Source organism: Comamonas halotolerans (assembly GCF_030162935.1).
Classification (GTDB): Bacteria; Pseudomonadota; Gammaproteobacteria; order Burkholderiales; family Burkholderiaceae_C; genus Comamonas; species Comamonas halotolerans.
In genome coordinates, this window is the sequence record NZ_JASAUZ010000008.1 from 1 (window position 1) to 56,658 (window position 56,658).

52 protein-coding genes, 2 tRNA genes and 1 pseudogene (1 of these 55 only partly in view) are annotated in these 56,658 nt (G+C 55.3%); 33 read left to right on the top strand and 22 right to left on the bottom strand.

Going from position 1 to position 56,658, the window contains the following annotated elements; translation table 11 throughout:
• Window positions 1-72 precede the first annotated feature (72 nt).
• From QEP11_RS06235 to QEP11_RS06245, 3 genes are all read right to left on the bottom strand, one after another.
• Window positions 73-2,382 carry a phospholipase D-like domain-containing protein gene (locus tag QEP11_RS06235; RefSeq protein ID WP_284335784.1) on the bottom strand — a complete coding sequence of 770 codons (2,310 nt, stop codon included), beginning with the start codon at window positions 2,380-2,382 and terminating at the stop codon, window positions 73-75.
• A gap of 14 nt (window positions 2,383-2,396) precedes the next feature.
• Entirely contained in the window at window positions 2,397-5,885 is a 3,489-nt protein-coding gene (locus QEP11_RS06240) for a type VI secretion system Vgr family protein (protein ID WP_284335785.1), read from the bottom strand.
• A 256-nt stretch (window positions 5,886-6,141) separates the two neighbouring features.
• Window positions 6,142-6,498: a hypothetical protein gene (locus QEP11_RS06245; RefSeq protein ID WP_284335786.1), complete on the bottom strand. Its 357-nt coding sequence runs from the start codon at window positions 6,496-6,498 to the stop codon at window positions 6,142-6,144.
• 85 nt (window positions 6,499-6,583) lie between these two features.
• Between QEP11_RS06245 and QEP11_RS06250 the strand changes: the two genes are divergently transcribed.
• A complete protein-coding gene (locus QEP11_RS06250; RefSeq protein ID WP_284335787.1) occupies window positions 6,584-7,018 on the top strand; it encodes a hypothetical protein in 435 nt (144 codons plus the stop codon).
• A gap of 177 nt (window positions 7,019-7,195) precedes the next feature.
• On the opposite strand, the gene QEP11_RS06255 is transcribed toward QEP11_RS06250, so the two are convergent.
• Entirely contained in the window at window positions 7,196-8,104 is a 909-nt protein-coding gene (locus tag QEP11_RS06255; protein ID WP_284335788.1) for a LysR family transcriptional regulator, read from the bottom strand.
• 344 nt (window positions 8,105-8,448) lie between these two features.
• Here QEP11_RS06255 and QEP11_RS06260 point away from each other — a divergent pair, with 344 nt between their 5' ends.
• Together QEP11_RS06260 and QEP11_RS06265 are read left to right on the top strand one after the other, a co-directional pair.
• The gene (locus QEP11_RS06260; RefSeq protein ID WP_284335789.1) at window positions 8,449-9,789 is read left to right on the top strand and encodes a DUF3100 domain-containing protein; all 1,341 of its coding nucleotides are present in this window, start codon (window positions 8,449-8,451) and stop codon (window positions 9,787-9,789) included.
• Between the two features lie 140 nt (window positions 9,790-9,929).
• Window positions 9,930-11,102, top strand: coding sequence for a M20 aminoacylase family protein (locus QEP11_RS06265; protein WP_284335790.1), 1,173 nt, complete (start codon window positions 9,930-9,932; stop codon window positions 11,100-11,102).
• 142 nt (window positions 11,103-11,244) lie between these two features.
• On the opposite strand, the gene QEP11_RS06270 is transcribed toward QEP11_RS06265, so the two are convergent.
• The 3 genes from QEP11_RS06270 to QEP11_RS06280 form a co-directional block, all read right to left on the bottom strand.
• On the bottom strand, window positions 11,245-11,940 hold the full coding sequence (locus tag QEP11_RS06270; RefSeq protein ID WP_284335791.1) for a TerC family protein: 696 nt from the start codon (window positions 11,938-11,940) through the stop codon (window positions 11,245-11,247).
• 202 nt (window positions 11,941-12,142) lie between these two features.
• Window positions 12,143-13,801, bottom strand: a complete 1,659-nt coding sequence (locus QEP11_RS06275) for a thiamine pyrophosphate-binding protein (protein ID WP_284335792.1) — start codon at window positions 13,799-13,801, stop codon at window positions 12,143-12,145.
• Between the two features lie 147 nt (window positions 13,802-13,948).
• Window positions 13,949-14,938, bottom strand: a complete 990-nt coding sequence (locus tag QEP11_RS06280) for a Bug family tripartite tricarboxylate transporter substrate binding protein (RefSeq protein ID WP_284335793.1) — start codon at window positions 14,936-14,938, stop codon at window positions 13,949-13,951.
• Between the two features lie 308 nt (window positions 14,939-15,246).
• Between QEP11_RS06280 and QEP11_RS06285 the strand changes: the two genes are divergently transcribed.
• Window positions 15,247-15,323: transfer RNA gene (locus QEP11_RS06285), tRNA-Gln, on the top strand.
• 41 nt (window positions 15,324-15,364) lie between these two features.
• Window positions 15,365-15,441: transfer RNA gene (locus QEP11_RS06290), tRNA-Gln, on the top strand.
• Window positions 15,442-15,535: 94 nt separating this feature from the next.
• Here the strand turns inward: QEP11_RS06290 and QEP11_RS06295 are convergent.
• From QEP11_RS06295 to QEP11_RS06325, 7 genes are all read right to left on the bottom strand, one after another.
• Window positions 15,536-15,850, bottom strand: a complete 315-nt coding sequence (locus QEP11_RS06295; protein ID WP_284335794.1) for a DUF2322 family protein — start codon at window positions 15,848-15,850, stop codon at window positions 15,536-15,538.
• 54 nt (window positions 15,851-15,904) lie between these two features.
• Complete coding sequence (locus tag QEP11_RS06300; RefSeq protein WP_284335795.1) at window positions 15,905-17,851, bottom strand: UvrD-helicase domain-containing protein; 1,947 nt, start codon at window positions 17,849-17,851, stop codon at window positions 15,905-15,907.
• Window positions 17,852-17,945: 94 nt separating this feature from the next.
• The gene (locus tag QEP11_RS06305) at window positions 17,946-18,680 is read right to left on the bottom strand and encodes a hypothetical protein (RefSeq protein ID WP_284335796.1); all 735 of its coding nucleotides are present in this window, start codon (window positions 18,678-18,680) and stop codon (window positions 17,946-17,948) included.
• Window positions 18,681-18,695: 15 nt separating this feature from the next.
• Window positions 18,696-19,166, bottom strand: coding sequence for an EVE domain-containing protein (locus tag QEP11_RS06310; RefSeq protein ID WP_284335797.1), 471 nt, complete (start codon window positions 19,164-19,166; stop codon window positions 18,696-18,698).
• A 119-nt stretch (window positions 19,167-19,285) separates the two neighbouring features.
• Window positions 19,286-19,822 (bottom strand): hypothetical protein, encoded by a 537-nt coding sequence (locus QEP11_RS06315; RefSeq protein WP_349816753.1) that lies wholly within the window; start codon window positions 19,820-19,822, stop codon window positions 19,286-19,288.
• 12 nt (window positions 19,823-19,834) lie between these two features.
• Window positions 19,835-20,092, bottom strand: coding sequence for a GlsB/YeaQ/YmgE family stress response membrane protein (locus QEP11_RS06320; protein ID WP_284335798.1), 258 nt, complete (start codon window positions 20,090-20,092; stop codon window positions 19,835-19,837).
• 71 nt (window positions 20,093-20,163) lie between these two features.
• On the bottom strand, window positions 20,164-20,964 hold the full coding sequence (locus tag QEP11_RS06325) for a glutamine amidotransferase (protein ID WP_284335799.1): 801 nt from the start codon (window positions 20,962-20,964) through the stop codon (window positions 20,164-20,166).
• 178 nt (window positions 20,965-21,142) lie between these two features.
• Between QEP11_RS06325 and QEP11_RS06330 the strand changes: the two genes are divergently transcribed.
• Window positions 21,143-22,495 (top strand): alanine/glycine:cation symporter family protein, encoded by a 1,353-nt coding sequence (locus tag QEP11_RS06330; RefSeq protein WP_284335800.1) that lies wholly within the window; start codon window positions 21,143-21,145, stop codon window positions 22,493-22,495.
• Between the two features lie 100 nt (window positions 22,496-22,595).
• On the opposite strand, the gene QEP11_RS06335 is transcribed toward QEP11_RS06330, so the two are convergent.
• The 4 genes and pseudogenes from QEP11_RS06335 to QEP11_RS06345 all read right to left on the bottom strand — a co-directional run bounded on the left by QEP11_RS06335 (window position 22,596) and on the right by QEP11_RS06345 (window position 26,636).
• The gene (locus tag QEP11_RS06335) at window positions 22,596-23,591 is read right to left on the bottom strand and encodes a tyrosine-type recombinase/integrase (RefSeq protein WP_284335801.1); all 996 of its coding nucleotides are present in this window, start codon (window positions 23,589-23,591) and stop codon (window positions 22,596-22,598) included.
• A 190-nt stretch (window positions 23,592-23,781) separates the two neighbouring features.
• On the bottom strand, window positions 23,782-25,239 hold the full coding sequence (locus tag QEP11_RS06340; RefSeq protein WP_284335802.1) for a PAS domain-containing protein: 1,458 nt from the start codon (window positions 25,237-25,239) through the stop codon (window positions 23,782-23,784).
• A gap of 234 nt (window positions 25,240-25,473) precedes the next feature.
• A pseudogene (locus QEP11_RS18995) lies at window positions 25,474-25,707 on the bottom strand (MHYT domain-containing protein); the annotation flags it as partial.
• A gap of 281 nt (window positions 25,708-25,988) precedes the next feature.
• Window positions 25,989-26,636, bottom strand: coding sequence for a GntR family transcriptional regulator (locus QEP11_RS06345; protein ID WP_284335803.1), 648 nt, complete (start codon window positions 26,634-26,636; stop codon window positions 25,989-25,991).
• 104 nt (window positions 26,637-26,740) lie between these two features.
• On the opposite strand from QEP11_RS06345, the gene scpA reads away from it, so the two are divergent.
• From scpA to QEP11_RS06380, 7 genes are all read left to right on the top strand, one after another.
• The gene (scpA, locus tag QEP11_RS06350) at window positions 26,741-28,948 is read left to right on the top strand and encodes a methylmalonyl-CoA mutase (protein ID WP_413788688.1); all 2,208 of its coding nucleotides are present in this window, start codon (window positions 26,741-26,743) and stop codon (window positions 28,946-28,948) included.
• 28 nt (window positions 28,949-28,976) lie between these two features.
• Window positions 28,977-30,020 carry a methylmalonyl Co-A mutase-associated GTPase MeaB gene (meaB, locus tag QEP11_RS06355; protein ID WP_284335804.1) on the top strand — a complete coding sequence of 348 codons (1,044 nt, stop codon included), beginning with the start codon at window positions 28,977-28,979 and terminating at the stop codon, window positions 30,018-30,020.
• 81 nt (window positions 30,021-30,101) lie between these two features.
• Window positions 30,102-31,640 carry an acyl-CoA carboxylase subunit beta gene (locus tag QEP11_RS06360; RefSeq protein WP_284335805.1) on the top strand — a complete coding sequence of 513 codons (1,539 nt, stop codon included), beginning with the start codon at window positions 30,102-30,104 and terminating at the stop codon, window positions 31,638-31,640.
• Window positions 31,641-31,667: 27 nt separating this feature from the next.
• Window positions 31,668-33,716 carry an acetyl-CoA carboxylase biotin carboxylase subunit gene (accC, locus tag QEP11_RS06365; protein WP_284335806.1) on the top strand — a complete coding sequence of 683 codons (2,049 nt, stop codon included), beginning with the start codon at window positions 31,668-31,670 and terminating at the stop codon, window positions 33,714-33,716.
• 213 nt (window positions 33,717-33,929) lie between these two features.
• A complete protein-coding gene (locus QEP11_RS06370) occupies window positions 33,930-34,733 on the top strand; it encodes a YdcF family protein (protein ID WP_284335807.1) in 804 nt (267 codons plus the stop codon).
• Window positions 34,734-34,801: 68 nt separating this feature from the next.
• Window positions 34,802-35,266, top strand: coding sequence for a VOC family protein (locus tag QEP11_RS06375; RefSeq protein ID WP_284335808.1), 465 nt, complete (start codon window positions 34,802-34,804; stop codon window positions 35,264-35,266).
• 19 nt (window positions 35,267-35,285) lie between these two features.
• On the top strand, window positions 35,286-35,579 hold the full coding sequence (locus QEP11_RS06380) for a YciI family protein (RefSeq protein WP_284335809.1): 294 nt from the start codon (window positions 35,286-35,288) through the stop codon (window positions 35,577-35,579).
• A 27-nt stretch (window positions 35,580-35,606) separates the two neighbouring features.
• Here QEP11_RS06380 and gntR read toward each other — a convergent pair whose 3' ends face one another.
• Entirely contained in the window at window positions 35,607-36,668 is a 1,062-nt protein-coding gene (gene gntR / locus QEP11_RS06385; RefSeq protein WP_284335843.1) for an HTH-type transcriptional regulator GntR, read from the bottom strand.
• 236 nt (window positions 36,669-36,904) lie between these two features.
• Between gntR and QEP11_RS06390 the strand changes: the two genes are divergently transcribed.
• The 15 genes from QEP11_RS06390 (at window position 36,905) to QEP11_RS06460 (ending at window position 50,435) form a co-directional block, all read left to right on the top strand.
• On the top strand, window positions 36,905-37,405 hold the full coding sequence (locus tag QEP11_RS06390) for a gluconokinase (protein ID WP_284335844.1): 501 nt from the start codon (window positions 36,905-36,907) through the stop codon (window positions 37,403-37,405).
• A 15-nt stretch (window positions 37,406-37,420) separates the two neighbouring features.
• The gene (locus QEP11_RS06395; RefSeq protein WP_284335810.1) at window positions 37,421-37,939 is read left to right on the top strand and encodes a TRAP transporter small permease; all 519 of its coding nucleotides are present in this window, start codon (window positions 37,421-37,423) and stop codon (window positions 37,937-37,939) included.
• 12 nt (window positions 37,940-37,951) lie between these two features.
• Complete coding sequence (locus QEP11_RS06400) at window positions 37,952-39,232, top strand: TRAP transporter large permease (RefSeq protein WP_284335811.1); 1,281 nt, start codon at window positions 37,952-37,954, stop codon at window positions 39,230-39,232.
• 114 nt (window positions 39,233-39,346) lie between these two features.
• On the top strand, window positions 39,347-40,363 hold the full coding sequence (locus QEP11_RS06405; protein ID WP_284335812.1) for a TRAP transporter substrate-binding protein: 1,017 nt from the start codon (window positions 39,347-39,349) through the stop codon (window positions 40,361-40,363).
• Between the two features lie 165 nt (window positions 40,364-40,528).
• Complete coding sequence (edd, locus tag QEP11_RS06410; RefSeq protein ID WP_284335813.1) at window positions 40,529-42,367, top strand: phosphogluconate dehydratase; 1,839 nt, start codon at window positions 40,529-40,531, stop codon at window positions 42,365-42,367.
• Entirely contained in the window at window positions 42,352-42,993 is a 642-nt protein-coding gene (gene eda, locus QEP11_RS06415; RefSeq protein WP_284335814.1) for a bifunctional 4-hydroxy-2-oxoglutarate aldolase/2-dehydro-3-deoxy-phosphogluconate aldolase, read from the top strand. Before edd ends, eda begins: the two co-directional genes overlap by 16 nt.
• A gap of 230 nt (window positions 42,994-43,223) precedes the next feature.
• Entirely contained in the window at window positions 43,224-44,123 is a 900-nt protein-coding gene (locus QEP11_RS06420) for an alpha/beta hydrolase (RefSeq protein WP_284335815.1), read from the top strand.
• 145 nt (window positions 44,124-44,268) lie between these two features.
• On the top strand, window positions 44,269-45,462 hold the full coding sequence (locus QEP11_RS06425; RefSeq protein ID WP_284335816.1) for an ABC transporter substrate-binding protein: 1,194 nt from the start codon (window positions 44,269-44,271) through the stop codon (window positions 45,460-45,462).
• A gap of 13 nt (window positions 45,463-45,475) precedes the next feature.
• Window positions 45,476-45,790: a cupin domain-containing protein gene (locus QEP11_RS06430; protein ID WP_284335817.1), complete on the top strand. Its 315-nt coding sequence runs from the start codon at window positions 45,476-45,478 to the stop codon at window positions 45,788-45,790.
• A gap of 144 nt (window positions 45,791-45,934) precedes the next feature.
• Window positions 45,935-46,273, top strand: coding sequence for a tRNA-binding protein (locus QEP11_RS06435; protein WP_284335818.1), 339 nt, complete (start codon window positions 45,935-45,937; stop codon window positions 46,271-46,273).
• A gap of 22 nt (window positions 46,274-46,295) precedes the next feature.
• Window positions 46,296-47,216, top strand: coding sequence for a branched-chain amino acid ABC transporter permease (locus QEP11_RS06440; RefSeq protein ID WP_284335819.1), 921 nt, complete (start codon window positions 46,296-46,298; stop codon window positions 47,214-47,216).
• A gap of 12 nt (window positions 47,217-47,228) precedes the next feature.
• Window positions 47,229-48,239: a branched-chain amino acid ABC transporter permease gene (locus QEP11_RS06445; RefSeq protein WP_284335820.1), complete on the top strand. Its 1,011-nt coding sequence runs from the start codon at window positions 47,229-47,231 to the stop codon at window positions 48,237-48,239.
• Window positions 48,236-49,018 carry an ABC transporter ATP-binding protein gene (locus QEP11_RS06450; protein WP_284335821.1) on the top strand — a complete coding sequence of 261 codons (783 nt, stop codon included), beginning with the start codon at window positions 48,236-48,238 and terminating at the stop codon, window positions 49,016-49,018. The genes QEP11_RS06445 and QEP11_RS06450 overlap by 4 nt, the downstream gene beginning before the upstream one ends.
• Complete coding sequence (locus QEP11_RS06455) at window positions 49,015-49,725, top strand: ABC transporter ATP-binding protein (RefSeq protein ID WP_284335822.1); 711 nt, start codon at window positions 49,015-49,017, stop codon at window positions 49,723-49,725. Before QEP11_RS06450 ends, QEP11_RS06455 begins: the two co-directional genes overlap by 4 nt.
• Before the next feature lie 2 nt (window positions 49,726-49,727).
• Entirely contained in the window at window positions 49,728-50,435 is a 708-nt protein-coding gene (locus QEP11_RS06460) for an SDR family oxidoreductase (RefSeq protein ID WP_284335823.1), read from the top strand.
• A 491-nt stretch (window positions 50,436-50,926) separates the two neighbouring features.
• On the opposite strand, the gene QEP11_RS06465 is transcribed toward QEP11_RS06460, so the two are convergent.
• Together QEP11_RS06465 and QEP11_RS06470 are read right to left on the bottom strand one after the other, a co-directional pair.
• Window positions 50,927-52,021: an endonuclease/exonuclease/phosphatase family protein gene (locus QEP11_RS06465; RefSeq protein WP_284335824.1), complete on the bottom strand. Its 1,095-nt coding sequence runs from the start codon at window positions 52,019-52,021 to the stop codon at window positions 50,927-50,929.
• 132 nt (window positions 52,022-52,153) lie between these two features.
• Complete coding sequence (locus QEP11_RS06470) at window positions 52,154-53,227, bottom strand: site-specific integrase (protein WP_284335825.1); 1,074 nt, start codon at window positions 53,225-53,227, stop codon at window positions 52,154-52,156.
• Between the two features lie 113 nt (window positions 53,228-53,340).
• Here QEP11_RS06470 and QEP11_RS06475 point away from each other — a divergent pair, with 113 nt between their 5' ends.
• Together QEP11_RS06475 and QEP11_RS06480 are read left to right on the top strand one after the other, a co-directional pair.
• The gene (locus tag QEP11_RS06475; protein ID WP_284335826.1) at window positions 53,341-54,336 is read left to right on the top strand and encodes a DNA-binding protein; all 996 of its coding nucleotides are present in this window, start codon (window positions 53,341-53,343) and stop codon (window positions 54,334-54,336) included.
• A 458-nt stretch (window positions 54,337-54,794) separates the two neighbouring features.
• Window positions 54,795-55,271 carry a hypothetical protein gene (locus tag QEP11_RS06480; RefSeq protein ID WP_284335827.1) on the top strand — a complete coding sequence of 159 codons (477 nt, stop codon included), beginning with the start codon at window positions 54,795-54,797 and terminating at the stop codon, window positions 55,269-55,271.
• Window positions 55,272-55,451: 180 nt separating this feature from the next.
• Here QEP11_RS06480 and QEP11_RS06485 read toward each other — a convergent pair whose 3' ends face one another.
• Entirely contained in the window at window positions 55,452-55,817 is a 366-nt protein-coding gene (locus QEP11_RS06485; protein ID WP_284335828.1) for a hypothetical protein, read from the bottom strand.
• Window positions 55,818-55,933: 116 nt separating this feature from the next.
• Here QEP11_RS06485 and QEP11_RS06490 point away from each other — a divergent pair, with 116 nt between their 5' ends.
• The 3 genes in view from QEP11_RS06490 to QEP11_RS06500 are tightly spaced (at most 9 nt apart) and all read left to right on the top strand, a layout consistent with a single transcriptional unit that may run on beyond the window.
• Window positions 55,934-56,242, top strand: a complete 309-nt coding sequence (locus tag QEP11_RS06490; RefSeq protein WP_284335829.1) for a single-stranded DNA-binding protein — start codon at window positions 55,934-55,936, stop codon at window positions 56,240-56,242.
• Between the two features lie 9 nt (window positions 56,243-56,251).
• Window positions 56,252-56,440, top strand: a complete 189-nt coding sequence (locus QEP11_RS06495) for a hypothetical protein (protein ID WP_284335830.1) — start codon at window positions 56,252-56,254, stop codon at window positions 56,438-56,440.
• A protein-coding gene (locus tag QEP11_RS06500) for a hypothetical protein (RefSeq protein ID WP_284335831.1) crosses the window boundary here: on the top strand, window positions 56,440-56,658 show its 5' portion. It continues 45 nt past the right edge of the window; 219 of the gene's 264 nt are visible here — the first part of the coding sequence; the start codon lies at window positions 56,440-56,442; the stop codon falls past the right edge of the window. Before QEP11_RS06495 ends, QEP11_RS06500 begins: the two co-directional genes overlap by 1 nt.

Sequence of the window (56,658 nt, forward strand, 5' to 3'; positions counted from 1 at the left end):
TGGTTGCTGGTGTTTCTGAATGGCACGCAATTAAAAATGCAGCCAGGAGCAGATGTAGAAAACGGTAGGGCATTAGTCATAAGCCCGAGTGCGTGGGCCATTGTCAAAAAATTCAATCAAATGGCCTTGAAGTGGTTCTCCTTCTTTCATTCTTTTTGAATTTTTAGACATGAGATCATTCCAAAGCCTGAAGTCTGAAGATGCATTGCTTTCAGGCGCACTTTCTGTATGCAGCGTAAATAGTTGCTCACGCCATTGGTTGGCCAAATCGGGGTCTGCGCTGGCAATATTGAGTTCTGAGTCCACTTCCATGCTCCGCTGGTTGATATTGGCAGAGCCCAGGGTGAAGAAAACATCGTCCACCACCAGCAGTTTGGAGTGCACATAAATGGGGCGGTACTGGTTTTGATTGCCCGGTTTTTTGGTGCCAGATACCAGGGTGGCTATATGCACTTTCAGCCCTGCAATGTCTTGGGGCGTGAGGTCGTTGCTGACCTGGCCATCCGGGTCTGTGGTGTCTCTGTGCACCGTGGGCATGCGGTCGGCGCGGCCCAGGGCTTCCAGCATGTCATATGTGTTGGTGCGGCCATGGTCATCGGTGACGTTGGTGATGATGAACACATGGCAAGTGCCATGTGCGGCTTCGTCTTTGCCGCCAGAAAGCAGCTGAAGCCTTGTTTGCTTCAGCCGTTGCGCTAGCGGTTTATAGCGAAAATACTGGTTTTCAATATAAATGCAATCACGCGCATTGCCCATGGCTTGCATATAGCTTTCACGAATGCTGCGTTCTTTGCCTTCTTGAAACTGCGTGCGCGTAATTTGCGCCACAGAGCGCATGCCGCCATCCTGGCTTGCGAAAACATCGGGAGTGAGTGATTTTCGTGCATCAGATATGCTGTCAAACCAGCGGCGATACCAGGGGCTGCCTCTGTCCCAGGCAGCGCAGAAGTTGCGATTGAGATCGTGCAGAACAGCCCCTTTCACCTGGCAGGAAAGGTCTTGCCAGGGGCCAAAGCCTCTGACGCGAAGGCCTTTGGCATCTTCATAATCATGCGCGCTGGTATCCCAGTAGTTGTTGTGCATGTTGTGCCCCATGACAAAACCAATGGCGTCTTTGGGCTGTTCATAGTCAACCACAACAGTTTTTTGGTGGTGGCTTGGGAAGGCTGATAGAAGAAATAGTTGTAGTGCTGGTGTGGGCTGGTACTTTTTGAGTACGTTTTCCCAGATGTTGTTGAGTGCTATGGCGCTGCGCTCATCGCTGGTGTAGTCACGCACGCGGAAGTCAACGTTTTCAATCTCGCCTTCGGACATACGGTGGTGCCAATCACGGTTGAAGAGCAGCGAGTCCGGGTCGCCCGGAGCACCAGCACTGTTGATAAGCTTTTCCACCATGCCTTGCCCGTAATCTACCTGCTCAGTCGTGACAGGTAAGGTCTGGGCATGTGCGTATTGTTGTTCCAGGCGCTTTATCTTTGCTTCCAGTTCATCGAGTTCACGTTTTTTTTGATCGCTAGAAGAACTATCAGAATTGTCAAAAGGGTTGATCCATTCTGATGCTTTGCTGGTTAGATAATCGAACTTCAAAAGACGGTGCTTCTTTTTGGCATCTAGCAATTCTTTTTCGGCTTGCAACTGTTCTGGTGAAGGGGTAATTTTAGGTGGAAGAATTTTATGTTTGGCCCACACAACAGCATCTTTAATTGTGCTTGTATTGGTTTTTTCATTGATTCCAGGAACAGTATTTTCCATGACTTGCGTCAGTGGATTACGCCAAACAAGCAGCTTTACCTTTACACCTTCTTTACCCTTTTCTTCCAGTAATTCGCCAATACGTTTGCCGTTTGGACGTTCTAGACGTAATGATGCATCAAAACCCCATGTAATGATTTCAATGGTCTGCTTGGCTTCTTTGATGGCTTTGGCTACTGCACCAAATGTGTTTTGGCCGTTGATTAGAGGGGTAATTTGGTTATTTAAGCGGCGTGCACCCTGGTGGCTGTTCACATACCATTGAAGGGATAGCGCTGCTCTGGGGTGCTCTATGGTTGCAATGCTGCTTTGCTCGGTTCTTGCGCTGGGTTGGGTGTTGTCTGGGTCAGGGTCAAAATTGCCTTCTGATTTCGCATTGGGTGTATCTCTGGCATTGTCCCAGTCTCCTTCTTGTGATGACTCAAAACGCTCCATAGATGGCAGCCATTGCCCTTGCTTGGGTGAGACATTTTCTCCAGCACCCCAGGTTTTTATTCTTCGGCCATCTGGTTCTATATAGCAATCAACAATGTATTGTGTTTCATTAATGAAATAACGTAAATATTTTCGACCAGTTGAACTGTCTACATGGTAGCAGTAGTAACTGTTTGGAATGAATGGATCAGACATTTGCTATTTTTCTGTTAGTTTTCTGACTTATGCGAAGTAGTGTTTGCGCTGTCGTAGGCAGTTTCTCCTGCTTGGCCTTTGCACAGGCTTTCTCGCTGTTCAGCTTCCCGGAAGAAAGTATCTTGTGCCCGTTTGGCAGGGTCGGGCAGCCATCCTTGGGATTTCAGCTGTTGCAGGCTTCTTGTCTTCTGGTCTGCACTAAAAGTGGTTGGTGCTTCAATGTCATAGGAAAGCCCATTAATCAGTTCGACCTTGTACTTGCTGATGCCAGTTTTATGCTGGAACTTAATTTTTCCTTTTTCATCAGTTAATCCACTTGCAACGAGGGCGCCGTGTGCATAGAGCTTGTATGGCTCGTGCGCATAGACTTTGCCCAGACCTGTTCCCCCGTGCGATTGCAGTGTGAATGTCAACATGGAATCCAGCTCTGAAGTTGGGAAGTTTGGTGATGCAAAGTCAATCCGCGTTGGCCCTTGCAATTTGCGCATGGAGGCTTTGTAGGTAATGCTGCCCGGTGCTTCAAACGTGATGTTGCCGCCTTCGATGGTGATGGCTGCGCCCTGCGCGGTGGCAATGCGCAGCTTGCGTGCGGCGGCAATGTCCATGCCCGCCTGCGCGCTTTGCACAGTAAGGGCCTGCTGGGCGTTGAGTTGCAGCACATCGGTTTGAGCCTGCACGTTGATGGCATCTTGCGCGGCAATGATGGACAGGCCTGTGCCTTCGTGGTCGGCCTTGGCAGCCGCAGCCACCAGCCCGATGGCCTGGCCCGCGTGCATGCGTGCCTGGGCGTTGATGGCTACGTTGATGCTGCCTCCCGAGGCCAGCGTGATGTCTTCACCCGCCGCCACTTGCATGTGCTGCCCGGCAATGGCCACCAGGCCGTTTTGGGCAGCGGCGACAATGATGGCATCGCCCGTGTGGGGCACGCGGTCTGGCCCTGTGGCGGGCGATTTCTCGGGCGCTTGCGCCAGGGCGTTGTCGCTGGAGTTGGCATCCACCGTGGTGCTGACCGAGCGCAGCATGGCAGCATGCGGGGCGTGGCTGTCGTCCATGGCGCTGCGCTGCTCCTGGTGGCTGCCTATCTGCCCGGGCAGGCGCACGGTCTGGTGGGTGCTGGCTGATTCGTTCAAGCCTTGCGAGAGGGTGTTCAGGTGCTGGAACATGGCCATGCCAGCGGCAAAGTCTGCCGTGGGCTCCAGCTGGATGCCACCCGGGCCGTGGTAGGTGGTGAGCATGACGCCTGCGCCGCCGCGCAAGGCGGCGTAGCCGTCGGTGCGCAGCTCAAAGCCCTGGCCGCGCACACCGCCCCGGTAGTTGTCTTGCTGGTGAATGATGTGCCCCAGGTTCAACTGTGAGGTCTTGATGCTGGAGGCCATTTGCGCACGCAGCTGCTGGTTGCTGTCGTCAAACACCAGCTGGTTGTAGCCTTTGCCGCCCAGCTCTTTGGATTTGAAGCCCCACAGGGCGGTGGCGTTGCGGTGGCCTTGTGCGCCTGGAGATGCGGCATGCCAGGCCGGTGCGTGGCCGCCGCCCATGCCTGCGGTCAGGTTGTGCTGTGCGCTGGGGGTGGTGTCGTTGGCCTGGGCAAACAGCTCGGCGGCATCGCTGGTGTTTCTGGCGGCAGCGCCGCCGGGGGTGGGAGCGATGCCGCCCGCGCCCTGGCCGTTGTACAGGGTGCCGATGACGATGGGCTGGTCGGGGTCGTTGTCGGTGAACTTGACCAGCACTTCCTGGCCGATGCGGGGCAGCCATTGCCAGCCCAGGCCGGGGCCCGCCTGACGCTGGGCCACCCGCACCCAGCGGGTGTTGCGGTTGTCTTTGCGCACTTGCTGGGCATCGGGCATCTGGGTTTGCACAAACTCGCTTTGCCAGTGAAAGCGGATGCGTATGTCGCCACGGGCGTTGGTATAGATTTCATCGGGGCCGTTGGGCGTGGATGAGCCGTCAGGCCCGACAACGATGGCGCTGTGCACGCCAAAGGCCAAGGCTCTGGAGCCCAGGCCCGTGCTGGGTGCGCTGTCGCTGGGCGTTTGCAGTGGGGCACGCCAGGGGGTGCTGGCGTGGATGGCTCTGAAGCGGTTGGCGTAGCCATGGGATTGGGCCTGCGCGATCAGGGCCGCATCGGGGTAGCTGCGCGGGCTCTGCCAGGATGCGGACAGGGCGTCATCGATTGCAAAAGCATCGCCAGCCAAAGCGCCAGCACCCGAAGCGCTGGCCCCAAATGCGCGTTGGGGCTGCTGCTGCGTGCCAGGTCTGTCCATCAGTCCCGGGGTGCCGGGCAGCACGTTCAGGTCTATGCCGCTGTCTTCAAACCACAAGTGATGCCGGGCTGTGCCCAGGCGGGCTTCAATGACTTGTGCCGAGTTGGTGGGCAGGTCGTTAAAGCCCGCTTGCTCCAGGGCCTCAAGCACCAGGGTGGGTGCAGTGTCGGGCAGACCCAGCGCGGGCGCTTCCTGCACCGTCAGTCGGGTGCCAACTTGTGCGGTGCGCACGCTGGAGCGCCCGGCCATCATGTCGCTAAACGCTTCCACTCCCTGCATCAGGCGCACGGCGGTGCGCTCCAGTGCGCGGTGGCTGTCCAGACCTTTGCTGTGGTCGTCCTGGCCCAGCAGATGGTCATAAGCAATGTCGGGGGTGTGCGCAGGCGGGTTCAGGCGGCGCGCTTGCGCGTCTTGCAGCCGGTGTGCATCGGGCATCCAGGCGGCTGCGTGGATGCGCTTGACGCCCATGCGTGTCTGGCGGATGAGCGACTGCACGGCGTCTTCGGTTTCCTGGGCCGCCTGACGGTGAAAGCGCGTGGGCGAGGTCAGGTTTTGCGGGGTGGCACTTTCCTGGCTGCTGTCACCAAAGAAGATGATTTCATGGCCCCACTGCACCTGTGGATTGGCTTGCACGCGCCAGCCCAGACCTTCTTCGGCCAGGATGCGCGAGAGGAATGCGTAATCGCTCTCACGCCACTGAGTGCAGTAGTTGCGGATGGGGGCATCCTGGATCAGGGCGCGGGCATCGCCGCTTAAATGCCAGACTGCCCCCTGGCGGGTATAGGGGGCCAGCACGAATTCGATGATCTGGGCGATGCTGCGGTCTTGAAAGATCTGGCTGCGTGCCTGCTGCGTTGCCAGCCACAGCCAGGGAACCAGGGTGAGGCGGTAGCGGGCCAAAGCGCCATCGGCCTCCAGCGCTTCCACCTTGCGCAGCAGGCCGCTGCGGGTGTACAGGCTGCCATCAGCGCAGACGGTGTGCAGCAGCAGGCCCTGGCCCAGCAGATCGTGCAAGGGCAAGTCGGCTTCCAGGCTCAGGCACAGTAGGCGGGTTTCACCGATTTCGCTGAGTGCTTCGCGGGCAATCCAGGCTTCGGGCTGCAGCGCCTGCACGGTGGACTCCAGCGCAGCACCGGAGCCTGAAGGAACCAATTGCAAGCGATACAGACGCGCATTGGCGCTGAAAGAGGCGGGGGCGAGCAAACTGGCAAGCTCAGCGTGGTTGCGTGAGGGCTCAAACATGAACAGCAAACGGTGGCAAGCCGTTGGAGATGAAGTGGAAAAAGCGTGACGTAAAACCTTTCCATTAATACCCAATCCACTTAATAAACACAAAGCGTTAGCGCAAGAAATGCGCTTAAGTAATTATTTTTTAAATATTGATGCGTAGAAGGAACAAAGCTAAAATTACAAGTAGTTTCAATTCCGGGTGTGGATTTATATTTCTTTGAGATAGGTCATATGGGCTTGCTTATTTTGAATGGTTCAGGTTGATGGCTTAAAGAGAGTTGCCTGTTGGATCATCTTTAGTTTTTTGAGTGTGTTTAGGTCGTTTCCACAGAATCTGGATAGGTTTATCGAAGTAATCGGTTGATGCGGGGTCAAGCAACTCAACTTCAGTGACATTTTCTGCTTGCGTAACGACGCGGATTCGGATTGTTTTTCTATGCCAGTCATAGAGCAAAATTCCTCTGTCACAGTCAAAATGAGAATCAAATGGACCAGCAGCGCAGAAGACATCATCAATTGTCATGCCGGCGAAAAAGTTTTCGGGGTTGCAGAAGAACGCTTCAAGCTCTTTTTCTGATGGATTTGGCCAGGTCTTAGAACGGGTTGTGTAATTTTCTTTATTCATAGCGTGTTCCTGCTCATTTCGTGAAGAGCACATTCCGATCAGACATATCTATCCAGATGGCTGATCGGAACACTGGATCAGAATAATGGTGTTATCTGACCTCTTGTTGATTGGCGATGATGAGATGTTTGGTGAACTCTTTGTGCCGACATCCAACGTTTCTGGATTTTTCTATAAAAATCTCAATGAATGCACATCTCTATATCAAAGAATAGACAGCAGATTGGCGCTTGTTTCGAATTTGCAGCAGGTACTACATATTCATGCACAGACGTCCAGACGCCCAGACGTATGTTTTTTTAAAGTCTTGCGGATTGCGCTGGCTCGGCTGGATTCAATTGCTTTAGAGGGGCTGCACCGAGAAAGTACAGGCACTTGTGTTGTACCCAAAGTGAGGCGCTATTGCTCACGAATTCTTGAGCGCGCAGTACTTCGCAAGATCATGAAAATGGGTTGCAGCGCAAGCCCCCAGAATGTGATGGACATGGGCAGATCACTGTTCACTATTGAGACCCGCTAACACTACCATTGATACGTCGTTGCTTCGCCTTGTCGTACGCCAGTACTGCCTGCTGCTTCGCAGCCCGTCTCAATCGCAAGCCTTCGGTTTGCTGGGTAGTGTTAGCGGCTCTGAATGACGGAACGCAGGATGCCTTTTGCCATTTGCCTTTTGCCGTTTGTGGGTTGCAGGGGGGAATCAGCTTTGGAAAGCATGCATGCCGCGCAGGCAAAACTCCACAAACCGCTGTGCTGCTGGTGAGAGCTGACGCCCGGTACGGGTGATGAGTTGCATTTCAGCATGGGCAAAAGCGGGGTTGTCCACGGGGATAGCCCGGACCAGGTCTTGGGCCAGCTCGGCGGTTACTGCGCATTGAGGCAGCAATGTGACGCCTTGGCCACTGCAGACAAAGTGCATGAGCACAGAAATCAAATTACTGGTGAGTGCGGGGCTCAGGCGGATTTTGTCGGTCTGCTCTGCATACTCCACCAACTGCCGAATGCCATAAACGCCTTGTAGCAGTGCGATGGGCCATTGAGTCAACTCTGCCAAGGAGGTACGGGGCTGGCTGGCCAAAGGGTGGTGGCTGGCGACGACTGCATGCATGGGTTGCAACGCACTGGCCCGGGCGGTGACCATGGGATCTGGTGGCGCGTAATAGACCAGACCCAGTTCGGCCTGGTCTTCCCGCACGCGTCGCATGATTTCGTTGGTGCCGTAAATCTCCAACGACACCGAGACACCAGGGTGCTGGTTGCGGAACTGGCGGATTGGTCCTTCAATCAGCTCCTGGGCAAAGCCTTCACCGCTGACCACACTGACTGTGCCACTGAACAGACCGCGCAGTGATTCGAGCTTGGCCAACATGTCGTGCTGGTGAGATTGCTGCTGGCGGTAGTAATCCAGGATAAGCACGCCAGCGGGTGTGGGCTCCACACCGCTGCGGTGGCGCTCCAGCAGGCTCAGGCCCAGCTCTTCTTCCAACAGGGCAATCTGTCGGCTGACCGCGGAAGGGACTATGCCCAGCTTTTCTGCCGCATTGCGGACGCTGCCGCAGGCTACAGCCTCATACAAATAACGAGCACGGGAGTCTTGGAAGTTTGGCATGGCAAGCGTGGAGTGAAGGTCTGGAGGAGGGCGGGTCGTGATGTATTGTGTTCTGTTTTTTAGAACAGAAAAATAAATCAAATGCAATCTATGCGCAGATATAGTCGTCGCCAGTGGCTCACGCGCATAACCAGCTTGTTCTCCCCACTAACACCCTCCCTGTTACGTCGCTGCTTCGCCTTGTCGTACCTTTGTACTGTCTGCGTCGTCGTGCCTTGTCTCAGCCGCAAACATCGGATTTGCTGTGGGGTGCTGGCGGCTGAGAGTGAAGTGGCGTGACCGAACGGTTTGTTCAATATCAGTCGCGTGGGATTGCGCAGGCAGCGGCGCGAAAAGGGAAATCGATGACTTCTGAAGTTCAACCGGCCGCTATGGCCAAACCCGGCATCAGTGCTGGCAGTGTTGCGCAGGTGTTTGCACTGGCCTTGGTGATTGCTGGCTTGTCGGAATGGCTGGGCCCGTTGCCCATTGAGCTGGGCGTTGGCAAGGTGGTGCTCCTGCCCATGATTTGGGCGCTGCTGATTGGTTTGGTCTTGGGTCTGCTGTCCAGACGGATGCCTGGACCGCTCAAGCTCAGCCTGCATAGTCAGCACCTGGCGGCGGCAGTGCTGTCGTGCGCACTGTTTCTGTTCATTGCCAAACTGGGTTTGCTGGTAGGTGGTTCACTGCCACAACTTGCCAAGGTGGGTTGGGGCCTGGTGTTGCAAGAAATGGGCAATCTGGTGGGCTGTGTGCTACTGGGTATGCCAGTTGCGCTGTTGCTGGGTATCAAGCGCGAGGCCATCGGCGCGACATTCTCCATTGGCAGAGAACCAGGTCTTGCCATCGTGGGTGAGCGCTTCGGCATGGACTCGCCAGAAGGCCGTGGTGTGCTGGCTGAGTACATTACCGGCACCTTGATTGGCGCTATCTTTATTTCCTTGCTGGCAGGCTTTGTCGCCAGTCTGGGCATTTTCAATCCACTGGCGCTGGGCATGGGAGCGGGCGTGGGCTCTGGCAGCATGACTGCTGCTGCGGTGGGGGCGATTGCCGCGCAATATCCTGATCAGGCTGACCAGGTGGCGACGTTCGCTGCAGCCGCCAATCTGATTGCCACCACGGTAGGTACTTATCTGACGCTGTTCATTTCGCTGCCTTTGGCCGTGCATGCATATCGTATTTTTGAGCCTATTCTGGGGCGCCGTGCCAAAACAGTGGAAAAGGAAGCGGCTGTCTCCAATACTCAGGCCGTGGTGCACGCTCCGGTACTGAATCTGGGCATGCGTTTGCTGTCATGGGTTTTTGTGGGCCTGCTGGTGCTGATTGGCAACCGCATTGGCTATGGCATTCCAATGCTGGATGCTTTGCCTGGTGTGATCATCATCATTGTTGCCGTGCTGGTTGGAGACCTGATTTATATCGGCACCAAGCGCAAGCTGCCAGCAGTGTGCTGGATTTCGTTCATCGCCATGGCCATGACTTTTCCAGCCACTCCTTATGCGGCTGAAGTTGCGGCACTGACTGGCAAGGTCAACTTTCTGGCCATGATCACGCCCATGCTGACGTTTGCGGGCTTGTCGCTGGCCAAGGACATTCCGGCCTTCCGCCGTCTTGGCTGGAGGATTGTGGTGGTGTCGCTGCTTGCCAATGCCGGGGTGTTCCTGGCCGCTACCGTGATTGCACAGTTTTTTGTCGGTTCGATGTAGTCGATCCGCATTGCGCCATGCTGTGAAGTCTGCCCTGACAGTGTCCCCATGCACTGCAGGGCAGCTTTGTTTGTACGGCACAAAAGCATTTAGCCAACGTATATTGCTATCAAGTTTGATTTGAAGAAGAGGTATTCGTCATGAACACCGTGAAATGGCCCGGCCAGCAAACCTTGCAGGCCTGGCGACATGACTTTCACCGCCATCCGGAAACTGCCTACCAGGAGCACCGCACCAGCGCGCGTGTAACCGAGCTGCTGCAAAGCTGGGGGCTAGAAGTGCATACCGGGCTGGCTGGCACCGGCGTGGTGGCCCTGCTGCGTGGCGCGCGTGGTGAAGGGCCGTCGATTGGCTTGCGGGCCGACATGGATGCCTTGCATGTGACAGAGTTGAACCAGTGTGAGCACAAGTCCGTCAATGAAGGGCGCATGCACGCCTGCGGTCATGATGGGCATACCACCATGTTGCTGGGCGCAGCGCAGGCGCTGGCTTCCAATCCTGATTTTGCGGGCACGGTGCATTTCATTTTTCAGCCTGCCGAGGAAAACGAAGGCGGTGCCCGTACCATGATTGAGCAGGGGCTGTTTGAGCGTTTCCCCATGCAGGCGGTCTACAGCATGCACAACTGGCCAGGTCTGCCTGCTGGAACAGCGGCCGTGCATAGCGAAGCCGTGATGGCAGCGTTCGATATTTTTGACCTCACATTGATCGGTAAAGGATGCCACGCCGCCATGCCGCATTTGGGCAAAGACGCTTTGCTCGCTGCCTGCCAGTTGGTGACGCATTTGCCCGCATTGATTGCGCGCGAGCAAGAGGTGCACAAGCCCGCCGTGCTGAGTGTGACCAGCTTCAACGCGGGTGACACTTACAACGTGATGCCCGAGCTGATCAAGCTGCGTGGCACAGTGCGGTGTTTCGACATGGCCCAGCGCGCGCGCATTGAGCAACGGTTCCGCGACGCTATCGATGCCACCTGCGCTTTACACGGTCTGCAGGCGCAATTGGACTATCGCGTCAGCTATCCGGCCACCATCAACCATCCGGTGCATGCCGAGGTGTGTGCCGAAGTGCTTGAAAGCGTATTGGGTACAGGCAATGTACGCCGTGACATGAAGCCCAGCATGGCGTCCGAGGACTTCTCTTTCATGGCGCAGGCCTGCCCAGGCGTTTATATCTGGATGGGCAATGGGGAAGATAGCGCTTCGCTACACAATCCCAAGTACGACTTCAACGATGATGTGCTGCCATTGGGCGTTCGCTATTTTGTGGAGCTGGTGTATGCCTTGCTGCGCGATGGCAAGTTGCCTGCCTGAGTCTGCTTCAGACAAAAATTCAGTGCTGTGAGCCAGTCGAATGACTGGCTTTTTTTATGTATAGCCTTTTGGAAGGCTTGCATGAAAAACGGCTTGCCGTAGCAAGCCGCTGGTTGATAGGAAGGGTTTGCGCAACTGTCGTCTAAACGCTGATTTTTTGAGTTTTACGCTGTTTGAGCCAATGGCCCACAAAGAGCACGAATGCTGCACCACAGACCGCTGCCGCATACTTGGCTGCAGGGTACTGCTGGCTGAAGTTGTGCAGGATGTGGTCGTTGACAATGGTTTCGCCTGCCACCCAGCCAATTAAGCCTGCTCCCAGCATCACAATCCAGGGGAAGCGCTCCATCAGCTTGATCATCAAAGTGGAGCCAAACAGCACCAGCGGGATGCTCAGGGCAAGGCCAAAGATCAGCAGCGTCATGTCACCCTGGGCGGTAGCCGCCACGGCAATCACGTTGTCCAGACACATCACCAGGTCAGCCAGCAGGATGGTACGGATGGCAGTGAAGATGCCTCCGTTGCCTTTGCCGTTGCCGGAAGTTTCGTCTGCACTGTCTTCACCCTTGAGCAAGCCGACACCGATCCACAGCAGCAGACAGCCACCCACGATTTCCAGAAAAGGAAACTGCATGAGCTTGGCTGCCACCACAGTCAGTGAAATGCGCAAGGCGATGGCAAAGCCACAACCCCACAAAATTGCTTTGCGCTGCTGCTCTGGGGGCAGTGAACGTGCGGCGAGGGCAATAACTACGGCGTTGTCCCCGGAGAGGATGACGTCGATCCAAATGATCTTGAAGATGCCGATCCAGAATTCGGCGGTCAGCAGGGTTTCCATGGAGTCAGTGTAGGCAGACGTTACAAATTGACCATGCAGGACAGAGTCATGTATGCGCGCACGTCATGGGCAATTCCAACATTGCTTTACAAATGCCGATTATGGGAGCATAAGCACGCGCGCTGTACTGCAGCAGTATGCGCAGGATGGCGGCGCAAAAACCAAGAGCGGCCAGCGCCGCTCGGGAGAATGCCAGAAGAAATCAAATTCTCGCGGTGGGAGTGATTTGTAGCGGATCGGTGATCAGTTCAATCAATGCGGGTGCCTGGGCCTGTTGCGCGCGCTCGAAGGCTGCAGGAAAGTCTTCGTCACGCTGCACGCGCTCGGCATGTGCACCGAAGGCCAGCGCGAGTTGCACAAAGTCTGGGCTGTCAATCTGCGTGGCGCTGATGCGGCCTGGAAATTCGCGCTCCTGGTGCATGCGAATAGTTCCGTACATGCCATTGTTGACCACGATGACGATGATGTTAGCGCCAAATTGCTTGGCCGTTGCCAGCTCTTGCGGATACATCAAAAAGCAGCCATCACCCGCAAAGCACACCACCGTGCGTTCCGGGCATTGAAGCTTGGCAGCAATTGCAGCAGGCAGGCCGTAGCCCATGGCTCCGTTGGTGGGCGCAAGCTCTGTTCCCAACTTTTTGTACTGGAAGTGACGATGCACCCAGACGGTGTAGTTGCCCGCGCCATTGCTGATGACCGCATCTTCCGGCAGAACGCGGGTGAGGTGACCGACGACATAGCCCATATCCACACCCTGCAGCGCACTGCTGCGCGCAGGGGGAGTGTTGTGTGCCACATAGTTGCTGCGTGCCTGTTGTGTCCACTCGCTCCATACCGGGGCTGAGGGCAGGGCGGGCAGTGCGGCCAGGGCTTTGCTTGCCTGCGGCATGCTGCAGGCCATGCCAATGTCGCAATGAAAGACGCGATTGATTTCTTCCGGTTGCGGGTGCACGTGGATGAGCTTTTGCACAGGCTGTGGGCAGCGGATGAGCTGGTAGTCGGTCGATGTGGTTTCCGACATGCGGCTACCCAGCACCAGCAGCAAGTCGGCCTCTTTGACGGTGTTGACCAGCGCGGGGGAAATGCTCAAGCCCAGTTGACCTACGTAATGCGCATTACGGTTATCAAAAATGTCCTGGCGCCTGAAGCCCGCTGCTACCGGTAGCCGGTAGCGTTCGACAAAGGCAGTCAAATCCGCCCGGGCTTGTTCCGTCCAGCCAGTGCCTCCCACAATGACCAGTGGCCGTTGGGCCTGTTGCAATGCAGCGTGAAGCGCCAGGATGGCTTGTGGGTCTGCCGCTGGTTCTGCGGGGATGACCGGTGGCAGCTGCTGCACATTCTGTGCGGTGTCAAAAACAACCTCTTCAGGCAAGGCAATGACGACGGGGCCCTTGCGCCCAGACATGGCGACATTGAATGCGCGATGGATGATTTCAGGCAAGCGCTCGATGGCATCCACCTCAGTGACCCACTTGGCCAGACTGCCATACATGCTACGGTAGTTGATCTCCTGGAAAGCCTCTCGCTCCTTGAATGCGCTGGCCACTTGCCCGATGAACAAGATCATGGGCGTTGAGTCCTGCATGGCTGTATGCACACCATTGCTCGCATGGGTGGCACCAGGGCCGCGTGTGACAAAAGCAATGCCAGGGCGGCCCGTGATCTTGCCGTAGGCGTCAGCCATATTTGAAGCCGCCCCCTCATGCTTGCTGACGATGGTGCGTATTGTCGGGTGCTGGTGCAATGCGTCCAGCACCGGCAGATAACTTTCTCCAGGAACGCAGTAAATGGTGTCTACGCCATTGCGTGCCAATGCCTCGACGAGGATGCTGCCGCCATTGATATCGTGTGTCTCGCTCATGCCGTGATGTTTGTAAAGGTGGGATGCCGGATTGGGTGTGGTTGCAGGTACATGCTTCAGGGCCGTATCTGCAACTGATCATTCAACAGTATGTGCCGTGCTTGCCAGCCCTGAGCTGTCATTGGCTGACAAGCGTGGTGCAATGCGCTAGTCCACCGTTGCGCCTGAAGCTTTGACAATGGGAGCCCAGGTTTGCACTTCGCTGCGGATAAAGTTGCTGAATTGCTGCGGGGTGTTTTTCTCGGCCACGGCGCCCAGCTTGGCGTAGGCTTCTTTGACCGAAGCCTTGGTAAATGCCTGGTTCATGGCGTGATTGAGCTTGTCTATGACTTCCTTCGGGGTGCCTTTGGGGGCAATCAGGCCGAACCACGATGTCACATCAAATGGCGCAATGCCGCTTTCCTCCAGAGTGGGGACATCAGGCGCGGAAGCTGAACGTGATTTGGTGGTGACCGCCAATGCCTTGAGCTTGCCGCTTTGCACATGGGGCCAGGAAGCGGGCATGTTGTCGAACATGAAGTGCACCTGACCACCTATCAGGTCGGTCACCGCGGGTGCGCTGCCTTTGTACGGAATGTGCTGGGTTTTCAAGCCTGTGCGCACCTTGAACATCTCGCCGGCCATATGAATGGATGTACCGCTACCCGAGGAGGCATAGGCGATCTTGTCGTTGTTGGCACGCGCCCAATCGATGAACTCTTTGACGTTATTGGCTGGAACGCTGGGATGTACAACCAGAATATTGGGCACTTTGGCGCCCAGGGCGATGGCATCAAAGTCGCGCTGCAGGTCGAACTTCACGTTGGGATAGAGCGTCTGGTTGATGGCGCTGGTCACAGCAACAAACAGCAGCGTGTAACCATCAGGCGCAGCGCCAGCGACTTGTTCGGTCGCAATATTGCTGCCTCCACCCGGGCGGTTTTCGATCACAAAGGGCTGCCTCAATGTCTCCGTCAATTCTTTGGCCATGATGCGCGCGACCACATCGGTGGTGCCACCGGCGGAGAAGCCAACCATGATTTTGACGGGTTTGCTTGGATAGTTGCTTTGTGCCGTAGCACCAAATGCAGTGAGAGCCAGGGCCGCTGCACTGGAGTGCAACAAAGCACGGCGAGAAAACAGACTGGCAAAGCGCATGCGTGAAACTCCATGTTGGACTGAGAAGTTGCACTGTAGAAAGTGTGGCCCGAGTACTGCAGCGGGTTTACCCGCTGGACCCGTGAGTGGCATTGATCGCTAAGACTTGGATGCGTCATCCGCTGGTGTCATGATCTGTCCAGTCCGCTGCGTATTTGCTTCAAAGCGGGCCAAAACCAGATAGAACGCCGCACTCAGTTTTGCTTAAAACATAAGCAATCGAGGCCGTGTGATGAAAATTTTTAGTTTTTTATGGCGTTTTTCCCCGAAGGCGTTAAAAACTGCATGCATAATCTCGGCTTCTCTCAAGGGGAGTCGCCAAGTTGGTTAAGGCACCGGATTTTGATTCCGGCATGCGAGGGTTCGAGTCCTTCCTCCCCTGCCAGATTAAGTTCTGATCTGCGTAAGCACTGATTGGAGCGTCGTAGGGGAGTCGCCAAGTTGGTTAAGGCACCGGATTTTGATTCCGGCATGCGAGGGTTCGAGTCCTTCCTCCCCTGCCAAAATTTGAAGCCCAGTCAGCACATTCTGACTGGGCTTTTTTCGTACTGGCCTTACCGGATCTTATCTGCCCGCTGTGGGGCAGGCATCAACGGCTTAACGAGCAATGAGCTGAACCTTCAAGGTTTCACCTTGCTCCAATAGCTGAAACAGTCGGTCAATATTGGGGTGGCTGCCAGGGTGAAGGCGCGCCGTTTCTGTGTGTTCGGCGAACAGCTCCAACCCTTCCTGCGCGGCAGCAGCATTGATGCAGCCGTGCTTGGCTGCCAGCGCGGCATATATACGCAATGATCCCGTTTTGCCAGGTTCGTTAGCGATGCTTGCCACGGTGTTGCCTTGCGCATCCAGCAGTTGTAGCTGCGCGAGATGGTCGATGGGAGGAAGTTGTTGCAGGTTGTCGGCAAAGGCCATGAGAGTCACTCACAAAGTCAAATAAAAGATAGATACGACAGCAGTTTTGGGTGCCTAACGATGATGGGTAGCTGCTGCTTCATGTGTCAGTTGTGCTTCTGGGTGGGAGCAATGAGTGAGCAGCCATAGCTTGTGCCTGGCACGCGTCATGGCGACATACAGGCGGTTGCGTTCCAGAAATGCGGTTTCTTTGGGCGCGGTGGCAGGAAAGCGGCCTGGCTGCAAAAAGGGCAGGGCCACATACTCAAACTCCTGTCCTTTGGCTTGTTCAATGCTCAGCAGCTGAAAGTCAAAAACCTGTCCCGCGCGCAAGGCTTTCTGCGTGCGCCGTGCCATGTCTGTCACCTGTTGAAGCACTTGCGGAACGCTCAGACCGCTGATGGCTTTCATGAAGCTTTGAATGCGTGCTTTGAGCTGTGCTTTATCGTCCTGCGGCATCGGCGTCGCGGCGAACAGACCCCAGACATCAGCTTGCTCCAGCAAATCAAGGGCGTTGGATTGCAGGGCAAGCGGAAGGCCCAAAAAATTGCCAAATGCTGAGAGGTTGCGTTGTCCGCCTTGCAAACTGTGCTCACCAATCAGAAAGCGCCACATGATTTGCGGGTTGGCATGCATTTGCGCAGCCATGGTGGAAAGCTCATGGTCGCTTTTTTGGGTTTGCACGCTACCTTTGCCAAAGTACAGCGCACCATCAATGAAGGCCTCAAGAATGCTTGGATCCAGTGTGCAGGTGCTGCTTTTCCAATCCGGTGCCTGCATGGCGTGGGTGTAGAGCAGTCCCAAGAGCAGGGCAATTTCGCGGTGCAGGTAAAAAGGCTGGAGGCCATGCAGGCTGACGGTTTTGCCAGCTCTGTCCACTGCAAACTCGATGGCCGTGGCATCGTGCGCGTGGCGCACAATGATGGTCAGCGGAGTGTGCGGCGTGTGTTGTGCAATCGAGGCCTGTGCCTGGAGCAAGTGGTCAATGCACTGTGTGTCATCAGCGTATGTCCATTGCGTGACTGTGCTGCGGCGCGTGCTGGGCGCTTTCATATCAACGTCAAACCAGTGATTGACGGTTTGGGCGATTTGCGGACCGAAGCGGCGCGACTGGGTCAGGGGCAGGCTTTCTGTAGGGTGAGGCAGGAAGTCCGAGAGTTGGTGCAGCTTGTCTTGGAAGACCGACCACGCCTGCGCTTCAATGTGCTGGTTGAAGTCGCCCGCACCCAAGAAGCGTGCCTGGCTTTGGCTGAGAATGTGGCGCAGCACGTTCAATGATGCCAAGTCCAGGTCGTGCATTTCGTCGAACAGCACCCAGTCGTAAGGGGCTGAAAAAGGCAGGCCTTCTTCTTGTGCCAAGGCATAGCTGCAGTCACCTTCCGCGTAGTAGCGCATGTCACCACAGTCATCCATGCGCAGTCGTTCATAGGCTGCAAAAAGACGCGCCTGGGTGTAGTCGAGCAGGTGGTTTTCGCAAAACTCGGCCAGATCACAGTCTTCCTCACGCACGCGCTGCAAGAGCAGGGATTTTTTGGCTGCGCGATTGAAGGCCGCAAAGCCCTGCATATCGACCTCGGTGGGCAATTCAATGCGGGGATCAGGCAAGCGCTGCAACTGTGCCTCAAGCAGTTGCAGCGCTTGCCTGGCCTGGCTGCGCAGCTCCAGCGGGTCTGTCACAAAGCGCACGGCAGGATCTTGCTGGCGCAATGCGCGCGCGCACCAACGCTCCAGCGTGGTGATGTGAATGTTGGCGGGAATGTGCTGCAGCAGCATCTGCAGGCGGTGCCTGAAGGCCTGCACTCCGGCTTTGGAGTAGGCCAGCACAAGGATGCGGCATTCAGGTTTTTGGCGCAGAGCCTGAGTGGCACAGCAAGCCAGTGTGGTGGTTTTGCCCGTGCCTGCCAATGCCGCAATTATGGCCGAGGTTGCAGGGCTTTTGAGAATGGCCTGTTGCTCTGTAGTGAGCAGCAAGTGATGACCTTGGTCAGTCGCAAAGGCGTTGAAGCGGGCAGAGAGAGTCAAAGCGTTGTTTAAACAGAGTGGCTGTATGTATGCACAGCTTGAGTGTAGTCGTTGCAGCTATGGCAAGCTGTACGACTGAAGCAAGCAGTCAAGCTTACATGCCATCTTCGTGGCGACGCTGGCCCATACCGATGCCAAGGCCCATGCCGCCACCACCACCGCCACCGCTTGCTCCACCGCCACCTCCACGGTTGCCGCCAGCACCGCCTTCCGCATTGGCGCCACGGCGCATACCTGCACCGCTGCCACTATTTGGGCGCAGAGGACCCTGGTTGGGAATGGCCACATCTGCAGGGATGGGCTCCAGATACAAAGCTGCGCGAATAAACAGGCGCAGCGAATGGACCAGGGCTGCAGTCTGCACGGGTCTGCCTGCCACCATGTCTTGCGCCGCCTGTGCGGCCATGCGCACCTGGTCTTCGGTGCCCAGCAAGATGATGTCGGACAGCGCAGCCTCCACGCTGTCGCGTGTACGGCGCTGGCGCTCGGAGTTGCCGCCAACGACCGGGCTGTCATCGTCTTCATCGGGTTCCAGGCCTTCAACGCCTGACTCTTCCGCACGTTCACCAGCTTGGGTCATGGCGCGTGCTTCACGCAGGTGGACGGGGCTGACGGTGAGATTGCCCGTGAATGAGCCGCCCAGAGTTTTGTAGGCAGCAATCAAGGTGCGCAGACGTTCATTGATCTGGCGGTTCTCACGTTCACGGCGCTTCTGGATAGTCTGCATGAAAAGCAGGCGCACGCCCATCATCATGAGCGTCATCAACAGCAGACCCAACACCGTGGTGGCGATGGATGACCAGGAGCTGAAATCAAACATTCCGCGCATAGGGCTCTTTCTTGCTCATTTCAGAATGACATCCATGATGTAGTGCCATTCCTCGGGTGTGACGGGTGTGATCGACAGCCTGTTGCCACGTTGGAGCACGCGCATATTCTGCAAAGCCGTGTGTTCGCGCAGTTCGACAATCGACACGTAGCGCGTTTTTTTGACAGCCTGAACATCCACCAATAACCAGCGTGGTTTGTCTGGCGAAGACTTGGGGTCGTAGTAGGCGTCTGCCGGATCGAACTGGGTAGGGTCCACACGCAAGTTACCGGCTATGCGCGCAATGCCATGAATGCCAGGTTCTGTGCAGCTGGAGTGCCAATACAGCACGCCATCGCCCTCTTGCATCTGGTCGCGCATGAAGTTGCGCGCCTGGTAATTGCGCACGCCGGTCCATGGCATGAGCCGGTCTGGCGCGTTGAGCGCGTGGTCAATCGAGTATGCATCGGGCTCATTTTTCATGAGCCAGTATTGAGGACTGGTCATTGCAGTATTTAAGCATTCCAGCTTGTTCATCAGCAGCAATCCAAAAAAAGACCTGCGCAAACATTGTCTGGCAGGTCTTGATGAAGCTGCGCTGCAGCGGTGGCCCGAGCACCAGCGGTCTATCGATCACTTGTAGGGGTGACGATGCCGGAGTGCAGCGAAAGTGCCTGTTCAACCACGCGAGCGCAGTCATTGATATGGCGTTGACCAAGATAGCGCAAAGCCCCGTAGCCTACCGCTGCGGCAATGGCTTGCCCTGCAAAGGGGATGAATTTGGCGAATTGCTTGGCGCCCATGCGGGCACCCACGGTACGGGCAATGCGCAAAATCATCTGTCTGGTCAGCAGCTTGCCAATAAAGACGGAGCCAACCACCGACACTGCTTTTTGCACCTGCTCGCGCACTGTGGGGTCGAGCGCATCTATTTGCTCGGGAGACAAGCCGAATTCCTCACTGATGTCGGGCAGCAGCTTGGACAGAATGGCGGCATCCACGGCCCAGTCCAATCCAGGAATCGGCACCGCACTGGCAGCACCGGCGACGAGTGCGCGTTTGTGCAGCTTGGCGCGGCTGCGCGCTATGGCTTGTTGCAGGTCTTCGGGGGTTTTGGGCATATGCCCCATGGATGGGGCATTGTGCATGTCGCGAATTTTCATAGGCGAAGGGCTTTAGGAGTTGGTTTTGCTGCGCACCAAGTTGTAGATGAACAGAACCACGATGGCGCCAATGATGGATGCAATCCAGCCAGCACTGCTGCCCTCTGGATAAAAGCCCATGGCCGAACCTGCATAGCTTGCAAGGAAAGAGCCTACGATACCTAGAACGATGGTCATGATCCAGCCCATGCTGTCATCGCCTGGCTTGAGCGCCCGGGCAATCAGACCAACGACCAAACCGACCAGCAAAGTACCCAGCAGTGAAAACATTTGTATTCCTCCAAAAATGTGATGGTGCAACTCTAGAAGGGGCGGCAAGTGCTGTACGTCGGACAGAAGCTTTAATCGGCGCTGATAAAAGTCTGACTGCTTTTGCTTTGGGTGCTGGATGAGTCTAGCTGCTGTGTGCGATGCAGAGCATGGAGCATGAATTGGCGCAGCAATTTGGCAGCGTCGGGTGTGGGGGCGCACCGAAGCGGTGTAGCCGACGCCTGGGTTGCACCATGGCTATGCTGATCAAGCACGACATGATCAATATATGCCTGCATGGCTGCAGGGCTGAACTCTGGGTGAAACTGCACGCCCCATACGTTGTCGCGCCAACGAAAAGCATGGTGTGGTTCATGCGCGTTGGCTGCCAACAGGCATGCCTGCTGCGGTAGTCGACGCACACTTTGATAGTGCACAATCTGCGCATCAAAGCATCTGGGCATGTGCTGCCAGACCGGGTCCTGCGATACATCTGCCTGAAGCTCCACAGCTACAGTCCCAATTTCCAGTCCTGTAGGGTGTTCGCTGACATGACCGCCCAGGGTTTTGGCCAGTAGCTGATGACCGAAGCAGATGCCGAGCACAGGAACGCCTGCCATGCAGACTTCATGGAGCCAGTGTTCCAGAGCCTGCATCCAGGGCTCATTGTCGGTAACCATGGCGTGGGATCCACTGATCACTACGGCCAAGCAGTGTTGCGCAGCGGGGTAGGCTGGAGATGACGGCGCATCCAGTACGATCACAGCAGAGGGCTGTGTTGGTGCATTCTGTGGTGCGCCCAGGCCCGCCGCAATCCACTGTTCAAAATCTCCCTGCTGACGTGCAACGTCGGGGAAGGTGCTGCCAGTTTTGACAATGTATAGAGGGCTCATGTCATTTTTCTGTATAAAAACTATGCAGAAAAACAAGCAATTTATGCGCCACACAACAGGCGTTGAAGGGTGAAAGTACATGTTGCTGTGCACGACCCGCATGGCAGGAGGAGAATGTCGCCCTTGCGGTTGGGAGTGCTGTCTGGCTCCTGCCTCGGAAACTCAAGAAAAATACGGTATGCAACAACTCACAGAATGGCTCCAGGATCTGAACGGATTGGTCTGGGGCGTCCCAATGATCGTGCTCATCTTGGGAACAGGCTTTTATTTGCAATTACGCCTGGGCTTCATGCCATTGCGCAACATTGGCTATGGCTTTCGCATGATCTGGAAAAGCCGCTCCGTAGATGACAAAGCCCATGGTGATATTTCTCCTTATGCAGCCTTGATGACAGCGCTGTCTGCCACCGTAGGTACTGGCAATATTGCCGGGGTTGCGACGGCGATCGCGGTGGGTGGCCCAGGTGCTGTTTTCTGGATGTGGATGACAGCGCTGGTGGGCATGGCCACCAAATATGCTGAGGTTGTGGTTGCTGTGAAGTACCGGGAAAAGAACGCCAACGGGCAGTGGGTGGGTGGACCCATGTACGCGATCAAGAACGGGCTGTCCCCCAAGTGGCGCTGGCTTGCCACTGCGTTTGCGCTGTTTGGTGGTTTGGGTGGCTTTGGTATTGGTGCCATGGTGCAGGCCAACGGTATTTCCTCGGCCATTGAAGGTGCGTTTGGTCTGGAAACATGGATCACTGGTTTGGTGATTGCAGCCTTGACGGCCGCGGTGGTGCTGGGCGGGATCAAACGCATTGGCGCCGTGGCCGAAAAGCTCGTGCCATCAATGTGCGTGGTGTATATCTTGTGCGTGTTATGGGTGCTGGCATCGTTCTATGAACAGATTCCGGCAGCCTTTGCACTGATTTTTGAGCAAGCTTTCAACCCTACCGCAGCGGTGGGTGGCTTTGCCGGATCGACTGTGTTGATGGCCATTCGCATGGGCGTGGCACGTGGTATTTTCTCTAACGAAGCCGGTTTGGGCACTGCAGGGATTGCGCAGGCCGCAGGCAAGAGCAAAGACCCCGTGTTCTCAGGCATTGTCGGCATGATGGGAACCTTTATCGACACCATCATCGTGTGCACCATGACGGGTCTGGCAATTGTGGTCAGCGGCGTGTGGAACAGTGGTGCCAGCGGGGCTATTTTGAGTACGCAAAGCTTTGAGGCGGCCATGCCAGGTATTGGCAAGTATTTCCTGGCAGTTTCCCTGGCGCTGTTTGCTTTCACCACCATCCTAGGCTGGGCCTATTACGGAGAGAAATGCTGGAACTATCTGGTTGGCCCCGTTTGCGAAAAGCCATTCCGGATTCTGTGGGTGCTGGGCGTGTTTGTGGGGGCTGTTGTCACACTGGATGTGGCGTGGCTGGTAGCAGATACCCTGAATGCGCTGATGGCCATTCCCAATCTGATTTCGCTGCTGCTGCTCTCACCTGTGATTGCCAAGTTGACGAAAGATTACTTTGAGGCCAAAAAACGGGCTTGAGGTAAATCCACCATCTTCACATCAAGAGCGCTGTTGGCGCTGTCTAAACTTGGCATATCTCTCGGAAAGAGAGTCAAGCAGTGGCAGGCCTCAGCGCTTTTTATGCGCCGGGCCTGGGCGCCAAGTTCACATCATCCGAGAAGTAAGCACGCAAGTGCTGCAATGCATTGGGGCTTTTCATGCCAGCGCGCTCAAGTACCTCATCCACGCTGCAACCAGCCTCTATCCACTGCACCAAGACGGTGTTGCGCAGCACCTGGGGCCCCATGCGTGCAGGCTCTGGCAGCTTGGCAGCCAACGCAGCTTGTCTGAGTGTCTTGGTGACCAGGTGCAGCAAAGTGTGGTTGGACAACTGTGGTGCTTTGCGCGTGCAAAACAAGGCGCTCTGTCCTTGCATGGCGTGGTAACCAGCTCGCGCTTGTAGCCAGTAGCGCAATGCCGCGAATAACTTGTCTGAAACGGGGAGGGTGCGGCTTTGCTTGTCACGTGCTCCAACTACCTGGATTGCTTCGATCTTTTGGGGCGCATCTTCAGTCCAGCGCAAGTTTCCCATTTCCAAAAAACGCACTTCTTCGGGCGTTAGCCCTAGCTCCATCAGCAGCATGAGCACAGCGCGGTCACGGCAGCTGATGAGGTCATCCGGAGCAGGTAATTGCCGCTCCAGCGCGCGCCACATACGGGGCGACAAAATAGCTCCTTTGGGATCCTCGCTGGGGGGCAAATCTTGCGCAGTCAGTCCTTGCGCAGGGTTGCTGGACACCCAGTGGTGCAGAAGGGCATGGTCATACACTCGATCGAGCACGCGCCAATAACGTCGGCGGGTGATGTCACTGGGTTGGCTGCGCTTGGGGCTTTGCGGACCGAGGTTGATGAAGGCCAGTACTTGTTGCGGCGTGGCCTGGGCCCACGCATGGGGATCGCCGTCTACATTACCGCCTGCCAGAAAACGTAGCCAGGACTGCCATATAAAGCCGTAGGGTTTGGCGGCATCCGGGCTTAATGGTTCCCAAGGATTCTGGCCACAGGTGAGCAACCAATGCTGGTAGGCATTGTCTCCACGCATGACTGAAATCGAGGCCGCTGAAGAATCTTCCATACAAAAGGTCTGCAAAGCTTGGAAAAAGTTAGGTCAGTGCAGAGCTTACACAACGGATTCATTCATTTAGACCCGCTAATACAACTATTGATACGTTGTTGCTTCGCCTTGTCGTACGCCAGTACTGCCTGCGGCTTCGCGCCTCGTCTCAATCGCAAACCTTCGGTTTGCTGGGTAGTGTTAGCAACTCTTAATGTAGCAAGGAATTGAAGCTGGAACCTGTTGCTGAGAGTTCTTCCACGGCAAGTTCCATCAGTTCTGTGGCGGAGCCTCTGAATTGCAAGGTAGAGATAAAGCCGAGCTTCAATTCTTTGATTTCGAATTTGTCGTAGTTCACCTGTGCTGCACGGATGGATTCAGACAGGGCCTGCATCCTTGCACCAAACGATTGGGCATCTTTGATGCCTAGCAGCAGCAGTGCCAGCTGGTCTTCGCCAATGCGTGCCAGTGTGTCTGTACTGCGTAGTTGATGCTGAAGCAGCTGTGAAAGCTGTCGAAGTACGCTGCCGTAGTTGTGTACCTTCGGCTGCGAGGCAGGTGTTGGATATGGAATGAGCTGGATTATGGCCACGCCGACATGATTGGATTTTTGGCGCGCTGTCAGCAAGCTATTGCTCAAACGGTCCATAAACAGTTTCTCGGAGGGCAGACTGGTTTCTCTGTCATGCAGCTCAGTATGCAAAAGCGTGAGGTCAGGCTCGGTGCGTACACTGACATCACTGATGACTGCAATAAAGTGGTGGGGGCGCTGGAACTCATTCAGTACTGCAGAAATCGACAGGCGCTGCATCCACATCGTGCGGTTGCTGCGCATCAACATGATCTCGTGTTGCCAGTAATGCTGCGTGGCAACGGTTTGCCACAGCTTGCTCATGTCCTCCGAGCCGTCGGCATCTTCATAAAATGATTCCAGACCCACGCCAATGCACTGCTCACGAGATTTCTCCATCATTCGCTCGAAAGCAGGGTTTACATCAGAAATGTTGTGATTGGCATCAACGATGGCCACACCTTCTTTGACATGTTGAAACACGCTGGCGGCAATGCGCAATTGCGCGTCGGTGCGCTTGCGCTCGGAAATGTCTTGTAAAAAGCCCACAAAGAGCGTGCCGGAAGCGGTCAATGCCTTGCCGATGGTCATTTGCAGCGGCACGTGGCGTCCGTCTTTTCGCAGGCCCACCACTTCGCGACCATTGACAGTAATAGGCTTGTTGGGCTGGCCAATGTGTTTGAGCAGATGTCCATTGTGCTGCTCAGCCAGTGGAGAGGGCATGAGCATGGAGATGTTGTGACCAATGACTTCGTCTCTGGAATAACCGAAGATGCGTTGTGCCGCAGCGTTGAAATCTTGAACAATGCCTTTTTCATCGATGGTGATAACGCCGTCTGCAGCAGTTTCGACTGTGGCATTCAAGCGCGCATCACGCACAGAAACGGCTCGCCACAAATCGCGATATCGAAGGATGGCATTGAGCAGCCCCAGGACCAGGAACAAACCCAGAGCCAGAGCTGCAATGAGCAATGCCAATGTGTGGTTGTCGTTGATGTACAGACCATGTACAGCAGATGTATTGCCCGGTGGCGAATTCTCTGCAATGCGCAGTGCGTGCATGGAGCCGTAGTGCATGCTTGAAATGGCAGCTGTCATCAGCAACGCCGGCAAGCACCGCTGGTACCACCGCGTTGTTGCTGCCTTGCGGTGGCATATCCACCGTTGTGTCATGAACGCACCAAGAACAAATGCCAACCCTGCTGCAAATGATGCAAAGGCCCACGGAAACTGAAAGGCGACCTTATCCGGCAGCGGCATAGAAGCAATACCTATGTAGTGCATGGCGGTAAGACCAAGGCTTACCAGCAGGCTGCTGCTAACAATTCTTTGATTGGAAAGGGGCTGTTGCTGCAAAGACCACAAGGCAAACCAGGCAGTCCCAATGCCGCTAGCAATAGAAACACCTGTTCCTAGCAGGCTATAGCTAATAGGTGGAGGGCGATCCATGGCCAGCATGCCGATGAAGTGCATGGACCAGATGCCCAAGCCTAAGACCAGGCTTGAACACAGCAAGGAAACTCGCCTGTGACTCAGTGCCGCTGCTTGGCGGTTGATGTGTGCCATGAGGAATGCAGCACAACTACTGGTGAGAGCCAGTAGTAAAGAAAGTGCCACCAAGCGACTGTTGTGGTGAACCTGGCTGAGATGCGCCACAGTCGAATTGTCAAAAACAATTGGAGTTAACACGTTGATTTCCTTTGGAAAGCGAACGTCGTTTGTTTGTGAATCTACATTACATGACGTAGACAAGACCCCTTGACAATTGCCAACGACACAATTCGCAACATTTGTGAATTCTTTTTATATTTGTCCGATTTGTCTAGAGGAGTAGTGCCGAGAGGGTTTCACTGCGCTGCTGCTGCTTGTAGTCCATTGCGGAAGTGTTCTTGAACAGCGCGACGTGCAGACTCCGCATCACGTGCACAGATGCAGCGCATGATGTCGGAATGTTCCCTGAGACTGTCTTCAATACGGCCTTGACGGAACAAGGATTGATGACGGTTCAGTTTCATGACTTTGCGCAGGTCTGCGACCGTTTGGGTCAGAAAACGGTTGTTGCACAGCTTGAGCAGTTGCAAATGGAACTGCTCATTAAGCTGAAAGAAGAGGTTGGCATCATGAACGGCAGCTTCCAGCTGCTGGTGCATGGTTTTCAGGGCCTGCAGATCAGAATCAGTGGCTTTTTCTGCAACAACTGCGGCAGCATCGCTTTCCAGCAAGGAGAGCAAGTGATAAACATCACGCAAGTCTTGCTCCGAGACCTCGGTGACATATGCACCTCGGCGCACTTTCATAGTGACCAAGCCTTCAGCGGCTAAAACCTTGAGTGCTTCGCGCAATGGAGTGCGGCTGATGCCAAACTCCTCCACCATTTTCATTTCGTCAATCCAGCTTCCGGGCTCCAGCTCACGGTTGTATATACGTTGGCGAATGAGCTCTGCAACCTCTACATACAAAGGTTTGGGGGCAAAAAGGGCGGTCGTATCCGTCATTAGTGTCCTAGTACTAACCCTAGGTAGGGTCCGGTAGTTATGTATTCATAATTATGAATCACAACACGTGCTGGACAACTGGCGTTTTCCAGCAGAAGACCACAATGGAGACGGTTGGAGCCATGGGCATCGATGCAAAGCAGGGCCAGACAGCGGCCACAAAAACAGAAGAATTTCGTACAGCCAGCGTGGCAGATTGGGAGAAGGCCTCGGCCAAGACAGCTCCAGGTGGAGACATCAACAACCTCAACTGGACAACTCCAGACGGTATTACCGTCAAGCCCCTGTATACCGCGGAAGATACGCAAGATCTTCCCTATACCAATACTCTGCCTGGTTTTGAGCCTTATATCCGTGGGCCTCAAAGCACGATGTATGCAGGGCGTCCCTGGACGATCCGCCAATATGCGGGCTTTTCCACTGCCGAAGAATCCAACGCCTTCTACCGCAAGGCTTTGGCTGCGGGTGGTCAAGGCGTTTCAGTCGCGTTTGACCTGGCCACGCACCGTGGTTATGACTCCGACCATCCCCGTGTGACGGGTGACGTGGGCAAGGCTGGTGTGGCGATTGACTCGGTCGAGGACATGAAGATACTGTTTGACCAGATCCCGCTGGACAAGGTGTCTGTTTCCATGACCATGAACGGCGCAGTGCTGCCCGTGCTGGCTGGCTATGTGGTAGCTGCTGAAGAGCAGGGCGTATCACAAGACAAGCTCTCCGGAACCATTCAGAACGACATTCTGAAAGAGTTCATGGTGCGCAACACCTATATCTATCCGCCCAAGCCATCGATGCGCATCATTGGCGACATCATCGAGTACACAAGCAATCACATGCCCAAGTTCAACTCGATCTCGATCTCGGGCTACCACATGCAAGAAGCAGGCGCCAATCAGGCGCTGGAGATGGCGTTTACGCTGGCAGACGGCAAGGAATATGTGAAGACTGCGATTGCCAAGGGCATGGATGTGGATGCTTTTGCCGGGCGTCTGTCCTTCTTCTGGGCAGTAGGCATGAATTTCTATCTTGAAATTGCCAAGATGCGCGCTGCGCGCCTGCTGTGGTGCCGCATCATGAAGGGATTCAATGCCAAGAACCCAAAGAGCCTGATGTTGCGCACACACAGCCAGACTTCGGGTTGGAGCTTGACGGAGCAAGATCCGTACAACAACGTGGTTCGTACCACCATTGAGGCCATGGCTGCTGTGTTTGGCGGTACGCAATCGCTGCACACCAATGCGCTGGACGAAGCCATTGCCTTGCCCACCGAATTTTCGGCCCGTATCGCACGCAATACACAGCTGATCATTCAGGAAGAAACTCACATCACCAACGTGATCGACCCTTGGGCAGGCTCTTACATGATGGAAAAGCTGACCCAGGACATGGCTGACAAGGCCTGGGCCATCATCGAAGAAGTGGATGCGATGGGTGGCATGACCGCGGCAGTGGACAGCGGCTGGGCCAAGCTCAAGATCGAAGCGGCTGCAGCAGAAAAGCAGGCCCGCATCGACTCCGGCAAGGAAGTCATCGTGGGGGTTAACAAATATAAGCTGGCCAAGGAAGACGCTGTTGATATTCTGGAAATTGACAACGTCAAGGTCCGCGAAAGCCAGATCGCCCGTTTGAACAGCATCAAGCAGCAGCGCGATGCTGCCAAGGTGCAGCAGGCTCTGGATGCACTGACCGCAGCCGCAGAAAGCGGTGAGGGCAATCTGCTGGACTTGTCCATCAAGGCGATCCGTTTGCGTGCGACAGTGGGTGAAGTGTCGGACGCGTTGGAAAAAGTTTTTGGCCGCCATCGCGCGGATACCCAAAAGGTGACTGGTGTGTACGCTGCTGCTTATGACTCTGCAGATGGTTGGGAAAAACTCAAGGGAGAAATCAACGCAGCAGCGGAGCAACTGGGCCGTCGTCCTCGCGTGATGATTGCCAAACTGGGGCAGGACGGCCATGACCGCGGCGCTAAAGTCGTGGCCACAGCCTTTGCTGATCTGGGTTTTGACGTGGACATGGGCCCACTGTTCCAGACTCCGGAAGAATGCGCACGCCAGGCCATTGAAAATGACGTGCATGCCGTGGGTGTCTCCACGCTGGCGGCAGGTCATAAAACCCTTGTGCCCGCCATCATTGAAGAGCTGAAAAAACAAGGTGCCGATGACATCATCGTGTTTGTTGGCGGTGTGGTGCCTGCGCAGGATTACGACTTCCTGTTCCAGTCGGGGGTGAAGGGCGTGTACGGCCCTGGTACGCCCATCCCTGCCAGCGCCAAAGATGTGCTGGAGAACATCAAAAAGGCGGCATCGCTCTAAGCAGGCATGCATTGATCAAGAGGATGTTTTGAGTCCAGAGCAAATACAAGCAGGCATCTTGCACGGCAACGCTGCAGTGCAACGCCGAGCGATGGCCAAGGCCATCACCTTGCTGGAGTCGTCGCGCAGCGATCACCGCGAGCAGGCCGATGTCTTGCTGACAAACCTGCTGCCACACACGGGCAAAGCCTTGCGTCTGGGTATCAGCGGTGTGCCGGGAGTGGGCAAATCCACATTCATTGAAGCGCTGGGTTTGTATCTCACTGAGCGCGGTCACAGGGTGGCCGTGCTGGCGATTGATCCTTCTTCCACGGTCTCCGGCGGCTCCATCCTTGGGGACAAGACCCGCATGGAGCAGCTATCGGTCAACCCTCATGCCTATATTCGCCCCAGTCCTTCCAGTGGCACATTGGGCGGGGTTGCGGAGAAAACACGTGAAGCCATGCTGGTTTGTGAAGCTGCGGGCTACGACGTGGTGATCGTGGAGACTGTAGGCGTAGGGCAGAGCGAAATCGCAGTGCATGGCATGACCGATATGTATTGCGTGCTGCAGCTGCCCAATGCGGGCGACGATTTGCAAGCCATCAAAAAGGGTGTGATGGAGCGCGCAGACCTGGTGCTGATCAACAAAGCGGATATTGATCCGAACGCGGCGACCAGAGCGGAGGCGCAGATCACTTCAAGTTTGCGTTTGCTGGGCATGCACGGAAATCCAGAGCATGCCAGCCATAACGAGCTGTTGTGGCAGCCCAAGGTGCTGCAGCTCAGTGCCTTGAAAGCCCAGGGTGTGGACCGTTTCTGGGAGCTGGTTCAAAGCTTTCAACAAACACAAACAGGCAATGGGCGCCTTGCTTTGCGCCGTGAACAGCAGTCGCTGGCATGGATGTGGGAACGTATCGATGCAGGACTCAAACAAGCGTTCAAGCAGCATCCGCAGGTTAAAGCCTTACTCCCTCGATTCCAAACTGATGTTGCGCAAGGCGTTCTGCCAGCGAGCACCGCAGCAAGGCAGTTGCTGGCTGCGCATTTGGGTCCGCCTGTTTGCGCCAGCAATGATGAGTCCAGGGGCTGAAATTCCAACTGGATCCATCAATCGACATTACATGATTTACTAAGTTACCCACTCTATTTAAAGAGCATCTGAGGAAGACATATGGAACACAACAACATCCTTGCCCAGCTCGACGCCAAAAGAGATCTGGCACGCTTGGGCGGTGGTCAAAAGCGCATTGATGCGCAACACAAAAAAGGGAAGCTGACTGCCCGTGAGCGTATCGAGTTGCTGCTCGATGACGGCTCGTTTGAAGAGTGGGATATGTTCGTCGAGCATCGCTGCACCGACTTCGGCATGGAAGAGACCAAAATTCCTGGCGATGGTGTGGTAACCGGCTACGGCATGATCAATGGCCGCTTGGTGTTCGTGTTCAGCCAGGACTTCACCGTGTTTGGTGGTGCGCTGTCCGAGACGCATGCAGAGAAGATCTGCAAGGTGATGGACCAAGCCATGAAGGTCGGGGCACCTGTCATTGGGTTGAATGATTCCGGTGGTGCGCGCATTCAAGAAGGCGTTGCAAGTTTGGGTGGCTATGCCGACGTTTTCCAAAAGAACGTGCTGGCATCGGGTGTTGTGCCGCAAATCTCCATGATCATGGGGCCTTGCGCAGGTGGTGCGGTGTACTCGCCTGCCATGACCGACTTCATCTTCATGGTCAAGGACAGCTCCTATATGTTTGTGACCGGCCCAGAGGTGGTCAAGACGGTGACGCATGAAGAAGTCACCGCCGAAGAACTTGGTGGAGCCGTCACCCACACCAGCAAGAGCGGTGTGGCCGACATGGCCTTCGACAACGATGTTGAAGCGTTGATGATGCTGCGTCGTCTGTACAACTATCTGCCGCTGAACAACAAGGAAAAGGCACCGGTGCGTGCAACGACCGACCGTGCAGATCGCGCCGATATGTCGCTGGACAGCCTTGTGCCCGAGAACGCCAACAAGCCCTACGACATGAAGGAGCTGATTCTCAAGACCGTGGACGACGGCGATTTCTTCGAGTTGCAGCCTGACTACGCCAAAAACATCATCATTGGCTTCGCCCGCATGGCAGGCCAGACCGTGGGCATCGTGGCCAACCAGCCGCTGGTGCTGGCGGGCTGCCTGGATATCAAGAGTTCCATCAAGGCCGCGCGTTTTGTGCGCTTTTGTGATGCCTTCAACATTCCCGTCATCACCTTTGTCGACGTACCAGGCTTTATGCCTGGCACATCGCAAGAGTACGGCGGCATCATCAAGCACGGTGCCAAGCTCTTGTACGCATACGCTGAATGCACGGTGCCGAAGATTACCGTGATTACCCGCAAGGCCTACGGTGGCGCTTATGACGTGATGGCGTCCAAACACCTGCGCGGCGACGTGAACCTGGCCTGGCCACATGCTGAAATTGCCGTGATGGGCGCCAAGGGCGCGGTGGAAATCATCTTCCGTGAAGACAAAAACGACCCCGAGAAACTGGCGGCTCGTGAAGCCGAATACAAGGCCCGCTTTGCAAATCCGTTTGTGGCCGGTGCCCGTGGCTTTATCGACGATGTGATTCAGCCGCACGAAACGCGCAAGCGCATCTGCCGTTCTTTGGAAATGCTCAAGAATAAGCAGCTCGAGAACCCATGGCGCAAGCACGGCAACATTCCGCTGTAAGAACAACAAGAACAAGGAGATAAGCACATGTTCAGCAAAATTTTGATCGCCAATCGTGGCGAAATCGCTTGCCGCGTGATTGCGACCGCCCGCAAGATGGGTATCGCCACCGTGGCTGTGTATTCTGATGCCGACAAGGAAGCCCGCCATGTGAAGCTGGCCGACGAGGCCGTGCATATTGGCCCGGCGCCAAGCCGCGAGTCGTATTTGGTGGCTGATCGCATCATTGCTGCAGCCAAGCAAACGGGCGCCCAGGCCATTCACCCCGGCTACGGCTTTTTGAGTGAAAACGAAGCGTTCGCCAAACGCTGCGAGGAAGAGGGCATTGCCTTTATTGGCCCCAAGGCGCACTCGATTGCCGCCATGGGTGACAAGATCGCCTCCAAAAAACTGGCCAACGAAGCCAAGGTCAACACCATTCCCGGCTACAACGACCCGATTGCCGGGCCAGAACAGGCTGTGGAAATTGCCAAGAACATTGGCTATCCAGTGATGATCAAGGCTTCCGCTGGCGGCGGCGGCAAGGGCTTGCGCGTGGCTTTCAATGACAAGGAAGCATTCGATGGCTTTGCGTCCTGCCAGAATGAAGCTCGCAACAGCTTTGGTGATGACCGCATCTTCATCGAAAAGTTTGTCGAGCAGCCGCGCCACATTGAAATCCAGATTCTGGGTGACAGTCACGGCAACGTGATCTACCTGAATGAGCGTGAGTGCTCCATTCAGCGCCGTCACCAGAAGGTGATTGAAGAAGCGCCTTCACCTTTTATTTCAGATGAAACTCGCAAAGCCATGGGTGAGCAGGCTGTGGCCCTGGCAAAGGCTGTGCAGTATCAGTCTGCAGGTACGGTGGAATTTGTGGTGGGCAAGAACCAGGACTTCTACTTCCTGGAAATGAACACCCGTCTGCAGGTGGAGCACCCTGTGACTGAGTGCATCACAGGGCTGGACTTGGTCGAACAGATGATCCGCGTGGCAGCGGGTGAGAAGCTGAGCATCAAGCAGGAAGACGTCAAGCGCGACGGCTGGGCTATTGAGTGCCGTATCAATGCGGAGGATCCATTCCGCAACTTCCTGCCATCCACTGGCCGTCTGGTGCGCTTCAATCCGCCAGAGCAGTCGATGTGGCAAGCAGATACCGAGCACCTGCATGGCGTGCGTGTGGATACCGGCGTGGTCGATGGGGGCGAGATTCCCATGTTCTACGACTCGATGATCGCCAAGCTCATCGTGCACGGCAAAGATCGCAACGATGCCATCGCCAAGATGCGCGAAGCACTCAACGGATTTGTGATTCGCGGCATCAGCTCTAACATTCCATTCCAGGCAGCACTGCTGGCCCATCCGAAGTTCCAGAGCGGTGACTTCAACACGGGCTTTATCGCTGAGCACTATGCTCACGGTTTCAATGCCAGCGATGTGCCGCATGCTGATCCAGACTTCCTGGTTGCGCTGGCGGCGCACATGAACCGCCGTTACCGCGCGCGTGCAGCCACCATCAGCGGTCAAATGCGTGGTCATGAACTGGTGGTTTCTGCCAATTACACCGTTGTCTTGCTCGGTGCAGAAGGCCAGAATCAGCACTTTGAAACCACAGTGTCTGATTTTGACTATGACAGCCGCAAGAGTACGGTGACATTGAACGGCAAAAGCTATGAGTTCCAAAGCCATAGCCCCATGCGTGAGTTGCGTCTGCAAGGCACATGCAATGGGCAGCCATTCACAGTGCAGGTGGAGCGTGGTACGCCCAAGAACCCATTGGTTTTGCGCATCACTCACAACGGCACGCAGGTGGATGCGCTGGTGCTTTCTCCGTTGGGAGCCAAACTGCACGCGTTGATGCCTTACAAGGCACCGCCAGACATGTCCAAATTCCTGCTTTCACCCATGCCCGGCTTGCTGGTGGATGTGGCGGTACAGCCCGGCCAAAAGGTGCAGGCAGGCGAGAAACTGGCCGTGATTGAAGCCATGAAGATGGAAAACATTCTTTTTGCTTCTCAAGACGGCGTGGTCAGCAAGGTGAGTGCTGCCAAGGGCGACTCACTGGCTGTGGATGACGTCATCATCGAATTTGAATGATGTTTGCGCGTCAGTGACTTGCCACTGCACTGACACAGCTGCAGTAGCAATCCATGTCACACTGACCTGAAAAGCCCGCTCGGCTGTTGCGCCGGGTGGGCTTTTCTATCCATTGCGTGAATGCGTTTCTTCAGTCTCCTGAAACAGCGTTTCTGAGGCTTGAATGGATAACCATACACTTTCACGTTTCATCTATCACCTCTATCAGAAAGCATGGTCTCTAGTTTCAGCACCCGTCTCGTCCTTGCCCTCAGATGCCTGCTTGCGTTGGCAGGTGCTCTGCTTGTGGGGGATGCGCTGATGCTCATGGCGATAAGGCATTTCAACGTCGGCGTTGTTGTGCCAGCTGCGGTGGGGACTGCTGCTTTGCTGGTGGCATGGAAATGGCAGTCTCTGCGTGTCTGGCGTTTGGCAAAGCCTTGGCATGAACGGGTCTGGCGCTTGGGCTGGTTGCTATTTGCCATGTGGTTGCTGAGTTTGATTTTCTTCTGGAACCATTTGCTACGTCTGGGTTTGCAACCTGCCCAGGTGCCTGCAGTGCAATCCATTGTTGTGCTGGGCAGCGGCACGCTCAACGGGCATCCCCGACCAGCGCTGGCTGCACGGCTCGAAACCGCAGCCGAGCTGGCAAAGCTGCAGCCCCATGCCTTGGTGGCCGTGTGTGGTGGTGTGGATTGGGGAGAAAAAGAGTCTGAAGCCGAGGTGATGGCCCGCTATTTGAATGAGCGCCATGGCATTGCGCTAGAGCGTTTGGTGCTGGAAAAAGAAAGCACCAGCACAGAGCTCAATCTCAAACTCAGCCGCCCCTTGCTTGCCGAGCGAGGCGTGGCAGCGGATGCACCAGTAGCCGTTGTCAGCAGTGATTTTCATCTGTTGCGAGCCTCGCGCATTGCGCAGCAGCAACAACTGAGCAGTGTCTATCCCGTCGCTGCGCCCACGCCATTGATGATTCGCTTCAACGCGTGGTTACGTGAATATTTTGCAACCATTAGCAGCTGGCTGCTAGGTGAAATATAGAAATTAGCAAACAAGCTGTGATGCGTGCCTTGGGCATGCCAACAGCAGTCAATCAAGGAGTACATTCGATGAACCAACGTCCTTTTAAAGTGCTGGGTATCCAACAAGTCGCAATTGGCGGTACCGACAAGCAACGCATGAAAAAGCTGTGGGTGGATATGCTGGGTTTGGAGCAAACTGGCACCTTCCAAAGCGAGCGTGAGAATGTGGATGAAGACATTCTGGCCATGGGCAAGGGGGCGATGAAGGTAGAGGTGGACATCATGCAGCCCATGGACATCGAGAAAAAGCCTGCAGTGCACGCGACACCGCTGAATCACATTGGGCTGTGGATTGACGACTTGCCCAAAGCGGTTGAATGGTTGACGGCACAGGGGGTGCGTTTTGCACCTGGTGGCATTCGCAAAGGTGCTGCAGGCTATGACATTACCTTTTTGCACCCCAAGAGCAACGACGAGTTTCCCATTGCCGGCGAGGGCGTTTTGATTGAACTGGTGCAGGCTCCTGCTGATGTGATCGCTGCATTGGGTTAAGTCAATCCGGGAGGGCGCTGTGCGCTGGGTTGCCATATTCACTGACACACCTGCCATGCTGGCCGTGCGTGCGGAGCACGGTCAGGCACATCTGGATTTTCTGGCGCAGCATCAGGGTGAGATTTTGATTGCAGGGGGCTGTCGCCACGAACCGGAAGGTGATTACATCGGAGGGCTGTGGGTGATGGAGGTTGCTAGCCGTGAACAAGCGGTGGAATTGATCTCACAAGACCCTTATTTCATTCTTGGTGCGCGTCGGTATGAGCTGCGCACTTGGGGCAAGGCCTTTGTAGGCCAGCAGGTGATGCTCTGAGTCTTGGTCAAAGCGCAGTCAAGTGCTTTAACTGCTTTGCCGCACCACCAACTCGTACCCCAAATCCACTTGCTGATGGCTGGCGCTGCTGTTTTGGATCAGCTCCAGCAGCAGTTTTGCGCTTGCTGAGCCAATCGCTTTGCGAGGGGTGCGAATGGTGGTCAGCGGTGGAACCATCTGGTCACTGCCAGACAGATCGTTGAACCCGACGATGGCAACTTGCTTGGGCACCTGAATGCCTCGGCGCATAGCTTCCAGCAAGGCCCCTTGAGCGATGTCATCGTTGCAAAAGAAAATGGCATCCACCGTTGGATCCTTTTCCAGCACATGTGCCAGCAACTCCGCGCCCAGCGCCATGGATGTGGGCTGCGGCCACAGATATTCCAGGTCAGGCGTATATACACCGTGTGCTTGCAAGACACGGCGCCAGCCGCTCGCACGTTGGCGCACACGCGCATCCAGTTGTCCTGCACAAAAAGCAATGCGCCGATAGCCACGTTGCAGCAGGTGTTCGGTCAGTTCTGCTCCAGCATCTTCCTGTGAGAAGCCGACACTCAAAGGCCCACCCGGAGGCGCCAGCTCCATCATGTGCACGCAGGGGATGCCACTTTTTTCCAGCAGTGCCTGTGCTGCAGCACTATGGTCAAAGCCAGTCAGCAAAAGTCCTGCCGGGCGCAAAGGCAAGTAAGTGTTGAGCAGCTGTTCTTCTTCTGCACGGTCGTAGTGCGTCACGCCGATCAGCGGGTGATAACCCGCAGCGAACAAGACTTTGTGGATTGCATCCAGAAGATCCACAAATAAGGCATTCGATAAGAGAGGCACCAAAACCAGTACCTGGTTGCTTTTTTGTGAGGCCAGGGCGCGTGCAGCTGGATCTGGTACATAGCCCATGCTTTGCGCCATTTTTTGAATCTGTTGCACCAAATCGGGATGAACCCGACGTTCACCTCGCAAAGCGCGAGAAACTGTCATGGAGCTGACACCTACGGCCTGCGCCACGTCACTCAAAGTCACCCTTCCGCTTGCACGCGATGAACGTGTTTTCTGCGGCGCTTTCCCTGTGGAAAGGGCCTGCGGAGATGGGGACAAAGCGGGGGGTACAGAGCGTTTGGGCAAGGGAATATCCGGGGGTAAGAAAGCTGGATTCTATTTATGATAGCGCTAACCGAGGCCGCATAATGTCGCATTTTCAATGGTGCCGCAGTCTGCAACCTGATACTAACTTGATGGTGCTTCAGGATTTTTGTCCCAGTCGCTGCGGCGTCTTTTTTTTCTGCTCTATGGATAGCGCTAACCAATACTATTACCCATACGCTTTGGTCATCATGGGGGTTTCAGGATGCGGTAAATCCAGCGTCGCTCAGATGCTTGGGCAGCGCCTGGGGTGGACGGTCTATGAAGGTGATGTTTATCACCCGGATAGCAATATCCGCAAGATGCAAGCAGGTGTCGCGCTGACAGATCATGACCGCCAGGGCTGGCTCTCGGATCTTGCCCGGTTGTTGTCTCAAGCCACGGTGCAAAAAGGCATGGTATTGACATGCTCGGCACTCAAGCACAAATACCGTGAGCAACTGCGCAGTGCCTTGCCTGCAGGTGCTGTGGGCTTTGTATTTTTGGATCTCAGCTACGCAATGGCCTTGGAGCGCGTGCAATCACGGCAAGGACATTTTTTTTCGGCTGATTTGGTGGCCAACCAATTTCAGACCCTGGAACGCCCTGATGCAGAAGCGGGCGTTTTGACGGTCAATGCTTCACAGCCACTCTCCGACATTGTGCAAAGCACGACGCAGTGGCTCGATGAAGCCGCTCCGCAATCGTATTGATAGGAACTTTCAGCCATGAGCTCAAAAAAGCCGCAAGTCCCGCTAACCCCGTCTAAAAACCTGCTGCAACGTGCTGCGGAGTTATTCATGGTGCTCGCGCTGGCTGGCATGGTGATTGCCGTGTTTGTCAACGTTGTGCTGCGCTATGTGTTCAATACCAGCATCGTTTCTTACGAAGAAATCTCACGGCTGCTTTTCGTATGGCTGGTCGCCGTAGGCTCCATCGTGGCCGCTTTTGAAGGCAGCCATCTGGGCTTTGATCTGCTGACTTCACGGCTCAGTCCCGGGTGGAGCAAGGTGTTCTTCTATGTCTCGCAAATGATCATCGTGGTCTGCATGTTGATGCTGGTGTGGGGATCGTGGGCCCAGGTGCAAGCGGGCATGGACAGCTTCAGCACTGTGCTGGGTTACCCGCTGGCTTTGGGGGCTGCCGCTACCTTGGTACTGGCGTTAGGCATGTTGGCTGTCAGCGTACGCAATCTTCGACGTGGTTCCGCACTGCCAGTATCGTCAGAAGCACTGGATGTCGAATAAGAAGGGCAGCACATGTTGGTCACTTTCATTTTTCTGGCTGCACTCATTGGTGGCATGACCATTGGCATGCCGATCGCGCATGCACTGGTGCTGACGGGTGTTGCCCTGATGTGGCATCTGGATTTTTTCGATACCCAGTTGCTGGCGCAAAACCTGCAGGCGGGATTTGACAATTTCCCGCTGCTGGCCGTTCCGTTCTTCATACTCGCAGGTGAATTGATGAATGCGGGTGGACTGTCGCGTCGCATCATTGATCTGGCCAGTGCTTTTGTGGGACATATTCGCGGAGGTCTGGGCTATGTGGCGATAGGAGCCGCCGTGCTGCTGGCTTCCATGAGTGGTTCTGCCATCGCTGATACCGCTGCACTGGCCACCATCCTGCTGCCCATGATGCGTGACCAGAAATACCCAGACAGTTACAGCTCCGGGCTGCTGGCATCGGGCGGCATCATTGCGCCCATCATTCCGCCTTCCATGCCGTTTGTGATCTATGGCGTAACCACCAATACCTCGATCAGCAAACTGTTTCTCAGTGGCATCGTTCCGGGTCTGATCATGGGTGTATTTTTGATTGCGGCTTGGACATTTATTGCCCGCAAACACAATCTTTCCAGTGGTCAGCGAGTAGGCTGGGGCCCACGCATGAAAGCCCTGGTCAACAGTTTCTGGGCCATGATGATGCCCGTCATCATTCTTGGAGGTTTGAAGGGCGGCATTTTTACGCCTACGGAAGCAGCCGTGGTTGCAGCCGTGTATGCGCTCTTCGTTTCCATGGTGATCTACCGTGAACTGAGCTGGGCCAAGCTCTACCATGTGTTCTTGTCAGCGGCCAAAACCACAGCAGTGGTGATGTTCCTGTGTGGTGCTGCCACTGTGACGGCCTACATGATCACCCTGGCTGATTTGCCCAATATGTTGGCGGATACTTTTGCAGATGTGATGCACAGCCCCATGCTGTTCATGGCATTGATGATGCTGTTCCTGCTGGTGGTTGGCACAGCCATGGACCTGACGCCCACCATCCTGATTTTCGGCCCCGTCTGCGCACCGCTGGCCATGAAGGCCGGCATCGACCCGGTCTACTTCGGCTTCATGTTCATCTATGTGGGATGTATTGGTCTGATCACCCCGCCCGTAGGCACGGTGCAAAACGTGGTGGCCGGGGTGGGGCGCATACGCATGGAAACCGTCATCAAGGGGACCAGCCCCTTTCTGCTGGCGTATGTGTTTCTGGCCATCTTGCTCATCATTTTTCCAGAGATCGTGACTGCGCCTTTGAAGTGGATGCACTGATCCCATGCTGACATGGCTGGTCTGCTGACGTTAGCAAGCAGGCGGCTTGTGTGAAATCAAAGCTAACAAACCTAACCCACAGGGCATATTGCCCACCTGTTTGAGGAGACTGACATGCGCATCAAATTTGCACTGACCGCTGCTATGGCGGCCGTAATGGCCACAGGCGCCGTGGCTGTACAGGCCCAAGACTTCAAGCCTCGCATCGTGCGCTTTGGCTATGGTCTGGTGGACGACTCCAATCAGGGGCGCGCAGTGCGCATGTTTGCCAAAGAAGTGGAAAAAGCCACTGGCGGCAAGATGAAGGTGCGAGCCATTGGCAATGCATCCCTGGGTTCTGACACCCAGATGCAGCAAGCCCTGATTGGTGGTGCACAGGAAATGATGGTGGGCTCCACAGCAACATTGGTCGGTATCTCGCCGGCCATGGCCGTATGGGATACGCCGTTTCTGTTTACCTCAGCCAAGGAAGCTGATGCTGTGCTGGATGGTGCGGTGGGCGAAAAAATCAAGGCCACTCTGGAGCCCAAAGGCATGGTCGGCTTGGTGTACTGGGAAAACGGTTTCCGCAATCTGACCAACAACAAGCGTCCCATCACCAAGCTTGAAGACCTGGATGGCATCAAGCTGCGGGTGATGCAGAACAATGTTTTCCTGGACAGTTTCAAGGCATTGGGAGCCAACGCTGTGCCACTGCCGTTCTCGGAGCTGTTCACCGCGCTGGAAACCAAGGCAGTTGATGGTCAGGAAAACCCTTTCAACACCGTCATTTCCAGCAAGTTCTATGAAGTGCAAAAGTACCTGACGGTATCCAACCACGTATATAGCCCATGGATCGTCACAGTGAGCAAAAAGTGGTGGGATCAACTCACGCCTGCTGAACAAAAGGTGCTGCAGGATGCTGCCGTCAAGAGCCGAGCCTTCGAACGTGAAGACACCCGCGCCGAAGCTGCCAAGGCGCTGGCTGATATCAAGGCCAAGGGCATGCAAGTCAATGAATTGCCTGCACCGGAAGTTGACCGCATGCGCGCCAAGCTCAATGAAGTCAACAGCGGTATCGCCAAGGCCGTAGGCCAAGATACCTGGGACGGTGTGCAAGCCGCAGTTGCGCAAGTGCGAGGCGCCAAATAAGCGGCTGGATGTTTGAAAGCCCAAGCTGGGGTCGTCATCGTATTGGCCGCTTCAGCGGGCTTTGAAATTTATAGCAAACAAGATAGTTAGCGTCGGTTTATCCGGCGCTCGTAGCCAAAAATTCTCTGAGCCTGCAGCTTGCAGGCGGATCTCTGAAAGCATGGCATGAACACAGCAATTCATCCTGTTCTGGCCCAAGTGACGCGCCGCATCCAGACCCGCAGTGTCAGCACACGTGGCGACTATCTGACGCAGCTGGATGCCATGGCCCAGCGCCCAGCGCGCGTGGCGAATATGGGCTGCGCCAATGTGGCCCATGCACTTGCGGCCTTGCCGGGCAGCGACAAAATCCGCATCGTGGAAGAGAAGGGGGCCAATGTAGGCATCGTCACCGCGTACAACGATGTGCTATCGGCGCATGCGCCTTTTCAGCATTACCCGGACATTCTCAAAGACGAAGCCCGCAAACACGGTGCCACTGCCCAGGTTGCAGGCGGCGTGCCAGCCATGTGTGATGGTGTCACGCAAGGCGCGCCCGGCATGGAACTGAGCCTGTTCAGCCGTGACGCCATTGCGATGAGCACGGCCATTGCTCTGAGCCACGATGTATTTGATGCCGCCATCATGCTGGGCGTTTGCGACAAGATCGTGCCTGGCCTGCTGATTGGTGCTTTGCAGTTTGGACATTTGCCCACCATTTTTGTACCCGCCGGGCCGATGACCTCAGGGCTGTCCAATAGCGACAAGGCCAAGGTACGTGAGCAGGCCGCGCAAGGGCTGGTGGGCCGCAGCGAGCTGCTGGCCGCTGAATCAGCTGCTTACCACAGTGAGGGCACTTGCACCTTCTACGGCACAGCCAATAGCAACCAGATGTTGCTGGAAGCCATGGGCCTGCACGTGCCTGGCACGGCTTTCATCAACCCAGGCCAATTTGCGCGTGAAGTGCTCACGCGAGAAGCGATGCGCACGCTGTTGTCCATCACACCTAAAGGCCGCTCCCACAGCTTCACGCCAATTGGGCGTGTGGTGGATGAACGTTGCATCGTCAATGCCATGGTGGCCTTGCTGGCGACTGGTGGCTCCACCAACCACCTGATCCACTGGGTGGCTGTAGCGCGCGCAGCAGGCATTTTGATTGACTGGAATGATTTCTCGGAGCTTTCTGGCGTTGTACCTTTGCTGGCACGTGTGTATCCGAATGGCAGCGCCGATGTGAATCATTTCCAAGCCGCGGGTGGCCCAGGCTATGTCATTGGTCAACTGTTGCAGGCAGGGCTGATGCATGCCGATGTGCTGACCGTCAAGCCCGAAGGTATTGGTGCTTTTGCGCGTATGCCAGAGGTGCGAGAGGGTGCTCTGTCCTGGCGTTCGGTGGAAACATCGGGGGATCTGGCCGTGTTGCGGCCGGTGAGTGATCCTTTCAGCCCCACAGGAGGGCTGAAGCTGTTGCAAGGCAACTTGGGCCGAAGCGTCATCAAGGTCAGTGCCGTGCCAGAAGACCGTCATGTGATTGAAGCTCCTGCACGCGTGTTTGATTCGCAAGAAGCGCTGCAACAGGCATTCAAGGCGGGAGAGCTGGACCGGGACGTGGTTTGCGTCGTGCGCTGGCAAGGTCCGCGTGCCAATGGCATGCCAGAGCTGCACAAGCTGACGCCGCCACTGGCGGTCCTGCAAGGTAGGGGCTTCAAAGTGGCCTTGGTGACGGATGGACGCATGAGTGGGGCTTCCGGCAAGGTGCCTGCTGCCATTCACCTGTCGCCCGAAGCCTTGGCAGGAGGCCCTTTGGCCAAATTGCGCGATGGTGATTTGGTGCGACTTGATGCCGTGAATGGCAGCTTGAGCGCCCTGGTGCCCGTCGCAGAATGGGAGGCACGCAGCAATGCCACCATGCCAGCTGATCTGACTGCAGCCAACGCGCAGGGCTTTGGCCGCAACCTGTTTACCGCATTTCGCAACAACGCCTTGACCGCGGAAGAAGGAGCATGCACATGGCTCAACCCTTGAACGCACTGACCATCATGCAGGATGCACCGGTCATTCCTGTGATTGTGCTCAACGATGTCGCCCACGCTGTTCCCATGGCTGAGGCATTGGTGGCGGGGGGTATTCGGGTGCTGGAAATCACCCTCCGTACACCGCAAGGGCTGGCCAGCATTGAGGCAATAGCCAAAGCCGTGCCAGAAGCCTGGGTAGGCGTAGGTACGGTGCGCAGTGCTCAGGACGTGCAAGATGCAGTGAACGCAGGCGCGCGCTTTGCAGTCAGCCCGGGATATACCTCAGCCTTGGGACAGAAGTGCCTTGACTTGCATCTGCCCTTGCTGCCCGGTGTTGCCACCAGCAGCGAAATCATGACAGCCCAGGCCGATGGTTTTAATCAGATGAAATTCTTCCCTGCCATGCAAGCTGGTGGCATTCCCATGCTCAAGGCCTGGCAGGGACCATTTGCTGATGTGCAGTTCTGCCCCACGGGCGGTATCAACATTGGCAATGCCGCAGAGTTTCTTGCATTGTCCAATGTGGTGTGCGTGGGGGGCTCATGGCTTTTGCCTGGGCAAACATTGCAAGAAGGCAACTGGCAGCTCATCACCAAGTTAGCTCTGCAGGCATGTGCAATGAAACAATCTCAATAGGCCCCTGCATGTTTAGACCCGCCAACACCACCATTGATACGTCGTTGCTTCGCCTTGTCGTACCCCAGTACTGCCTGCGGCTTCGCGCCTCGTCTCAATCACAAACCTTCGGTTTGCCGGGTAGTGTTAGTGGCTCTTAATATGCTGAGCAGTTACAAGCCTTCAGCTTTTCATCAGAAAGCTGAAGGCTTTTTTTCATATGCTTGGGCGCATTCAACCTCATAGACGTCATGCATTTCAGCACTCTCAAAGCAGCGCAGGCTTATTACGACCGTCAGTACAACGCACGTGCCAGCGTAAAAGATGCGGAGGCTTTGATAGCGCGCTACAGCCAGGCCAGCCAAGCTGCTTTTGCCTTGCCCGGTGCGGTGCGCAACCAGCGTTACAGCCCGAGAGAGAGCGATCTGCTCGACATCTATCTGCCTGCGTCGCACAGCGTGCAGACACACAAAGCGCCGGTTTTCATGTTTATTCATGGTGGCTACTGGCGCGCATTGGGCAAGGACGACTCCGCCTTCATGGCGCCAGCGCTCACCCAGGCAGGGGCGTTGGTGGTAGTTCCAGACTACGACCTGGCACCGGCAGTCACGTTGGATCACATCGTCGATCAAATGCGCCAGGCTTTCGCATGGGTGGTGCGCAACATTGCCATCTATGGTGGCGATGCCAGCAACATCTGCATCTGCGGAAGCTCCGCTGGCGGGCAACTGGTTGGCATGCTGCTGGCCAAAGACTGGCAGCAGAACTATGACTTGCCAGACAATGCCATCCCCGCGTCGGCTCTGGCTTTGAGTGGTCTGTTTGACCTGCAGCCGCTGCTGCACACCCACATCAATGCCTGGATGCAACTCGATGATGCTGCTGCAATGCGCAACAGCCCGCGCTTCTTGCTGCCGGACAGCAGCACCCACAGCCAATGCGAGTTGCGCGTGGCTTGCGGCGTGTTTGAAAGCCGTGAGTTCCACCGTCAATCGAATGAGTTTCTGGCTGCCTGGCAAGCACGCTGTTTACCAGGGCAATGGCTTGAAGCACCGGCTACCAATCATTTCGATCTACCGATGCAGCTGGCAGACATGCAATCGAGCGTGTACCAAAGTGCACTTGAACTCATGGGGCTCGTGCAAACTTGAGCTTGAGCAAGTGTTGCGTATGCGCCAACGCCCACATGGTGCGTCATCCCATTACTCCTCAAAAATGCTGCGCCTGTGTAGGCTTGCGCCCGCGCACGTGCAGCATTTCTGCACATTCAACGCGACTCTAATAAATGATTGAGACATGATCACTGTTGCCCGACGCCACTCTTTCCGAGCCATTGCCGTGGCTGCCGCCTGCGTGGCCACAGCGCCTTTTGCGCAAGCAGACGAACCCATCAAGGTTGGTGTTGCACTGGATATCTCCGGGCCATTTGCCGGCCCGGGAGCAGAAATCCGTGATGGCCTGAATCTGGCTGCCAAGTTGCTGAACAACAAGCTGGGCGGTGTGCCTGCCGAGTTCATTCAGGCCGACACGGCAGGCAATCCTGAAACCGCGCGCCAGGTGACAGACCGTTTTATCAAACGTGAAAAAGTGGACTTCTTCACAGGGCCCGTGGGCTCCAACGTGGTGTTGGCCGTTGGACCCACAGTATTTGGTGCGAAAGTACCTTTTCTCTCAGCCAATCCTGGCCCCAGCCAGTTGGCAGGCAAGCAGTGCAACCCGTACTTCTTTGGCACCAGCTACCAAAATGACGCCATGCACGAAGCCGCTGGCAAGCATGCGGCAGACAAAGGCTACAAGAAAGTGGCTGTGCTTGCGCCCAACTACCCGGCTGGCAAGGATGCGGTCAATGGATTCAAACGTGCCTATGGGCAAGCAGTAGCCGACGAGGTCTACACCAAGGTGGGTCAGCTCGATTTCGCCGCCGAACTGGCGCAACTGCGTTCGGCCAAGCCAGAAGCGGTTTACATCTTCCAGCCTGGTGGCATGGGGATCAACTTCATCAAGCAGTTCATGGGAGCGGGTCTGAACAAAGACATGGTGCTGATCTCTTCCCCATTCACTGCAGATCAGGACATCATCGCCGCAGTGGGTGAGCCCATGGTTGGCATCTACAACGCCTCCAGCTACGCGCACGATCTGGACAACGCTGCCAACAAGCAGTTTGTGGCTGAATTTCAAAAAGCCTATGGCCGCCTGCCGACGCTGTACGCAGCCTTTGCATACGACGTGGTCATGAATATGGATGCCGCAGTCAAAGCAACCGGCGGCAAGGTGACTGACAAAGCTGCCTTGGCCAAGGCCGTGAAGAGCGCCAAGTTCAACTCGGTACGTGGCAATGTCAGTTACGGCAGCAATCAGTTTTTGACTCAGGACTACTACCTGCGCCAGGTGGTGAAGACTGCAGACGGCAAGATCACCAATGCCTTGCAGAGCGGCAAGATCTACACCGCCCACCACGACAGCTACGCTGCCGAGTGCCGCATGCCATAAAGGCGAAACGCTGATGCAAACCATCTACCCCAAAGACTTTACCGGCAGCCGTGCCTGGGAGGCTTTGCCAATTGCCATGTTCACTGGTTCGACCACCGTACGCCTGCATTGGACAGATCAGCCTTACCGCTGGCATGTGAATGACGGCCATGAGGTCTTTGTCGTACTTGACGGTTTGGTGTACATGCACACACGCCAGAACGGGCAAGAGCAGGTGCATCGCCTGCAGGTGGGTGACATCTTTTATGCCCAACCCGGCGACGAGCATGTGGCGCACCCGCAAGGTGCCGCACGCGTGCTGGTCATCGAGCGTGAAGGCAGCGTTTGACGCCCTCTGGCAGCAGCACTTTTTTTGCTCCGTGGTTGTTTGTGCCTAGGCATACTGGGTTTAGGGCTATGGCTTGGTGTTTGGTTTTAAGCAGCGCTTTCGTTGAACTGGGTGCGGTGCCAGTTCTGAACCGTAGGAGGGCGTATGGAAATGATTGGATGGGATGACTTCACACGCGTTGAATTGCGTGTGGGTCAGATTGTGGCTGCAGAGGTGTTTGCGAAAGCCCGTAAACCGGCCTATTTTTTGCAAGTGGACTTTGGCCCTGAACTGGGCATCAAAAAGTCCAGCGCGCAAATCACCGCACATTACCAGCCGCAAGACTTGATTGGCAAACAGGTGGTGGCGGTAATCAACTTCCCCAAAAAGCAGATTGGCCCGGTCATGTCTGAATGTTTGGTCACAGGCTTTCACGACGCCAATGGGGCTGTGGTGCTCTGCGTGTCCGACAAGCCCGCGCCACTGGGCAGCAAGCTGCTCTGAATGTTGTCGGTTATGGATTTTTATGGATAGTGTTTTTTTATTCGAGCAACTGCTGAACGGCCTGGGCTATGGCCTTATGCTGTTTTTGCTCGCGGCGGGTCTCACCCTGGTATTCGGCATCATGGACACGCTCAATTTGGCCCATGGATCGCTATTCATGGCTGGCGGTTATGTCTCTGCCACAGTGCATACGCAAAGTGACTCGTTCCTGCTAGCAATTGCTGCAGGGATTGTGATCACCGTGCTGCTGGCTGTCGTGCTGGAGGCTGTGCTCATTCGCAAGCTCTATGTGCGCGACCACCTCTCTCAGGTGCTTGCCACTTTTGGTGTGGTCCTGATTGCGGACGATGTGGTCAAGGCCATCTGGGGCCCATCGCCCATCATGGCACCAACCCCCGAGGCACTATCCGGGCCGGTTGATCTGTTTGGTTTTCTGCCATATCCCTCTTACCGTCTGTTGATTCTGGCGGCTGGCTTGGGCGCTGCATTGGCACTGTATCTGCTGGTCAACCACACCAAACTGGGCATGTGGGTGCGTGCTGGAGCATCCAACCGCCAAATGGCCGAGTGGATGGGCATTCGTGTCAGCCGTGTATTTGCCGTGGTGTTTGCGGCAGGCGCTGCCTTGGCCGCTCTGGCCGGAGCACTCATGGCCCCCATCAGCGCTGTGCAGGTTGGGATGGGAGAGAGCATATTGATTCCTGCGCTGGTGGTCATTGTGATTGGCGGTATTGGCTCGGTGCGTGGTGCACTGCTTGCAAGCTTGTTGGTGGGCCTGCTGGATACTGCTGGCCGCGCCTTGCTGCCTGCCTTGCTGCGTGAGGTGCTCACCCCATCCTTGGCCGCAGACATTGGCCCCGCCGTGGCCAGCATTGCCATGTATGTCTTGATGGCCGCCGTGCTTTTATTCAAACCCTCGGGCCTGTTTCCGGCGCGTGCTTAAGTGGTGATTCCTGTGTCTGTTTCTTCTGTTTCCACCACCACCACGCCGCCGCCCATCACGCCCAATACCCATTCCCGCTGGGTGGGACATGGTGTGCTGCTGTTTATCACCGCGCTGCTGGCGGTGTTTGCCTGGCTGGCCCCCACGCTGGGGCTGGACTATTACGTAGATTTTGTGCGTCGCATTCTCATTGTCAGCATGGCAGCGCTCAGTTTGAACTTTCTCATTGGCCGTGCGGGTCTTGCTGCCTTGGGCCACGCTGGTTTTGTGGGTGTAGGGGCCTACGCTGTAGTCGCCATGATGGAGAGCGGTTTCAGCAATGCCTGGATTATCTGGCTGGTGGCTGCTGTGGCAGGCTCTGTCATTGCCGGTTTGATCGGTCTGGTGGCTGTGCGTACCAAGGGTGTGTACTTCATCATGATTACGCTGGCTTTTGCGCAAATGCTGTATTACGTGGCCGTGTCACTGCGTGCGTATGGTGGAGACGATGGCTACACCATGTACAGCCCGCTGGTGCTCTTCGAAACAGCAGCTGGCAGCATCAACGCCGAAGGCAACTGGCTATTTGCCATTGTCCTGATTGCACTGTTCACAGTCTTTTTAGCGCAGTCACGCATGGAGCGTTCCTACTTCGGTCGCGCACTGGAAGGCATTCGCGACAACGAAACGCGCATGCAGGCCATGGGTTACCCCACGTTCCGTCTCAAGCTCCTGGCCTTTGCATTGGCCGGTGGCGTTGCGAGTCTGGCCGGGGCCATGCTTGCCACGCAAAACCTGTTTGTCAGCCCATCACTCATGCACTGGAGCCAATCGGCGCTGCTGATTGTCATGGTCGTCATAGGCGGCATCGGCCTCAAGTGGGGAGCGCCATTGGGCGTGGCTGTATGGCTGACACTGGAAGAAGTACTCAAGCTGCATACCGAATACTGGCATGCACCCATGGGCTTGCTGCTGGTGGCTGTGGTGTTTCTTGCGCCGCGTGGATTGTCTGCGCTCTTTCACAAGAAGGAAGCCGCAGCATGAGCCTCTTGAACATTCAGGGACTGGTCAAGCGCTTTGGCGCGCTCACGGCAACCGATCATGTCGACCTGCAAGTAGAGCGTGGCCAAATCCATGCCCTGATTGGCCCCAATGGCGCAGGCAAATCCACGCTGGTGCATTTGATCTCTGGCTTGTTGCCTGCAGACGGCGGTTCTATCAAGCTGGGTGGCTCGGAGCTGATTCATCTTGCTCCGCACCAGCGGGTAGCTGCAGGCCTTTCGCGCTGCTTTCAAATCACCAGTATCTTTCCCAAGCTCAGCGTGGCAGAAAATCTGCTGCTTGCCGTGCAAGCCCACCACAGCAACAGCTTTCGCTGGTTCAAAGTGCGCGATAAGGATGCAGAACTGAAAGCCAAGGCCTGGGATTTGGCCCAACGCGTACAACTGCAGGCTGACTGGCAACGCAGCGCAGGCAGCTTGCCTCATGGCGCACAACGCAAACTGGACGTGGCCTTGGCATTGGCCGCAGCCCCCAAATTGCTATTGCTGGACGAGCCTCTCGCTGGCATGGGCCCTGAAGAGTCTGCGGAGATGACCGCGTTGATTGCCGAGCTACGCACACGCCACCCTGACATGGCGATTTTGCTCATCGAGCACGATATGGACGCGGTGTTTCAGCTGGCAGACCGCATCACCGTGCTGGTCTACGGCAAGGTGCTGTCCGCTGGTACTGCTGCAGAGATTCAGAATGATCCACGTGTGCAAGCCGTGTATCTGGGGCAGGAAGAAGAACACCAGAAACAGGAAGAGGGCATGGCATGAGCAGAAGTTCGGAAACTCCCCTGCTTGAAGTGTGTGGCGTTGAAGCTGGCTATGGTGCCAGTCAGGTGCTATTTGGCGTGGACTTGGTCATTGAGCAGCATCAAGTCGTCAGCTTGCTGGGCCGCAATGGCATGGGTAAATCCACCACCATCAAATGCATCACTGGCGCGCTGCCCGTGCGCAAAGGACAGATACTGTTTGAGGGAAAGGACATTACCAATTTGCCGGCTGACGCAATTGCCCGCCGTGGCATTGCGCTGGTGCCCGAAGGACGGCAATGCTTTCCCAATTTGACGGTGCGTGAGCATTTGGTTGCTTTTGCACGCAAGCCAGATGCAAGGCAGCAAGCGGCCTGGGATTTGCAGCGAATCTATGCGCTTTTTCCGCGCCTCAAAGAGCGAGAGCGTCATATGGGCAATCAGCTATCAGGCGGCGAGCAGCAAATGCTGGCAATTGGCCGGGCTTTATCGACCAATCCCAAACTGTTGATCCTGGACGAGGCAACTGAAGGATTGGCACCTGTGATTAGGGAAGAGATTTGGAAATGCCTAACAAAGCTGAAGACGCAAGGGCAGGCGACTTTGGTGGTGGATAAATACGTTGAAAAAATAATTAAGCTAGTCAATCAAATATGCATATTGGATCGTGGAGTGAGCACTTGGTGCGGCAAATCCAGGAATTTGGACAAGAAACTGATTAACTTCTGAATATGGTCGAAAACAAAACCGCCATCATTATTGCTGCTGGCTCAGGCATGGGCGCAGCCACTGCCCGCAAACTTGCCGCAGACGGCTACCGCATCGGCATTCTGTCTTCCTCCGGAAAAGGGGAAGCGCTGGCCCAAGAACTGGGCGGGGTTGGTGTAACAGGCAGCAATCAAAACCAGGCCGACATTCAAAAATTGATCGATCTGGTCATGGAGCGCTGGGAGCGGGTTGATGTGCTGGTCAATTCGGCAGGCAATGGCCCGCGTGCGCCAGTGCTGGAATTGACAGACGAAGACTGGCACAAGGGTCTGGAAGCTTACTTTTTGAATGTGGTGCGTGCCGCGCGCGTGGTTACGCCAATCATGGTGTCCCAAGGAGGCGGAGCTATCGTAAATATCTCCACCGCCTGGGCGTTTGAGCCTGCAGACTTGTTTCCCACCTCCGCAGTCTCACGTGCAGGGTTGGCCAGCTTTACAAAATTGTTTTGCGATGAATACGGCCCAAAAAATGTACGTATGAACAATGTGTTGCCCGGTTGGATTAATAGTAAACCCGAACAAGAGACGCGAAGAAATGCGGTGCCGATGCAGCGTTACGGTACGGTTGAAGAAGTAGCTGCCACGATTGCCTTTCTGGTGAGCGAAGGCGGTGCCTATATCAATGGCCAGAACATTCGTGTCGATGGTGGCCTGATGCGCTCGGTATTGTAATTGGCCTTCCTCAAATCAAGTTCACTCAGTTTTTCCCAATGCTGTCATGCACCAGCAATTGAGGGATGGCTATTGCAGTAACGGCAGCTTGTTTTGAAAGTTTGCGGCGGCAAAATTGTGCAAAAACACTTTTCCTTGCCAGGCGTTGCGGATGCATTCACGCCATATCTACAGATATGGTTTTTCACAGACCTCAGGCGCTCATACAAGCCTTCGTGATCTTGTGCAATGCACCAATCTTGCGCCTTTGTTGATTGAATAGCGCGTACGCCATGCGTTTGAGGCCCCGCCCATATTCCAACAAGCTGTTTTTTGCTTCGGTGCGCAAGTGGCTGGCAAGCGGCCGAGTTTTTTCCTTTGGGCTTTTGTGGGCGTGGCTGCTTTGTTGCTGCTGTGGTTCTCCCTGCACAGCGCAGAGGCTGACTGATCCTGGTTGGTCAAACGTATCATTTGCAGCGTGATGACGTCCATTTTGTAAAACCTTTCATCCTTTATCCTTTACTTTCAGGCTGGGGCACAGCACGTACATCAGCACCTTCTTCGGCCAGCTTCTGGACTGTTTCCGCCTTATCTTCTGCGTTCACTTCCAGACCTTCTTGCAGGTCGGCATTGGCGGGGTGATATTGCACTTCCAGCAACACAGGAAAGTGATCTGAACCGATAGAGGACAGGCGCGCCACATTCACCACCTGAAAATGGTCGCTGTGAAAGAAATGATCCAGCGGCCAGCGCGCAAAGAAATAGTGGGCGTGAAAGCTGTTGAACATCCCACGTCCCACGCGTGGATCTAGCAAACGACTGATTTTGCGAAACATGCGTGTGGTAGGCGACCATGCCACATCGTTCAAATCGCCGGTGACAATCACCGGGCCTTTCTCTTTCAGCAAGCTTTGTGCAACCAGCAACAGCTCCACATCGCGCTCGGTAGATTCGTCGTTTTCCGTAGGGCTGGGCGGCGCAGGGTGCAGAAAATGCATGCGCACCACCAGCGAGTCGTTTACATGAACGCTGGCGTGGATGCTGGGGACGTCAGGCTCCACCAGATAGCTGATGGTTTCATCGCTAAGCTTGAGGCGAGAGTACACATGCATGCCGTACAGGTTATCCAGTGGACAGGCGATGCGGTACGGATACTCAGCCTCCAGTGGCTGCAACTGCTGCTGCCACCAGGCATCAGTCTCGAGTGTGACCAGCACATCGGGGCGGTGCTTTTGCACCAGATCGATCAGGCCCTGGGCATTGCGGTTAGAGGTAAGCACATTGCTGGCCATGACGCGCAGATGAGGATCTGCAGTGCCGGTGGCTGCATCCATCACTTCGCATTTGTACAGCGGGGTATAAGGCAAGATCCACCAAACCTGATACAGCAAAGTAATCAAAAACACCAGTTGCAGGCTCCATTCCCAATGCCCGGAAAGTGCAGAGCCAGCTGTGACCATGCTGCCTAGCAAAGACAGCAACGCCAGTTGCAAGCGTGGAAAATCCCAGATTCGGATCCACCAAGCCGGATGTTTGAACCAAGGCAAGATGGTGACAGTAATCAGGAAAACAGCCAGAGCCGACAGGCTCCAATGCAAAAACTTCATGAGCAAACAGATGGCACAAAGCAAACATCCTAAATATTCATGAAGTCTTTGTACGTCAGCCAGCAGCCATAAAGCAGCGCCTGGAAACGAAGGCTATCCACTGAACGCAAATGCAACAATAAAGCACCCGCTCTATGCTTCATCCATCAAATGCGCAGCCTGGTTGTGTATGACAGATTCAGAGCGGAAATAGCCCAGCACTGTGGCCACACTCTGGTGACCCGTCAGAGCCATGGTTTCTGCCAAAGGCACGTTGCGTTTACCCGCCTCGGTGACAAAACCAGAACGCAGTGAGTGCGCAGAGAAATCACCTTGCACGCCAGCGAGTTCGCAGCGTTCCTTGACGATGGCACGAATTGCAGGTGCTTGCAAAGGCTCGCCCAGATGGCCGCCTTTACGTATGCGCCGAAAAATGGCTCCTTCGGTGATGCCACTGGCTTGCAGCCATGCCGTCAAAGCCTTGCCTGCAGGACCCAGCACAGGCTTTGTGTTTTCGGGCAGGTCAGCACCGCTTTGGTTGGTTTTGGAGAATGTCAGCTCGTACAGATATTGATCAGGACCAATGTGCCTGAGGTTTTGCATATCTGCACTGCTGACCTCTGATCTACGTCTTCCTCCGCTGCTCCAGGCGAACAAGAGCAGGGCGCGGTCGCGCAAACCTCGCAGGCTGTCATCGCAGGTGGCCAGCAACTGCTGCAGGACATCTTTGGTGATGGCATCCTTTTTTTGAGCACGTTCTCCACGCTTTGCATAAGCCTTGCGCGTGCGGGAAAGCAGCTCGCGCACTTTTTCATCATGACAGGGGTTGGGCAAAGCACGGTTTTGGTGGGCTTTGGACATGACTGCCACACGATGCACCAAGGTGTTATGGGCTGGTGCGCCCAGCTTGGTTTTGCAACCCGACTGCACCAACGCTGCATCTATGGAAGGTGGCAATTCACAACGTAAACCGTAGGGTGTACTGCGCTGGGCATGGTCGGCAATGAACAGCAACACGGTCTCAACGGGTAGCGGCAAGGCAATGGCTTGACCCATGCGGAACTGATGCCAACCAGCCCAGTAACGCATGGCAGTTTGGTAGCTGCGCACCGTATTTTCCGCTTCGCCTTCGCGCAAGAGCTCGCGCAGCGCATTCAGTGTGCTGACGCTCAGCGTGGAGAGATCTTGGGGCGTGATAGCGGTCAATTTCTGGTTTTCGTCTTCCATATCTTGCATTTTTTCTTCAAATAGTATTAAATACTACATGTTATGTATGTTGTTATACAGTTATATTTAATAACTCACGATAACAATCTCTTATCGATGGTAATCTAATTCCTATGCAAGTTACAGCACCAAAAACTCCACGTGGCGTCCAAGAAGCGGATGTCTGGGCCGCAGCAGATGCTTTGTTGGCACAAGGGCATAAGCCAACCATCGAAAAAGTGCGCATGCACATGGGAAGAGGGTCGCCCAACACAGTTGCCCCCATGCTGGACGCCTGGTTCAGCACTCTGGGCGCGCGCCTGGGCCTGAATCAGCAAACGCAGGAGTTGCGCAACTCTGTGCCCACAGAAGTACTTGAGGCTGCACAATCACTTTGGAGCCATGCGCTGCAGCACGCACAAGAAGTGGCTCAACAAACCCTGGAGACGCGAGAAAGAGCCGCAGCTGAGTCAGAAACCAAACTGGAGGCCCTAAAGAGTAGGCTGCAACAAAGAGAAGAGGGCTTGCAGCAGCAGAGAAATGCGATGGATGCAGCGCTAAAGCTGGCTCAAGCGCAGCGTGAGGACTTGTCGCGTCGGCTGGATGAAATGCAGCAACAGTTGACAGAACGAGATCAGTGGCTGGAAAAGCAGCGCGAGGAAATTCTTGAACAGCGCAAAGCCAATGAAGCACTGCGCGAACAACACTCACGTGAACTGGATGCTGCTGCGCAAGAACGCCAACGCTTGGCAGAGCAATTTGCTGGCAACGAACGCCGCATGCTGGCGGACTTGGATCGCAGCCGTCAGGAGGGAGAGAAAGCCAGGAAACAACAGTTGGAGTCCGAACGCGTTGCCGCTGCACGCTACGAAGAGTTGTACAACCGCCATCAAGGTTCCGAGGAAGAATTGTTGAACGCACGTGCAGCACAAATCAACCTGCAACAAGCACTGGACATGGCCAACGAGCGAGTGCAAGAGTTGAAGGGCTTGCTTCAACAAGCAAAAAGTCTTCAGACATTGGAGCTTCAGAGCAACGGAGCGGATACCACCGCAGACAAGTTGCGCAGCAGCCGTTCTTTGCAACGACGCGCTTTAACACAGCGGGCTTTACGTTTGCCGCGTAAATAGCAGAAACAAAGCTGTGACTGAAGATGCCTTGGCAGTGTCTTCAGCTTCCAGGCGTTGTTACACAAGATCCAGCGTGGTGTGTGCTGCCAAAAACACGGTCCACAGCTGTGAATCGATTCAATATAGTTGCCTGGATTCTCCGCTCATTAACTCTGTGCTCAAAGGTTGGAGGCATCGCTCTTTCGCACAGTCGCTTGACACATTTCCTCTTGGTTTTTGCCAAGCTTCATGGATGATTGCGACTTCACAGCTTTCAACTGCTTTGCCTCAAAAGTCTGCAGGCTTCAACCGATGCATTGAGATGTTTACAGACACCACACCCTTTGTGGTCTCGTGCAGTCTGAAGTGAAAATTGAGTGCTGACCACAAGACTGTTTTGTCAAAAAAAGAGAACCAAGCACAGAAAACAAGCCAACCAAGCCTGTGATCGGAGCTTTGTGGTTTTTTGGTGCTTGCTCATGGAGGCTTGGTCTACCTATGATCGCCACAACAAAAAAGGGAGTGGTGGTATGGGAATTCAAGATCCAGATCACTGGAGGGTGGATGAATTTGATCAACCTTATCAGCGTTCTTTCAGGCGCCGTCCTAGCTTCGCAATGAAGATCTTGGTGCGGTCTATTTGGACATTGGCATTGCTTGCAGTCATCTACTTCTTATATTTGGAACTAGGAAAACAGGCCATATCATTGGTGACGAACATTGTTCCGGTTCCAAGTAAACCAGTGGCAACGGCTACGCCTACCAATCACGACGAAGCAATCAAGCAATTCCAGCAACAGGAACAGACAGAACTTTTGCGACAACAAGCAAATAGGGAAATTGCCTGGCGAAAATTTTTCACGCCTGCACCAGAGTGTTTAGATGACGCCACAGTGGAATGTGCCAATGCTTATATCAAGGCTAAGCGCAAATTTGATGAGCAATACAACGGTTGAATGGAACGTTTCCTGTTTTGTCGACTGCCTTCAAGCTCAGAGACTGGGGCTTTCCCTTTTGCGCTGGAGGCTCTTGAAATGAAAGTTGTCCCCAGTTGATAGATCGATTGCGCCCTGAACAACAACATCGGCCTATGTGCATCGATGGAGGAACAGGGGAATGCTTGTCTCGGTGTCATGCTATCTGCAAAAGCGATTTAACATAATATACATGCTGTCACAGTTTTGAGAAATGCTTGCTACAGCAGCAGTAGCAGCACCACTTGCGCTTGCAAGTGCTCCGGCGAGGGCGGCTCCAGTGATGAACTTGCGCACCATGCGCGATTTGCACGCGCTTTCACGCTCACTTTCGAGCGCTGCAATCACGATCCATTTTTCTGCTGCTTCGCCCAATTCTTCGGCTAATGCACCAGCGATAGCGGGGCTTAAATTGCCTCGAAATTTTGCTGTGTGAAGCACTGTTCTCGTGAGCCCTAATTTCTTGTGCCAGTAGGGCGCTGGGTGCAACTCTAAAGCCTTGTCTAGCAGGTCCATCGTTGTTTGCATAGGTGTGCCTCCAAGTGTTGCTCAAATGTATTCATCATGAATTCATTTGTGTATTCAAAGTGAATTCATTTTAGGCTCCGTGGTGAATTCAATGTGAATTCATCATAGGAGCAAACATGATTCAAATCTCGGTGAAGTCGACCGAAGTCCGCAACCAGCGCGGCACTGGCAAAACCTCTGGCAAAGCCTACGACCTGAATTTTCAGACCGTCTGGGCGCATACCTCGGATCGCAATGGCAATCCGAATCCGTACCCTGAGAAAGTGGAAATCATCTTGGAGAAAAACGAGCAGGGCGCTGCATTGTTCTATCCAGTTGGTGAATACACATTGGCTCCAAATTCGGTCTACGTGGATCGAAGCGGCAATCTGAGCATAAGCCCCCGGCTGATTGCTTTGAAGCCTAAAGCTGCTGCGGCGGCTTAAGGGGCAATCATGGAACACGCAGCGCGTGAAGCCATTGCAGAAGGGGCCTTGCTGTCTCTTCTTGCTCAATTCAATGGTGCGCACGATATCAAGGCGGATCGTGTGACCGTATCTCTCACAACTGGCTCAGACGGTGGTTGCTTCACTGATGTGACCTATTGGGCCGGTGATGTGCCAGTAGGCGGGGAGGGCTTCTGATGATCGTATTGATCACGGCACGCCCCGGTGAAGGCATGACCCTATCGACCCTATTCGGTCGCCTTGCTCCCGTCCCAGACTCTTTGCGTTTTGGTCAATCCAACGGCGCAAAGCAGCTTGAAGCCCTGCGTGCTCGTGCGCAGTGGCTGGATTTTCCACCTCGTGGGCGTGAACTGCCTCCTGACTACGACCGTCAATGCTTTGACATCGCTTGTCGT

Bases quoted from the DNA above. Each gene is read 5' to 3' on its own strand.
- QEP11_RS06335 (WP_284335801.1), bottom strand. From the start codon at position 23,591: ATGGAAGATTCTTCAGCGGCCTCGATTTCAGTCATGCGTGGAGACAAT.
- QEP11_RS06425 (WP_284335816.1), top strand. From the start codon at position 44,269: ATGATCACTGTTGCCCGACGCCACTCTTTCCGAGCCATTGCCGTGGCT.
- QEP11_RS06490 (WP_284335829.1), top strand. From the start codon at position 55,934: ATGATTCAAATCTCGGTGAAGTCGACCGAAGTCCGCAACCAGCGCGGC.
- QEP11_RS06370 (WP_284335807.1), top strand. From the start codon at position 33,930: ATGGTCTCTAGTTTCAGCACCCGTCTCGTCCTTGCCCTCAGATGCCTG.
- QEP11_RS06390 (WP_284335844.1), top strand. From the start codon at position 36,905: ATGGGGGTTTCAGGATGCGGTAAATCCAGCGTCGCTCAGATGCTTGGG.
- QEP11_RS06485 (WP_284335828.1), bottom strand. From the start codon at position 55,817: ATGCAAACAACGATGGACCTGCTAGACAAGGCTTTAGAGTTGCACCCA.
- QEP11_RS06455 (WP_284335822.1), top strand. From the start codon at position 49,015: ATGAGCAGAAGTTCGGAAACTCCCCTGCTTGAAGTGTGTGGCGTTGAA.
- QEP11_RS06235 (WP_284335784.1), bottom strand. From the start codon at position 2,382: ATGTCTGATCCATTCATTCCAAACAGTTACTACTGCTACCATGTAGAC.
- QEP11_RS06330 (WP_284335800.1), top strand. From the start codon at position 21,143: ATGCAACAACTCACAGAATGGCTCCAGGATCTGAACGGATTGGTCTGG.
- edd (WP_284335813.1), top strand. From the start codon at position 40,529: ATGAACACAGCAATTCATCCTGTTCTGGCCCAAGTGACGCGCCGCATC.
- QEP11_RS06270 (WP_284335791.1), bottom strand. From the start codon at position 11,940: ATGGAAACCCTGCTGACCGCCGAATTCTGGATCGGCATCTTCAAGATC.
- QEP11_RS06375 (WP_284335808.1), top strand. From the start codon at position 34,802: ATGAACCAACGTCCTTTTAAAGTGCTGGGTATCCAACAAGTCGCAATT.
- QEP11_RS06310 (WP_284335797.1), bottom strand. From the start codon at position 19,166: ATGACCAGTCCTCAATACTGGCTCATGAAAAATGAGCCCGATGCATAC.
- QEP11_RS06250 (WP_284335787.1), top strand. From the start codon at position 6,584: ATGGTGTTATCTGACCTCTTGTTGATTGGCGATGATGAGATGTTTGGT.
- QEP11_RS06450 (WP_284335821.1), top strand. From the start codon at position 48,236: ATGAGCCTCTTGAACATTCAGGGACTGGTCAAGCGCTTTGGCGCGCTC.
- QEP11_RS06280 (WP_284335793.1), bottom strand. From the start codon at position 14,938: ATGCGCTTTGCCAGTCTGTTTTCTCGCCGTGCTTTGTTGCACTCCAGT.
- QEP11_RS06320 (WP_284335798.1), bottom strand. From the start codon at position 20,092: ATGTTTTCACTGCTGGGTACTTTGCTGGTCGGTTTGGTCGTTGGTCTG.
- QEP11_RS06345 (WP_284335803.1), bottom strand. From the start codon at position 26,636: ATGACGGATACGACCGCCCTTTTTGCCCCCAAACCTTTGTATGTAGAG.
- QEP11_RS06400 (WP_284335811.1), top strand. From the start codon at position 37,952: ATGTTGGTCACTTTCATTTTTCTGGCTGCACTCATTGGTGGCATGACC.
- QEP11_RS06460 (WP_284335823.1), top strand. From the start codon at position 49,728: ATGGTCGAAAACAAAACCGCCATCATTATTGCTGCTGGCTCAGGCATG.
- QEP11_RS06475 (WP_284335826.1), top strand. From the start codon at position 53,341: ATGCAAGTTACAGCACCAAAAACTCCACGTGGCGTCCAAGAAGCGGAT.
- QEP11_RS06480 (WP_284335827.1), top strand. From the start codon at position 54,795: ATGGAGGCTTGGTCTACCTATGATCGCCACAACAAAAAAGGGAGTGGT.
- QEP11_RS06435 (WP_284335818.1), top strand. From the start codon at position 45,935: ATGGAAATGATTGGATGGGATGACTTCACACGCGTTGAATTGCGTGTG.
- QEP11_RS06325 (WP_284335799.1), bottom strand. From the start codon at position 20,964: ATGAGCCCTCTATACATTGTCAAAACTGGCAGCACCTTCCCCGACGTT.
- QEP11_RS06360 (WP_284335805.1), top strand. From the start codon at position 30,102: ATGGAACACAACAACATCCTTGCCCAGCTCGACGCCAAAAGAGATCTG.
- QEP11_RS06265 (WP_284335790.1), top strand. From the start codon at position 9,930: ATGAACACCGTGAAATGGCCCGGCCAGCAAACCTTGCAGGCCTGGCGA.
- QEP11_RS06275 (WP_284335792.1), bottom strand. From the start codon at position 13,801: ATGAGCGAGACACACGATATCAATGGCGGCAGCATCCTCGTCGAGGCA.
- QEP11_RS06420 (WP_284335815.1), top strand. From the start codon at position 43,224: ATGCATTTCAGCACTCTCAAAGCAGCGCAGGCTTATTACGACCGTCAG.
- QEP11_RS06440 (WP_284335819.1), top strand. From the start codon at position 46,296: ATGGATAGTGTTTTTTTATTCGAGCAACTGCTGAACGGCCTGGGCTAT.
- scpA (WP_413788688.1), top strand. From the start codon at position 26,741: ATGGAGACGGTTGGAGCCATGGGCATCGATGCAAAGCAGGGCCAGACA.
- QEP11_RS06340 (WP_284335802.1), bottom strand. From the start codon at position 25,239: ATGACAGCTGCCATTTCAAGCATGCACTACGGCTCCATGCACGCACTG.
- QEP11_RS06470 (WP_284335825.1), bottom strand. From the start codon at position 53,227: ATGGAAGACGAAAACCAGAAATTGACCGCTATCACGCCCCAAGATCTC.
- QEP11_RS06495 (WP_284335830.1), top strand. From the start codon at position 56,252: ATGGAACACGCAGCGCGTGAAGCCATTGCAGAAGGGGCCTTGCTGTCT.
- QEP11_RS06405 (WP_284335812.1), top strand. From the start codon at position 39,347: ATGCGCATCAAATTTGCACTGACCGCTGCTATGGCGGCCGTAATGGCC.
- QEP11_RS06430 (WP_284335817.1), top strand. From the start codon at position 45,476: ATGCAAACCATCTACCCCAAAGACTTTACCGGCAGCCGTGCCTGGGAG.
- QEP11_RS06295 (WP_284335794.1), bottom strand. From the start codon at position 15,850: ATGGCCTTTGCCGACAACCTGCAACAACTTCCTCCCATCGACCATCTC.
- QEP11_RS06245 (WP_284335786.1), bottom strand. From the start codon at position 6,498: ATGAATAAAGAAAATTACACAACCCGTTCTAAGACCTGGCCAAATCCA.
- QEP11_RS06465 (WP_284335824.1), bottom strand. From the start codon at position 52,021: ATGAAGTTTTTGCATTGGAGCCTGTCGGCTCTGGCTGTTTTCCTGATT.
- QEP11_RS06260 (WP_284335789.1), top strand. From the start codon at position 8,449: ATGACTTCTGAAGTTCAACCGGCCGCTATGGCCAAACCCGGCATCAGT.
- QEP11_RS06395 (WP_284335810.1), top strand. From the start codon at position 37,421: ATGAGCTCAAAAAAGCCGCAAGTCCCGCTAACCCCGTCTAAAAACCTG.
- QEP11_RS06240 (WP_284335785.1), bottom strand. From the start codon at position 5,885: ATGTTTGAGCCCTCACGCAACCACGCTGAGCTTGCCAGTTTGCTCGCC.
- QEP11_RS06315 (WP_349816753.1), bottom strand. From the start codon at position 19,822: ATGAAAATTCGCGACATGCACAATGCCCCATCCATGGGGCATATGCCC.
- accC (WP_284335806.1), top strand. From the start codon at position 31,668: ATGTTCAGCAAAATTTTGATCGCCAATCGTGGCGAAATCGCTTGCCGC.
- eda (WP_284335814.1), top strand. From the start codon at position 42,352: ATGGCTCAACCCTTGAACGCACTGACCATCATGCAGGATGCACCGGTC.
- QEP11_RS06255 (WP_284335788.1), bottom strand. From the start codon at position 8,104: ATGCCAAACTTCCAAGACTCCCGTGCTCGTTATTTGTATGAGGCTGTA.
- QEP11_RS06305 (WP_284335796.1), bottom strand. From the start codon at position 18,680: ATGCGCGGAATGTTTGATTTCAGCTCCTGGTCATCCATCGCCACCACG.